Source organism: Actinomadura meyerae (assembly GCF_900188445.1).
GTDB lineage: Bacteria > Actinomycetota > Actinomycetes > Streptosporangiales > Streptosporangiaceae > Spirillospora > Spirillospora meyerae.
Window position 1 is genome coordinate 1 of the sequence record NZ_FZOR01000032.1, and the last position, 56477, is coordinate 56477.

Genomic DNA, 56477 nt, shown 5'->3' on the forward strand with positions numbered 1-56477 from the left:
CCCGCAACTGGCCCTGGGCCGACGCCTGGCGGCAGTTGTTCACCACCCTCCACGCCCCACCCGACAGCCGCTGACCTACCGTTATCCACCGCCCGCCAGGGCCCGACCGGAACCGAACACGTGGAAAAGCTGGACAGACCAGCCGATCACCCCTGCCCGCGGGCGGCCGACAACTCAACCGTCCTCCCGAAAAGACCGAGAGATCGACCTCGATACACCATCGGTGGATCGAGGCTAAGGGGCCGCTGTGGGCGGTGCCCTCGGCGCCGCCCACGGCCGCCCTTTCCGGGCTCGGCTATTCGACGACGTTGACCACGAAGTAGATGGGACGGGCGCCGGGGAGGAACTGCTGCCCGCGGCCGTCCACCATCTTCCAGCCGACCCAGCAGGAGCCCGGACGGCTCGGCGCGACGACGGGGACGCTGATGCGGACCCGCTTCCCCGGCGCGGTGTCGGGGACCCTAACCTTCCCGGGCGTCGAGCAGGTGCCGTTGTCGGCCGGGAGATCCGCCCTCTGCAGGAACCGGCCGTGCCACCGGGCGGTCCCGCTGTTCGCGATCTCCCACGTCTTCACGAAGCGCCGGCCGGCCTTCACCGACGTCCCGTCGGGAATGGTCACGTCGCGGACGAACGTGCTCCTGTCGCCGCTGACGAGGGGGCTGGGCGGCGGCGTCTCCCGGACCCCGGCGGCGCCCGCCCGGGGACGCACCTCCTCGTCGTCCCGCATCAGGTACCAGGACACCGCGCCGACGATCACCAGCCCGCCGCAGACCGCGGCGACGGCGGCGTGCCTGCGCGCCGGGCGCCCGCGCACCGGCCGGTCGGTGCCGTCGCCGGGCACCTCGACGATGTCGCGGTGCTCGTCCGCGCCGGCGCGGGCGTCCGGCTCCGCTCCGCTCGCGGACTCGGACCCGGGTTCCTCCTCGGCGCCGAGCGCGGCGGACCAGCGGGCGCGCCACTCCTCGACATCGCCGCCGCACGCCTCGACGAACGCCCTCGTCGTCGGCCAGCTCGGGAAGCGGATGCCCTTCGCCGCCTCGTGCAGCGTCGTGTGGCTGACGGTGCCCGCCCGGCCGGCCATCGTCCGGAACGCCGGGTTGCCCGCGGCGGCGCGCAGGTCGCGCAGGTCGGCGGCGAAGCGCTCCCGCCGCTCCCGCTTCTCTTCCGTCGGCTCTTCCGTCGGCGTCGAGCCGGCACCCTCGGCCAAGGCTTCCTCCAGTCGCGCCGTCCGCTGACGGGCAGGCATGATCTTGCAGAAGTCCCCTCCCCCGCGCAAGCACTGCGACTCCCCGCGGACCAAAGCCCCCGTGACGCCGCCGGTGAAGGGGCACCACGCCTCCGTAAACCTCGCGCCCTTGGCCGGTTCCGGCTATTTCCCCGCTCCGGACGTCAGTCCGCTCGCGCCGCGAAGGCGTCGAGAGCCCCGACGACCCGCCTGCGCATCGCCACGCTGCCCAGATGCCCCGCGTCCTCCACGACGACCAGTTCCGAGCCGGGCCAGGCCCTGCCGAGGTCCCAGGCCGTCCTGAGGGGACCGCCCATGTCGCGCCGCCCGTGGACGAGCACGCCCGGTATGTCCGCCAACCGGCCCGCCTCCCGCAGCAGTACCCCGTCGTCCAGCCACGCGCCATGGGCGAAGTAGCGGGCGCAGATGCGCACCAGCGCCAGCCGCGCCGTCGTCGGGCGGTCGCCGTACGGGTTCGCGGTGCCCCCCGTCTCCCCGAACAGGACGGTGTCCTCCCAGGCGCACCAGTCGGCCGCGACCTGCTCCCGCATGGAGGCGTCGGGATGCTCCATCAGGCGCGCGTAGGCGCTGACGACCTCGGCGCCCGTCGTGGCGCCGGGTGCGCGCGCGGCGAACCGCTCCCACTGTTCGGGGAAGAAGCGCCCGACTCCCCGGTACAGCCAGTCGATCTCCGACCGCCGGGTGGTGGTGACGGTCGCGATGACGATCTCCGAGACCCGTTCCGGGTACTGCTCGGCGTAGGCGAGCAGGAGCGTGGAGCCCCACGAACCGCCGAACAGCAGCCAGCGGTCGATGCCGAGGTGCTCGCGGAGCCGCTCCATGTCGGCGACCAGATGCCAGGTGGTGTTGTGCTCCAGGCCGGTCTCCGGGTCGCTCGCGTGCGGCGTGCTGCGCCCGCAGCCGCGCTGGTCGAACAGGACGACGCGGTAGCGCTCCGGATCGAAGTACTGGCGCATGCCGGGACGGCACCCCGACCCCGGGCCGCCGTGCACGACGAGCGCGGGCTTTCCCCGCGGATTCCCGCAGACCTCCCAGTACACCCGGTTGCCGTCACCGACATCGAGCATTCCCGTCTCGTAGGGCTCGCGCTCAGGGTGCATCTGCTCCGTTTCCCTCGATTCCGTGGTCGCCTTCGAACTCGTGTCCGCCTTCGAACTCGTGTCCGCCGGACGGGCGGGGGCGGTCGGCGATCACCATCGTCCAGGCGTAGAACTCCGCCGGTTCGCCGAGTTCGTCGCGGACGGCCCGGTCGACGACGGGGGCGTTGGCGGCGTTGAGGAGGTCGAACAGCCCGAGATGGACCCACTCCCACACCATCGCGTCGAAGTTGTAGGCGTGCATGAGCGGTGTGAGCCGCCGCCGGATTTCGGCCACCTCCCGTGAGGAGAATCCGGCGGCGTCCAATCGGGCGAGGGTGGCGCGTTCCTCTTCCGGCTCGAACCGGGTGTCGAGGAACGGTTCGAGGAGGTCGCCCCAGACGTCGAACCGGGATCTCCTGACGACGCCGTTACGCACGCAGAACCGTTCGAGCTCGGTCTTCTGCCGCAAGGGGAGGAACAGGGTCTCGCCGGAGGTCGTCCGTATCTCGGGCCGCATGGCCGTCCAATCGGCGTCGCGGATCAGTGCGGGCGTGACCACTCCGGCGGGATGGACGGTGGCGCCGCGAAAGCCGTACCGCTGGAAATGGATGCGGTCAACGCCGATGGTCGCCTCCATCGGTTCAGCGTGGCCCTTTCCAGGCGCACCGGGAAAGCGGCCGTGCTGTGAGATGCGCCTCCGCCGTCCGGTATCCCCCGCACGCTTTCGCGCGACCGGCTCACCACCTAGGGTGACCTGGACGACACGCAGGAGGCCAATCGGATGGACGCCGCGCAAGCTATTTCTCTGGTGGTGGAATGGATCCGCTCGCGCGGCCTGGACTACCCCACGACGGGATTGGCGGCGGACCGTTTCGCGGCGGGCTGGAGCGTGTACGCGCCGGTCGAGGTGGACGAGAGCGACCCGATGGCGTTCCTCGACCTCCCGGTGGGGCGGTCGGTGTTCCTGGTGGGCGACTCCGGCCGCGTCGAAGAGGTGTCGTCGTCGGTGCCGCCGCAGGTCGCGCAGGACGAGTTCACCGCGCGGGAGCGCGCCGTCCAGCCCGGCGACGACTCCCAGCCGCCGCAGGACACGTGGCCCCCGCGCGCCGGGCTGGACGCCGACGAGTACATGGCCGAGTTCGTCCGGTGGCTGGAGCAGGGCGGAGATCACGACGACCCCGCGACCGAGGACTTCACCATCGTCGGCCCCGAACCGGGCGGCGCGGGCGCGGCCGGCGCGGAGGCCGCGCGGCTGATCGAGCCGATCGTGCGGGAGCTGGCCGTGCTCGGGCCGCCGGGATGGGAGTGGCTGCGCGCGGAGTTCGCCTTCACCGTCTCCGCCGAGATCGCCCACCTCCGGTTCACCTCGCGCCGCCGAACGGTCGCCGCGCCGGTGCCGGAGTCGGTCTCCGCGCTCGTCCGCGACCAGCGGCTCGCCGCGGCGGAGATGCCCGCCGGGCCGTGGTGGCGGCTGCTGCTGACCGTCACCGACCGCGGAGAGACGACCGTGGGCTACGACTACGGCGACGGCCCGTTCCCCGACGACCAGCTCCTCTCGCCCGAGCACTACCTCAACGACCTGGAGGCGTTCCCCCGCCCCAACGTGGCGCCGTGGCTCGCGCGCTATATCGACGAGGCGGCCGACTTCCCCTACTGACCCTGCCCTGCTCTCCCCTGCCCTCCTGACCGCCGGGCGCCTCACCAGCTCAGCGGGAGGGAGTCCAGCCCGAGGACGAGGCTGGCGTGTTCGCGCGGAGTCTCCCCGGGCGTGATCCGGTAGTCGGGGATGCGCGCGTGCCACTCGGTCAGCGCGACCTGGAGTTCGAGGCGCGCGAGGTGCGTGCCGAGGCAGCGGTGCGGGCCCGCGCCGAAGCCCAGGTGGCGCGTCGGCGGACGGTCCAGGTCGACCGACGACGGCTCGTCGGGCACGGCGCGCGGGTCGCGGTTCGCCATCGCGAGCGGCAGCATGACCATCTCCCCGGCCTTCATCGGGCAGCCGTGCAGCTCGACGTCCCGGGTGAGGCGGCGCGCCGGCAGGACGATGGCGTACACGCGCATCATCTCCTCGACCATGTCGGGGACGCCGTCCGGGTCGGCGGCGACCCGGGCCCGGTCGGCGTCGTGCCCGGCCAGGTGCCAGAACATGTAGGACAGCTGCGACGCGACCGTGTCGAGACCGGCGATGAACAGCAGCGTGCACAGTTGCAGCAGCTCCTCGTCGGTGACGGGGCGCCCGTCGACGGTGAAGGCCGTCGCGGCGGTGACCAGGTCGTCGCGCGGGTGCGCCCGGCGGTCGGCGATCAGCTCGGTGAAGCAGGCGGCCACCTCGGCCATCGCGGCGGCCCGCCCGCCGCCGGACGGCGGCGCGTGCAGGATGGCGTACTCCCAGGCCAGGAACTCGTCGAGCCGCTCGATCGGCAGGCCCATCAGCTCCAGGAAGATGGTCGTGGGGTAGAGCCGGGCGAAGTCGGTCACGAAGTCGCAGGAGCCCTTGGCCACGAGGCCGTCGATCAGCCCGGCGCAGTGCCGGGTGATCCGGTCGCGGAGCGCGGCGGCGGCCACGGGGGTGAAGAACGGGCGGAGCAGGCGCCGCCACGTCGTGTGGATCGGCGGGTCCAGCATGACCGGGATCCACTGGAACGGCGGGTTCGGGTCGCTGATGGCGATGGCGCGGCTGGAGAACGTCTCCGGGTCCTGTAACGCGGCGAGGACGTCGTCGTAGCGGGTCAGCACCCAGAAGCCCTGCCCGGCGGTGCTGCGGAACGCCGGGCGCCGCTCGCGCAGCTCGTCGAGGCCCGGATGGGCCTGCCCGGCGGGCCTCGGACCGGCGAACGGGTCGAACGGGACTTCCATGGGAGCCTCCACCGCGAGACGGTTCGATCTTGCACGGAGCCTCATTGTGCGTGCCGCACCGTCGCGGCGACCAGCGGCGGCCGCCGGGCGGTCGGGCCGTGCGGGCTCCTCGAACCGACCGAAATAGACTGGGGCGGTCGGGGCAGGAGCGACGGAGGGGACCGCCACGGACGATTCGCTCGATGACGCCGCGTCGGTGTTCGCGGGGCTGCGGCCCCAGCTGTTCGGCATCGCGTACCAGATGCTCGGCAGCGCCGCCGAGGCGGAGGACGTCGTCCAGGAGACCTGGCTCCGCTGGCAGGGGGCGGACCGCGCGGACGTGCGCGACCCGGCCGCCTTCCTGGTGACGGTGGCGACCCGGCTGGCGATCAACGTCGTGCGGTCCGCGCGGAAGCGGCGCGAGCAGTACGCGGGCCCGTGGCTGCCCGAACCCGTGGACACCGCCAGGGGCCCGGAGGAGGGCGCCGAGCAGGCCGCGGACGTCGAACTGGCCGTCCTGCTGCTGCTGGAGCGGCTGTCCCCGCCGGAGCGGGCGGCGTACGTGCTGCGCGAGTCGTTCGACTACCCGTTCGCCGAGATCGCGGCGATCCTGCAGGTCACGGAGGCGAACGCGCGGCAGCTCGCCAGCCGGGCGCGGCGGCGGCTCGCCGCGGAGCGCCGCAACCCGGTGAGCCGGACCGAGCACCGGCGGCTGCTGGAGACGTTCATCGCCGCGGCCCGCACCGGCGACCTCGACGCGCTGGAGGAGCTGCTCGCCGAGGACGCGGTCAGCTACAGCGACGGCGGCGGCGCGGTCCGCGGCGCCGCGCGGATCCCGGTGGCCGGGCGCGAGCGGGTCGCGAGGTTCGTCGTGGCGTTCGCGCCCCGGTTCTGGCCGGGCGCGACGGTCGCGCTGGTCGAGGCGAACGGGCACCCCGCCGCACTGCTGACGCGGGACGGCACCCCGTTCGCGCTGCTGGCGATCGGCGCGTCGGACGCGGGCGTCGACCGGCTGCTGTGGGTGCTGAACCCGGCCAAGCTCCGCGGGTTCGCGGCCCGCGGCGCGGACGGCTGACGGCCGGCCGACCGGCGGAAAGGCCCTACAGGACCGCCCTACAGGAACGCCGGGCCGCGGTGCAGCAGCGCCTCGTACAGCATGTGCTGGATCTTCTCGCGGACGTGGTCGGTGATCTCGAAGACCGTCATCGGGTCGTCGGCGGCGTCCAGCCCGTACTCCTCCAGCGCCATCGGCGGGCCGAACTGGATCACCCACTTGGACGGCAGCGGGACGAGCCCGCCGAGCCCGAGCAGCGGGAACGTCGGCGTGATCGGGAAGTACGGCAGGCCGAGCAGCCGGGCCAGCGGCCGCAGATCCGCGATCTTGGGGTAGATCTCCTCCGCCCCGACGATGGCGCACGGGACGATCGGCACGCCGGCGCGCAGCGCCGTCCCGACGAAGCCGCCGCGGCCGAAGCGCTGCAGCCGGTACCGCTCGCTGAACGGCTTGCCGACGCCCTTGAACCCCTCCGGGAAGACCCCGACGAGCTCGCCCTTGGCGAGCAGGCGCGCCGCGTCCGCCTGGCTGGCGAGGGTGTGGCCGGCCTTGCGGGCCAGGTGGCCGAGCACCGGGATCTGGTAGACGAGGTCGGCGCCGAGGAGCCGGACGCAGCGGTCGGCGTTGTCGTGCAGCGCGACCGACAGCATCAGCGCGTCGAGCGGGATGGTACCCGAGTGGTTGGCGACGAGCAGGGCGCCGCCCTCCGGGACGTTCTCCAGGCCGGTCAGCTCGACGCGGAACCAGTGCTCGTACAGGGCGCGGGCGAGCGGCAGCAGGACGGTGGAGTTGAACTCGGGGTCGAAGCCGAACTCGTCCACCTCGTACTCGCCGGCCAGCCGGCGGCGCAGGAACGCCAGCCCCGACGCGATGCCGCGCTCCAGCGGATTCCCGCCCGGATCGCCCGAGCCGCCGGCCTCGCCGGACGCTCCGCCCTGCGGACCGTCGCCGTTCTCGCGGCGGCCGGTGCCGAGGGGGATGACCTGCGCGCCCTCGTCGTCGTCATCCAGGTGCCGGGCGTTCATCATCGGGGCTTCCCTTCAGGCGCGTCCGAGCAGGTGCGCGAGCCGGCCGTGGCCGCGGCCGAGGCCCTGCGCGGCGGCGAAGTCGGCGAACGCCGCCTCGGAGCTGTACTTGGGGCGCCACGCCAGCTCCTCCTCCAGCGCGGTGACGTCGATGACCCGGCCGTAGGTCAGCCAGCGCAGCAGCTCCGGCGAGAACCCCGACAGGCCCGCGAAGCGCCGCCCCATGTCGCCGAGCACCGAGATGGACGGCGACGGGACCGGCACGTACGGCCGCCCGGCCCGGCGGAGCGCCTGGGAGAGCAGCAGCACGCCCTCCCCGGCGACGTTGAAGCAGCCGGGGTGGTCCTCGGTGGTCATGCGGTGCAGCACCTCGACGCCGTCGTCCTCGTGGACGAACTGGAGCCGCGGGTCGAAGCCCAGCACGGTCGGGACGACCGGCAGGTGCAGGTACCGGGTGAACGGGGAGTCGACGCCGGGGCCGAGGAAGTTCGCGAACCGCAGCACCGACACGGTCAGGTCGGAGCGGCGCCGCATCAGCCCGCGGACGTAGCCCTCCACCTCGACCGCGTCCTTGGCGTAGCCGGAGCGCGGCGGCTCGGCCGGCTCGTCCCGCTCGGTGAACACGGCCGGGTCCATCGGCGACGACCCGTACACGGCGGCCGAGGACCGCACGACGAGCTTGCGCATGTCGGGCGAGCGCTGGCACGCCGCGAGCAGCTGCATCGTGCCGATGATGTTCAGCTCTTTGGCCTTCGCCCGGGAGGCGGACGAGGACGTCACCAGGTTGAGGTGCACCACGGTGTCCACCCCGGCCGACGCGATGATCTTCGCGATGCCGGGCGTCCGGATGTCGACGCGGACGAACTCGGTGCGTCCGAGGCTCTCGGTGGGCGGCACCGTGTCCACGCCGATCACGCGCTCGATGCCCGGGTCCGCCTGGAGCGCGTTCGCGACCCGCGCCCCCAGGAAACGGGACACGCCCGTGACGAGGACGACACGGGCCGCGGCGGTGGGCATGGAGGACACTGTGCGCCCCACCCCTTACGGCTGAGCTGCCGGTGTGATCACTTCTTGTTGCGGCGCTGGATGCGCGTCTTCTTCAGCAGCTTGCGGTGCTTCTTCTTCGCCATGCGCTTGCGACGCTTCTTGATGACAGAGCCCACGGGACCTCGCTCGGCGTATCGGGAGTGTGCAGGAGGCGGCCGCGCCGCAAGCGAGCATGGCTCGGTGAGCGCGCACGGTCCGCCGCCCAAGGGTACCGCCGAACAGGCGCAGATCACGCCGCGGCCCACCCGCGGCGCATCCCGCGGCGCGCGCGGCGTCCGGCACCGCGCGTCGCACGGCGCCGGGCACCGTCGCTCCGGGGCGGGCGGCCGTGCCGCCCGTCCCGCTCGGTGTCCGGACCGTCCCGCCGGATCGCGGAGCGCGGGGACCGCTCGCCCCCGTTCCCCGGACGCCGGCTCCGGTGGCCGCTTCGCGGCCGCCGGCCGGTCCTCGTCCTGCTTCCCCAGCTCCGGGACGGTCCGCGAGGATCGCCCCGGCGCCCCCTGCGCTGCCGGGTGTCGGGTTCGCGGCGGGGTCATGGCTCATGCCCCCGCCCCTACCCGCTATCCGGCTTCGATGTACGCGTCGCGCAGGTAGTCGTGTACGGCCTGCTCGGGAACCCGGAACGAGCGGCCCACACGGATGGCGGGAAGCTCGCCCGAGTGGACGAGGCGGTAGACGGTCATCTTGGACACCCGCATCACCGCCGCCACTTCGGCCACGGTCAGGAACCTGACCTCGCTCAGAGGTCGCTCGCCTGAGGTCATCGGACGCCCTCTTCCACACGTGCCGCGCACCGGCCCTTCGGGTGACTTTGATCACGCACGTGTACTTCTCCAGCGTAAATCGCGTATCGGCAGTCGCAAGAGGGGAGTTCCGCACATTTCCGTATCCCGACCTGACCACCGGGTGACAGTGCTGCTCCCGCACGCAGCGTGGACGAAACGGCACCGACCGTGTCATGGCGAACGGTTGTCAACCGGGACCCCGCCTTGACCTGCGGTTCCGCAGTCACCGATGGCGCCGGGCGAGCCCATGAGCCCCGCTACGGCCGCCCTGTCACACCGCGTGACAGGCGATGCGGGCGCCAGTCCCGCCCAGCCCGGAGGTAAGGGGGCTCAGTCCGCCGGGAGAAGCCCGGCGTGATCGAGGATGTAGGCGGTCAGCGGCGCGTAGTGGTGCGGGGAGACGCCGTCGTCCAGCGGCACGACCACGTCGATCTTGCCTTCGGCGGCGCCGGCGAACAGCGCCGGGTCGTTACAGTCCGCGAACCCCACGGTGTCGATGCCCGCCTGGCCGGCGGCGCCGGCCCAGCCGTGATCGGCGATGGCCAGATCCGGCCAGATATCAGGTTTAGCTTCCCCGGACCCCGCGAGAGCGCTATTGGCGGCCACGGGGGAGAGCTCGTAGAGCATGGCCTCCATCGGGTGCGGGTCGTGCGTGTGGTGCGTCCGGTGGTCGTCGCCCTCCAGCATCGCGACGCCCGGCTCGGCGTACACGATGCGGCGCAGCTCCGAGCCGCCGTAGCCGGTCTCGATCTCGTACGTCCAGCCGGCGGCGGGCGTCAGCACCCGGCAGCCCGCCCCGGCCAGCGCCCGCGCGACCGCCTGGTACAGCGGCGTCAGCGTCGCCGGATGGCCCGTCGCGACCACGACGTTCTCCCGGCGGCGGGCGGCCAGGCCGATGCGCTCGCCCATCGCCTCCAGCGTGTCGAGCGTGATATCGGGGTCGATGGTGTCGTCCCCGAAGATGTGCCCGGGGTCGGGGTTCACGCCGCAGCGCTCCACCATCATCTCCAGCACGGCGCGCTCCGTCCACGACGGCTTCAGCTCCAGGCCGAACTGGTAGTACGGGTTCCCGGCGGCCATCCGCCGGTAGTGCAGCAGGTTGTTCTGGCGCGGCGTCGCCACCTCGCCGGCGATCATCGTCCGGACGAGGTGGGCGCGCAGCTCGCCCCGGCTCGGTGCCGTCTCCATGGTCACGGGCCTCACTCGTCGCTCGTGGCTCGTCGTTCGTCGGTCTTCGGGTCGCCGCTGTTCGGGTCGCCGCTGTTCGGGTCGTGGCTCGCCCGCATCACACGTCGGTCATCGGGTCGAGGCCGTGCTCGGGGAACACCGCCCGCCGGGTCGCCAGGACCGCCTGGTCGACCGGGTTCGCCGGGTCGTAGCCGTCCCCCCACGTGGCGCCTTCCACCACCTCGGTCCCGTCCGTCATCCGGCGGGGGGCCACCTCGTCCGTGCGCAGCCGGACGAACTCGCGCCACGGCTCCGGGGTCGCGGTGTCCGGCGGGATGCGGCCGCCCGCCGCCTCGGCGAGCAGGTGCGTCCACGCGCGCGGGACGACCTGGACCAGCTCGTACCCGCCGCCGCCGGTGAGCACCCAGCGCCCTCCGGCGGTCTCGTGCGCCAGCCGGTGCAGCCGCTCGTAGGCCGTCCGCTGCCCGTCCACGCTGAGGATCAGATGCGCGAGCGGGTCGAGCGCGTGCCCGTCGGCGCCCTGCTGGGTGACGAGGACGTCGGGCCGGAACCGGTGCAGCAGCGGCGGGACGATCGCGTCGAACGCGCGCAGCCACGGCCGGTCGCCGGTGCCGGGCGGCAGCGAGATGTTGACGGACGTGCCCTCGGCGCCCGTCTCGTCGGGGAACCCGGTGCCGGGGAACAGCGTGCGCGGCGACTCGTGCAGGCTGATCGTCAGCACCCGCGGGTCGTCGTAGAACGCGGCCTGGACGCCGTCGCCGTGGTGGACGTCGATGTCGACGTAGGCGACGCGCTCGGCGCCGTTCTCCAGCAGCCAGGCGATCGCGATCGCGGGGTCGTTGTAGACGCAGAAGCCGCTGGCGGCGCCGGCGAGCGCGTGGTGCAGGCCGCCGGAGACGTTCGCGGCGTGCTCGGCCCCGCCCGTCCACACGGCCTCGGCGGCGGCCACCGACGCGCCCGCGACCAGGGCGGACGCCTCGTGCATGCCGAGGAAGATCGGGTTGTCGGTGGTACCGAGCCCGTGCCGCCCGTCGGGCAGCCCGGTCGTCCCGGCGTGCTTGACCGCCGCGATGTAGGACTCCTCGTGGACGAGCCGCAGCAGCTTGTCGCCGGCCGCCTCGAACGGCGACACGCGCACGTTGGGCCGGCTCAGGACGCCGAGCTCGCGCGCCAGCGCCATCGTCAGCTCGACGCGCACCGGGTTCATCGGATGCCCGGGGCCGAAGTCGTAGGAGATGAGCCGCTCGTCCCAGAAGATCGTCAATCCGCAGTTCTCGGGCTCGGAGGATGGGGACGAATCGGGACCGCTCATGACCTCACGGTATCGCGAGCGTCACGTGGCCTGGCTCACAGGCCGAGCGGCCCCCCGTGCCCATCCGGTGCCCGCCCGGCCCGCTTTCGGCAGTGTGACGTGAGTTACCCGCCAAAAACGGGCATACCGATCACACGACACGAAAACACCAAAGGGGGGTCCATGGACAGCCCGAGCGTTCGCAGCCGAGCGATCAGCAGCGCTCTGCGCCTGGGCGTCCGGCCTCTCCTGCAGTACCTCCCCGGCCACACCACCGGGCTCCGGACCGCCCGTTCCACGGTGGACGCCGCCTCATTACTGATGCGGCCCCACCCCGGTGTGCGGATCGAGGGACTGGACGAGCGGCAGGAGGAGGACGGCGAGGAACGCCAGGTCAGAGGCGAGTGGGTCGCCCCGCGCGACGCCGCCGAAGGCAGGCGGCCCCGCGGAGCCGTGCTCTACCTGCACGGCGGCGGCTACGTGGCCTGCTCGCCGCGCACCCACCGGCCGATGACGTCGCGGCTCGCGCACGACACCGGGCTGCCCGTCCTCGCGCTGCGGTACCGGCTGGCGCCCGAGCACCCGTTCCCGGCGCCGCTGGAGGACGCCGTCGCCGCGTACCGGTGGCTGCTCGCGCGGGGCGTGCCCGCGTCCCGCATCGTGATCGCGGGCGACTCGGCCGGCGGCCACCTCGCCGCCGTGCTCGCCGGGGAGATCTGCCGGCTGGAACTGCCGAACCCCGCCGGGATCACGCTGTTCTCCCCGTGGGTGGACCTGACCTGCGAGCTGTCCATCCAGGCGCAGGAGCGCGCCCGCGACCCGTACATCAGCGCCGCCTCCGCGCGGCGGATCGCGCGGCTCGTGGTGGGCCCGGCCGGTTTCGACGACCCGCGGCTCGCCCTGCTGACCTGCGCGTGGACGGACATGCCGCCCGTCCTCATCCAGGTCGGCGGCGCCGAGGTGCTGCGCACCGAGGCCGAGGCGTTCGCCGAGGCGCTGCGCGAGGCCGGCGGGGACTGCGAGCTCCAGGTCTGGAACGGCCAGATGCACGTCTTCCAGATCCTTAACCGCGTCCTGCCCGAGGCCGGCGAGGCGATGGACCACGCGGCCCGCTTCATCCAGTCCGTCACCGGCAAGCCGAAAGGGCGCACCAAGGCGGCCTAGCGTCCGGCGCGACGGAGGGACGGGCCTGCGGCCAGCAGCGGGCCGTGGCTAGAAGCGGCCCGCGGCCTCGGGCTCCAGGGCGTCCTCCTCCGAGCGGCGGCGACCGCCCGCCACGAAGAACCCGGCCAGCGCGGCCAGCGCGGCGCCGCCCTCACCCACCAGGCTGATCGTCTTGTCGAGGTACCAGACGGGCTCGTGCATGTCGGGCAGCGGGCCGAGCGCGCCGGGGTCGGCGTAGTAGTAGAGGACGACGGCGCCGGCCGCGCTCGCCGCGACGAGGAACGCCAGCGCGTACGCCCAGCGGGACGCGTAGGTGAGGACGATGACGGCGACCACCCCCGCGACCGCCGCCTGGATCCGGAAGAGGTCGTCGCCTCCGATGGACCCGCCCTCGACGTAGGCCATGTCGGGCGCGAACATCCAGTGCACGATCGCGTCGGCCGCCAGCCCGGCGGCGACGATCAGGCGGAGTATGAGTCCCATACCCCTAACACGAGTCCGCCCCCATGACCGGCTCAATGTTCAAAGATGAACTTTTCATGAGAACCGCCGCGGGCGGGGTGGGCACGGGCGGAGGGGCGCTTCGTCAGCCGCTCGCGAGCTCGCGGCCCCGGTTGCGGGCCGCCTCGATGGCCTCCAGCACCGCGGCGCGGACGCCGTGCCGCTCCAGCTCCCGGATCGCCGAGATCGTCGTCCCGCCCGGCGAGGTCACCGCCTCGCGCAGCAATACCGGGTGCTCGCCGGAGTCGCGCAGCATCACCGCCGCGCCGACCGCCGACTGGATCACCATCTCCAGCGCGGCGGCGCGCGGCATGCCGAGCAGGATGCCGGCGTCCACCATCGCCTCGACCAGGTAGTAGAAGTACGCGGGGCCGCTGCCGGACAGGGCCGTCGCGCCGTCCTGCAGCGACTCGGGGATGCGCAGCACCTTCCCGACCGGGGACAGCAGCTCCTCGGCCAGCTTCAGGTGCTCCTCCGCCGCGTGCGACCCGGGCGAGATCACGCTCATCGCCTCGTCCACGTGCACCGGCGTGTTCGACATGACCCGCACGACCGGGACGCCGTCCGGCAGCCTCGCCTCGATGAACCCGGTGGTGATGCCGGCCGCCATCGAGACCACCAGCCGGCCGGGCGGCACGTGCGCGCCGATCTCCTCCAGCAGGGCGCCCATGTCCTGCGGCTTCACCGCGAGGACCAGGGTCTCCGCCGTCGCCGCGGCCTCCGCGTTCGGCACGACCTCGACGCCGTACCGCTCGCGCAGCAGCGCGCCGCGCTCCTCCCGGCGCGCGGTCGCCATCAGCTCGGACGGGCGGCGGCCGGCCCGGAGCACCCCGGACAGCAGCGCCTCGCCCATCTTCCCGGCACCCAGAATCGCGATCATCGGCATACCTTGACGTGGGGATTCAACGACCGGTCCAGCCTATCGGCCGGGTCAGGAGCGCCTGGCGAGGGAGCGCGCGAAGAGGCGCAGGTTGGCCGGACGTTCCGCCATGCGGCGCATGAAGTACTCGTACCACTCGGGCCCGTAGGGGACGTAGGTGCGCACCTGCGCGCCCTGCGCGGCCAGCCTGCGCTGCTCCTGCGAGCGCACGCCGTACAGCATCTGGTACTCGAACGTGCCCGGGTCGCGCTCGTGCAGGACCGACAGTGCCTCGGCGATCTCGATGAGCCGGGGGTCGTGGGTGGCGATCATCGGGTAGCCCTTGCCCGCCATCAGGACCTTCATACAGCGGACGTACGACCTGTCGATCTCTTCCTTGTCGGAGAAGGCCACCGATGCGGGAGCCGCGTACGCGCCCTTGCACAGCCTTACCCGCGAACCCTCGTAGGCCAGTTCCGTGCAGTACTCCTCTGCCCGCCGCAGATACGCCTGGACGACGGCCCCCACGTCCGGGTGGTCGCGCCGCAGTTCCTGGACGATCCGGAGGTTCGAATCGACGGTGGTGTGCTCCTCCGTGTCGATGGTCACCGTCGTACCGGCGTCACGTGCGGCCGTGCAGACGCGTCTGGCGTTCTCCAGGGCGAGGTCTTCGCCGAGGGACTGACCGATGGCCGACAGCTTCAGCGACACCTCGGCGCGCACACCGAGACCGGCCTCCCCCAGCCGTTCCAGCAGCTCGACGTAGCGCCGGACGTTCGCCTCGGCACCCCCCTCGTCCTGCATGTCCTCGCCCAGGACGTCCAGGGTGACGAGCCTGCCCTCGCCGATGAGCCGCTCCGTGACGCGCGCGGCGTCCTCGATGGTCTCGCCCGCGATGAAGCGCCGGACGACGTCGCCGGTGAACGGCGCGGTCTCCACCAGCCTGCGCGCGCCGCCGCTGCGCGACGCGGCGAGCAACGCCTGACGAAGCACTGTGCGCACCCCCCGGTCCTCGTCCGTGCCTCCGCGTCCCAGGTTAAGCCCGCGGCCGCGCGGAGATCACGAGACGGTGCCGAGGCTGTTGCCGCCGCCGTGCCGCTGGACGTACTCGGCCATGCGCGCGGACTTGACCGCCTCGAACAGCTGCTTCGACTTCGCCGGATCCAGCAGCACGACGCTCTGCTTGGCGCGCGTCCCGGTGCCTTTGAACGGCAGCGTCATGAACACCACGTCCGAGGCGCGGACGCTGCGCATGCTCAACACCAGCGACCGCAGGTGGCCGCCCGACACGCCGTCGTCCACGCTGATCGACTTGGTGAGCGCGGACAGGAACCGGTCCAGCTTGAGCGGGTTGGTGAGCGTGCCGCGGTCGGCGGCCTGCTTGGCGAGGGCGCCGAGGAACGCCTGCTGGCGCTTGATCCGGTCGAAGTCGCCATTCGGCAGGTTGTAGCGCTGGCGGACGAACAGCAGCGCCTCCTCGCCGTCCAGCTTCTGCCTGCCCGCCGTCCACTGCTTCTTGCGGGCCGGGTCGTACACGCTCTGCTTGATGTTGACGGTGACGCCGCCGAGCGCGTCCGTCATCGTCTTGAACCCCTCGAAGTCGATCGCGCCGTAGTGGTCGATCCGGATCCCGGTGAGGCCCTCCAGCGTCTCGATCAGCAGCTTCGGCCCGCCGAACGAGAACGCCGCGTTGATCTTCTGCTTGCCGTAGCCGGGGATCTCCACCCACGAGTCGCGCGGGAAGGAGATGATGTACGCCTTCTTCCGGTCCGCGGGCAGGTGCAGCAGCATGATCGTGTCGGTGCGCTGCTGGCCCGGCTTCCAGACGTCGTTGCCCTCGCCGGTCGTGGCGCTCTCCGCGCGCGAGTCGGACCCGACGAGCAGCCAGTTCTCGGTGCCCTCCACGTTCCGCTCCGGACGGTTCGGGCCCTCGCCCGGCATGACGTTCTTCTGCCGGTCGATGTTGCCGAGGTAGGACGACTGGCGCTGCCACGCCAGGCCGCCGATCCCGGCCGCGAGCAGCGCGACGAACACGCCCACGGCGATCAGGACGCGCGGCCACCGGCGCTTGCGCTGCCGCTCCGCGCCGTCGGCGCCCGCCCAGAACGCGTCGTCGGCCTCGGACTTCCCCGCCGCCTGCGGCGGGGGCCCCTCCCCCGGCGGCGGGGGCGCGGCCGCGTGCGGCGCTGCCTGCTGCCCTGCCTGGGGCCCCTGCGACCCGGGATGTTCTGGCGCGGTCATGGCGCAGAAGCTACCAGCAGGATCGACCGGGGATGGCCCACTTCGCCCTGCCTGTCCGGGTTGGCCGCAGGCTAGGCGGTGCGGCGCCGGAGCGTGACCGCGCCCAGCACCAGCGCCCCGACCGTGAAGGCGGCGATGACGACCACGTCCACCACCAAGGTGCCGGTGAAGTCGGGCCGGGCACTGATCTCTTGCATGCCCTCCACCGCGTACGACAGCGGCAGGACGTCCGCGATGGCCCGCAGCCAGGACGCCATGTCCTCGCGCGGGACGATCAGCCCGCACAGCAGCGTCTGCGGCAGGACGAACGCGGGCATGAACTGGACGGCCTGGAACTCGGTCCGCGCGAACGCGCTGGCGAACAGGCCGAGCGCCATGCCGAGCAGGGCGTCCAGGACGGAGACGAGCACCAGCGAGCCGAGCGAGCCGGTCAGGTCGAGGCCCAGCCACGTCAGCGAGATCGCCAGCACCACCGCGATCTGGACCAGCGCGATCAGCCCGAACGCGAGCGCGTAGCCGAGCAGCAGGTCGAGCTTGCCGAGCGGCATGGTCATCAGCCGCTCCAGGGTGCCGCTCGTCCGCTCCCGGAGGGTGGCGACGCTGGCGACGACGAACATCACGATGAACGGGAACAGCCCGAGCAGCATCGGGCCGATCCGGTCGAAGAGCATCGGCTCGTCGAACACGTAGCGCAGCAGGATCATCAGCAGCGCCGGCACGCCGATGAGCAGCCCGAGCGTGCGGTGGTCGTGCCTGAGCTGCGCCAGGATGCGCCGCGTCGTGGCGAGCGTGATCGCCGTGTTCATGTCGGACTCCCGGCCCTCTCGGTGATCAGGTGCAGGAACGCCGCCTCGAGGTCGGGCGTGCCGGTGCGGGCGCGCAGCCCCTCCGGGGTGCCGTCGGCGAGGACGGCGCCCTCGCGCATCAGCAGCAGCCGGTCGGTGCGGCCCGCCTCGTCCATCACGTGGCTGGACACCACGAGCGTCGCGCCCTGGTCGGCCAGCTCGCGGAACAGCTCCCACAGCTCCTGCCGCAGCACCGGATCGAGGCCCACGGTCGGCTCGTCCAGGACGACGAGCTCCGGCGAGCCGAGCAGCGCCACGGCGAGGTTGACGCGGCTGAGCTGCCCGCCGGACAGCGTCGCCGCCGTCTGGTCGCGGCTGCGGCCGAGCCCGACCTCGTCGATGACGCGGTCGACGTCCGAGCGCGGCGCGCGCAGCACGGACGCGAAGTAGCGCAGGTTCTCGGCGACGGTGAGGTCGGCGTACACGGCGGGCGACTGCGTCGCGTACCCGACGCGGTGCCGCAGCCCCGCCGACCCGGCGGGCTCGCCGAGCACGGTCACGGTGCCGCCCGCCACGATCTGGACGCCGACGAGCGCCCGGATCAGCGTGGTCTTCCCGCAGCCGCTCGGGCCGAGCAGCCCGACGATCGAACCGCGCGGGATGTCGAAGGTGAGCCCGTGCAGCACCTCCCGGCCGCCGCGCACGACCCGCAGGTCCCGGACCCGGACCGCCGGCTCGGCCGCACCCTCCGGACTAAAACTCATCATGTGTTGAATTTAAGCGCGCGGTGGTCCCCGGTCAAGACGTGGGCATGGAGCACCCGGGGGAATGCGCGGGGAGCGGGACGGTCAGCCCGTCAGGTAGCGCTGGACGGCCGGGGCGACCAGCTCGATCAGCTCGTCCTCCGTGGCGGAGGCCATCGGCTCGATGCGCAGCACGTACCGCAGGATCATCAGCCCGATCATCTGCCCGGCCGCCGCCTGGATCCCGAGCGGCGGCGCCTGGGTCGCCTCCTTCGCCTTCCCGAACAGGGCGACCGTGACGAACTCGCGCAGCAGCGCCGCCGCCCGCTCGTTCGTCATCGCGGAGCGGAGCATCGCCAGCATCGGCGCGCGGCGGTCGTCGTCGCCCCACACGTCCAGGAACGTGCGGACCATCGTCTCGCCGAGCTTGTCGTGCGGCGACGCCATGATGCGCGGCAGGATGAAGGACGGGTCCACCGGGAAGCGCATCGCCTCGATGAACACGCCCTCCTTGCTGCCGAAGAAGTGGTGGACGAGCGCGGGGTCGACCCCGGCGGCGCGCGCGATCGCGCGCAGCGACGCCCCGTCGTAGCCCTTCTCGGCGAACAGGTCCCGGGCCGCGGCGAGGATCTTCTCCCGCGTCTCGGTCGGGCCGGGGCGCCGCCCGGGGCCCCGGCCGCGGCGCCCGGCGGCCTGCGTCACCGCACGCCCCGGCGGGTGATCTCCCCGGCCGGCGTGACCTCCCAGGTGTGCGCGGAGGCGGCCAGGTGCAGGCGGGCGAACGCCAGGGCCTCGGCGAGGTCCTCCATCCGCTCGACCCGGCTGGACGCGCGCCGCGTGTTCACTTCGAGGACGACGTGCCCCCGGAAACCGCCCTCGGCGAGGTTCTCCAGCATCGGCCCGCACGGCTGGTTGCCCCGCCCAGGGACGAGATGCTCGTCCTTGTTCGTGATGCCCACGCCGTCGGCGAGGTGGATGTGCCGCAGGCGGTCGCCCAGGGCCCCGGCCATGTCGACGGCGTCCGACCCCGACACCGCGGTGTGGGACAGGTCGAGCGTGACGTACGGGTAGTCCTGGTCGACGGGGTTCCAGTCGGGCAGGTACATGCCCGCCTCGGCACCGCGCGCCTTGAGCGGGAACATGTTCTCCACCGCGAACAGGACGTCCGTCTCCTCCTGCATGCGGGCGAGGCCCTCGACGAACTCCTTGGCGTAGTCGCGCTGCCACCGGAACGGCGGGTGGACGACGACGACCTCCGCGCCCAGCTCCTCGGCGACCTCCTTGGAGCGGATGAGCTTGCCCCACGGCTCGCGCCCCCACACGCGCTGCGTGAGCAGCAGGCAGGGCGCGTGGATCGACTTGATCGGAACCTGGTGGTAGTCGGACAGCCGGCGCAGGACGTTCAGGTCCTGCGAGGAGGCGTCCGTGGAGACCATGACCTCGATGCCGTCGTAGCCCAGCAGCGCGGCGATCTCGAACGCGCTCGGTACCTTCTCGGGGTAGACCGACGCGGTGGAGAGCGTGATCGGCGCGTCCGGTACCCGGAGAGCCGGTGTACTGACGCCGTTGTGCTGCGGGGTCAAGGCTTCCTCGCCAGGAATGATCGCTCGACGATGTTCATCAGGTTCGCAAGGCAAAGCCTATGCGGCGGCGGCGCGGATGAAACAACCGGCCGGAGTGATCCTGGACGCGTCGCCGCGCGAGGCCCCGCATCGCCCGCGCGGAGGCGGTTACGCTCTGCGTCCGTGGCCGATATCGCGCCGGGCGCCGTGCCGAGCCCCAACATCTGGAACTCACCGCGGGTCTACGAGCTGGAGAACCGCGCCGTCGACCCGGACGGCGTCCTCGCCGCCGCGATGCGCGCGATCCGCCCGTGGACCGGCGCCGACGTCCTCGACGTCGGCTGCGGGACGGGCTTCCACCTGCCGTTCTTCGCCGCCGACGCCCGCCGGGTGGTCGGCGTGGAGCCGCACGCCGGGCTGGCCGCGGCCGCCGCGCGCCGCGCCGGGGACCTGCCGAACGTCACCGTCCGCGTGGGCGCCGCGCAGGCGCTGCCGCTCCCGGACGCCTCCGTCGACGTCGTGCACGCCCGCTGGGCCTACTTCTTCGGGCCCGGCTGCGAACCAGGCCTCGCCGAGCTCGACCGGGTCGTCCGGCGCGGCGGGGCCGTGTTCGTCATCGACAACGACGCCACCCGCTCCACGTTCGGCCGCTGGTTCCGGCGGAGCCTGCCGAAGTACGACCCCGGGGCGGTCGAGCGGTTCTGGACGCGCCGCGGCTTCTCCCGGGAGCCGCTGACGATCCGGTGGTCGTTCCAGAACCGCGACGACCTCGCCGCCGTACTGCGCATCGAGTTCCCGCCGGACCTCGCGGACGCCTGCCTGCGCGAGCATCCTGGTCTGGAGGTGGACTATGCCGTGAATTTGTGGTGGCGTTGCCACTGAGTTACTGACTAGTTGGTCATACGGGAGGACCGACATGGGCCGTGTCACTGCCGGGAGAGCGTTCGGCGGGCTGCTGGCCGCCACCGCCGCCGGGGCCGCCGGCGCGGGCGCCGGGCTGGTCGCCCAGCGCCGCGCGATGCGCCGCCTCCAGCTGCGCCCCGACCCGTTCGCGGGCGAGCCCTTCGGCTCCCTGCGCGGACGGCCCGTCCCCGTCCGCGCCGACGACGGCACCCGCCTGTACGCCGAGATCGACGGCGACGACCGCACCGACCTCGCCGTCGTGTTCTCGCACGGCTGGACGCTCACCCAGGACTCCTGGCACTTCCAGCGCAAGGCGCTGCGCGGCCTCGGCCGGCTCGTCTTCTGGGACCAGCGCGGCCACGGCCGCTCCGACGGCGGCGACCGCGAGGGCTACTCCGTCACCCGCCTCGCCGCCGACCTCGCCGCCGTCATCGCCGCGACCGTCCCCGCCGGCACGCCCGTGGTCCTCGTCGGCCACTCCATGGGCGGCATGACGATCATGCGCTACGCCGACGAGCACCCCGAGCTGATCGGCCGCAGGATCCTCGCCACCGGGCTGCTGTGCACCTCGTCCGGCGGGCTCTCCGAGATCACCCTCGGCATGCCCGCGCTGCTCGCCCGCACCACCCACCGCGTCCTGCCGCGCGCCCTCGGCGCCGTCGGCGCCGGCTCCGGCGCCGTCGAGAGGGTCCGCCACCTCGGCCGCGACGCCGCCACCCTCGTCGAGGACCTCGTCGCCTTCGGCCCCGACGCCAGCCCCGCCGCGGTCGCGTTCGCCGAGCAGATGATGACCGAGACCCGCATGGACGCCTTCGCCGCCTTCCTCCGCTCCATGATCACCACCGACGTGATCAGCGACTGCGCCGCCCTCGGCCGCGCCGACACCCTCGTCATCGGCGGCGAGAACGACATGCTCACCCCCGTCGAGCACAGCCTCAAGATCGCTTCCTGCGTCCCGTCCGCCCGTCTGGAGGTCGTCCCGACCGCCGGCCACATGGCCATGATGGAACGCCCCGGCACAGTCTCCGACCACCTGGGCGACCTGATCGAACGAGCCCGTAAGCTGTGTTAGCCCAGGGGCGCGACCCCCTGGAACCCCCGTCACGAGCCGGTCGATCCTCACGCCACAGTGCGGGTCACTCTGACCGTGCGGCTCGCTGACGTGTCGCTCCGGTCGCCCGGCTCGGCGGGTCGTGCGACCTACGGGCGCCAGAGCGCCCTCCGGCCGCCCGACCCGTGTCCACCCTGGGGCACGTTCGTGGCGGGGGCCGATCATTGCGGTGGGGCGTTGTCGGACGGGGGCTCTACGCTTCCGTGGCATGGCGAAGGCGAAGACGGCCAAGGCGGCCTACCGGTGCTCGGAGTGCGGGTGGCAGACGTCCAAGTGGGTGGGGCGCTGCGGCGAGTGCCAGACGTGGGGGACGGTCACCGAGGCGGCGTCCGCCACGCCCGCGCGGGTCGTGTCCGCTGGCCCCGTCAGTGCGCCCGCCCGGCCGATCGGGCAGGTGGACGTCCGGTCCGCCAAGACCCGCCCCACCGGGCTGGACGAGCTCGACCGGGTGCTCGGCGGCGGCATCGTGCCCGGCGCCGTCCTGCTGCTGGCGGGCGAGCCGGGCATCGGCAAGTCGACGCTGCTGCTGGAGGTCGCCGCGCTCGCCTCGACCGGGAACGAGGGCAACGGTGACGGCGCCGCGAAGAACGTCCTGTACGTGACGGGCGAGGAGTCCGCCGAGCAGGTACGGCTGCGCGCCGACCGGGTCGGCGCGATCACCGACCGGCTCTACCTCGCCGCCGAGACCGAGCTGTCGGCGATCCTCGGGCACATCGACGCCGTCGAGCCGGCGCTGCTCGTCGTCGACTCCATCCAGACGATCGGGACGTCCGAGGCCGACGGCGCGCCCGGCGGCGTCACCCAGATCCGCGAGGTCGCCGCCAACCTGATCAGGGTCGCCAAGGAGCGCGGCATCACCGTCGTGCTCGTCGGCCACGTCACCAAGGAGGGCGCGATCGCCGGGCCGCGCCTGCTGGAGCACCTCGTCGACGTCGTCCTGTACTTCGAGGGCGACCGGCACTCCCGGCTCCGCATGATCCGCGCCGTGAAGAACCGCTACGGGCCGACCGACGAGCTCGGCTGCTTCGACCTGTCCGAGGTCGGCATCGTCGGGCTGCCCGACCCGAGCGGCCTGTTCCTCACCCGCCGCGACGAGGCCGTCCCCGGCACCTGCGTCACCGTCACGCTGGAGGGCCGCCGCCCCCTGGTCGCCGAGGTGCAGTCGCTCGTCGCGAAGTCGCACCTGCCCGCGCCGCGCCGGGCCACGTCCGGGCTCGACACCTCCCGCGTCGCGATGGTCCTCGCCGTCCTCGCGCAGCGCTGCAAGATCTCCATGCACGAGCAGGACGTGTACGTCTCCACGGTCGGCGGGGTGCGGCTCAACGAGACCTCCGTCGACCTCGCGCTCGCGCTCGCCGTCGCGGGCTCCACCGTCGAGCAGGCCCTGTCGACCAGCCTGATCGCGCTCGGCGAGGTCGGCCTCGCCGGAGAGGTCCGCGTCGTGCCCGGCGTCCAGCGGCGGCTCGCCGAGGCGGCCCGGCTCGGGTTCAAGCACGCCGTCGTCCCGCGCGGGTCCCTCGAACTGGCCGACGGGTCCCCGCTCAAGCGCGCCGATCCGCAGCTCACCAGCTACGAGGGCATGAAGGTGATGGAGGTCGACAGCCTGAAACAGGCGCTCCAGGTCGCGTTTACGGCCCCGTGATCCGGGTCACGCCAGAGTATTACTCCACACAACGCACGCTTGCGACCTGGGGAGGAACCGGCGCGCGGCCCTCCTCGGTAAACTGACGCCGTCCAGCGACCTCCGGGGGTCAGGTGCCATCACACGACAAGGGTCATGACGAGCGACGCCGCGCCACCTTGGCAGCGGTGGCCCCGGGCACCCAGATCCGCGACGGACTGGAGCGGATCCTCCGGGGCCACACCGGCGGCCTGATCGTGCTCGGCTACGACAAGGCGGTCGAGGAGCTGTGCACGGGCGGCTTCGAGCTCGACGTCGAGTTCTCCGCGACCCGCCTGCGCGAACTCGCCAAGATGGACGGCGCCATCGTCCTGGACGACAGCCACAGCCGCATCGTCCGCGCCGCCGTCCACCTCGTGCCCGACTCGACCATCCCGACCGAGGAGTCCGGGACGCGGCACCGCACCGCCGAGCGCGTCGCCCGCCAGACCGGGCTGCCCGTCATCTCCGTCAGCCAGTCGATGCACATCATCGCGCTGTACCTCGACGGCATCCGCTACGTCCTCGAAGACTCGGCCGCCATCCTGTCCAAGGCCAACCAGGCCCTGGCGACGCTCGAACGCTACAAGCTGCGGCTCGACGAGGTGTCCGGCACGCTCTCCGCCCTCGAGATCGAGGACCTCGTCACCGTCCGCGACGTCAGCGCCGTCGTCCAGCGCCTGGAGATGGTGCGGCGCATCGCCGACGAGATCGAGGGCTACGTCGTCGAGCTCGGCACCGACGGGCGGCTGCTGTCCCTCCAGCTCGACGAGCTGGTCTCCGGCGTCGACGCCGACCGGGAGCTGATCGTCCGCGACTACCCGTCCGACGACACCCGCGCCCGCGGCGTCGCGGCCATCCTGGCGTCCCTCGACACCCTGTCCGCCAACGAGCTCCTCGACCTGTCCACGGTCGCCGAGGTGATGGGCTTCGCCGGCCCGGACGCCCTCGACCTGCCCGTCAGCCCCAAGGGCTTCCGCCTGCTCGCCAAGGTGCCGCGGCTGCCCAGCATGGTCGTCGAGCGGCTCGTCGAGCACTTCGGCGGCCTGCAGAAGCTCCTCGCCGCCAGCATCGACGACCTCCAGGCCGTCGGCGGCGTCGGCGAGTCCCGCGCCCGCAGCGTCCGCGAGGGGCTCTCCCGCCTCGCCGAGTCCTCCATCCTGGAACGCTACGTCTGACCCGCGCGCACGCGCGCATGGTCCGAGCCGCGCGCACGGGCGCCGGTTTCCCGCGCACGCGTGCTCAGCGGAGGCGGAAGATCTGCTTTCCGCCGGTCGTCGCGCCCTTCAACCGGGCCACATACGTGCCGGGACGGGCCACCGCGTTGCCCTTGCAGCCCCGGGTGCGGTCCCAGACGACGGTGTCGACGTACGGGATGCCGCGCCGGAGCGTCTCCTTGGCGGCGGTACCGCGGCGGCAGCCCGCGGACGACCAGATGCGGTCCGAGCCCGACGTGATGCGGACGTCCAGGGACCTCGTGTCGAACTTGCAGGCCCCCTGGCCCGTGTAGACGACCGTGACCCTGAACTCGGGCCGCTCGGAACCGCTGTAGGTGCTCTGCTGCGCAGACATGTTGACGACCAGGTCATCGCCGTCGCAGGGGCCGCCGTCCCGCACCGGGGCCGGGCGGGGCGTGGCCGTCGTGGTGACCGTCACCGTCGGCATCGCGGTGGGCGGCGGCGGAGGGCTCGTGCTCTCGGCCGCGCCCGCGTTCCGGACCTGCTCGTCCCCGCCCGTCCCGGCGCACGCCCAGGCCACCAGGCCGACCGCACCCAGAACCGCGGCCAGGGCGACCGCGCGACGCCGCCAGTACTGGTCCAACCCAGAACCACCCGAGTGACGCCCAGTATTCGGAAACATACGGGCAGTATGCATTCGGCGGACCGGAACGAGGGGACGACCCGCCGCGTGCCACAATGGCCGCGCGCCATGAACCTGAACTCCCTCTACACCGCCCCGATCCTCGCCTGGTACGAGGCGAACGCCCGGGACCTGCCGTGGCGGGCGCCGGACGCCACCCCGTGGGGCGTCCTGGTCAGCGAGATCATGCTCCAGCAGACCCCGGTCTCCCGCGTCCTGCCCGTCTGGGACGCCTGGATGGCCCGCTGGCCCACCCCCGCCGCGCTGGCCGCCGAACCGTCCGGGGAGGCCGTCCGGGCGTGGGGGCGGCTCGGCTACCCGCGCCGGGCCCTGCGCCTCCACGAGTCCGCCCGCGCGATCACCGAACGGCACGGCGGCGAGGTGCCGTCCTCCCACGCCGACCTGCTGGCGCTGCCCGGCATCGGCGCGTACACGGCCGCGGCCGTCGCCAGCTTCGCGTTCCGGCAGCGGCACGCCGTCCTCGACACCAACGTCCGGCGGGTGCTGGCCCGACTGGTCTCCGGCGTCGAGTACCCGCCGAAGTCGCAGACCAGGGCGGAGGTCGAGCTGGCGGAGAGCCTCCTGCCGCCCGACCCGCCGACCGCCGCCCGCTGGGCCGTCGCGGCGATGGAACTGGGCGCGCTCGTCTGCACCGCCCGCACGCCCCGCTGCGTCGACTGCCCGGTGCTCGACAAGTGCGCCTGGCACGCCGCCGGACGCCCCGCCCACGACGGGCCCCCGCGCCGCGGCCAGACCTACGCGGGCACCGACCGCCAGTGCCGCGGCCGCATCCTCGCCGTCCTGCGGGACGCCGAGGGCCCGGTCGAGAAACCGGCCCTCGACGTCGTGTGGTCGGATGCCGTCCAGCGCGAGCGCGCCTTGGACGCCCTCATCGCCGACGGCCTGGTCGACCCTCTGGACGACGGCCGCTACGCCCTCCCCCACTGATCGTCCCGCCGCGCACAACCCGACGGGACGCCGCCGGTGTCAGGGGAGCGGGATCCCCGCGCGTTCCGCTTGCAGTTCGGAGCGGACGACTTCCAGCAGCCGCCCCACCCAGTTGCGACCGGCGCTGCCGCGCGTCCTCCAGTGGTCGGATTCCATCCCGTTGTAGGCGAGGGACGCGTCACCGGTGCCCATCAGCGTCTCCGCCAGATCAGGGTGCTGCGTGTACTTGGCGCGCAGGAGCCCGGCCATCACCGCCGTCCGCGCCTCCGCCCACCCCTGGACGCGGGGTACCTCCTCGGCGGCCAGCCGGGCGTCGATACCCCGCTCAGCCGAACGGATCCGCTCACGGGCGGCGGGGTCGTCCGTGGAAAGCGCCCAGTAGGCGTGCTCCACCGACGAGTAGACGACGCCCTCGACCTCGATCGGGCGCGGGTAGTCGTTCTGCAGGGCATCGATTCCGGCGTCCTGCGGGAACCCCTTCGGATACACGCGCCCGCCGAAGTGCACCGTCCCCGCCACCGGCTCCGCCGGGCCGTCGGCGGGCTGCTTGTCCGCGTACTCCGCGCGAACGCGGTCCCGTTCGGCGAAGTACCTCAGCGCCCATTCGCGCATGGCCTCGGTGATCTCGTCGTCGTCGAACCATCCGCCTATCGGGGGCTCTCCGATGTCGGTGCACAGGTAGATCAGCGGACGGTCCTTGTTGTCCATGTCGCCGAGCGCGTAGTGCCGCTTGTGCTCCGGGATCGCGAGGTAGGCCTCCCGCAGCGCCAGGCGGTCGGCCTCGTCCCGCGACTCCAGGTACCGGTCCAGGACGGCCAGGCACCGGTCGGTGGAGTCGGGACGGCCGTTCAACCGCTCGATGTCGTCCGCCACCTCGCCTAGCAGCATCTCCGCCGTGAGACCGAACATCGGCTCGGCGGCCTTCCAGCGCCCCAGCTCGTACGCGCTGATCTCGCCGCCCTCGGGGACCTGCGTCACCACCCAGCCGCAGTCGAGCTTCTCCCGCAGCCCGTCCAGGTCGACCCAGTCCCAGCAGTTGATCGCGCCGTCCGCGTAGATCAGGAGGTCGGCGAGGTGGTACGACATGTTGTGGATGAAGATCGGCCGCGCGACACCCTCGATGCGACGCCCGTCCTCGACGCGATAGATCCGCTTCACTTCGGAAACACTCCTCAACTACCGGTGGGCTCGGCGGCCGGACCCGCCGGCGCGGTGCCCACCGCGCGCTGGAGCCTGACCTGTCGCTCCGTTTCGACGAAACCGAGCGCTCGGTAGATCCGCATCGCCCCGCCCTCCGGATCCGCGACGATCACGAGTGTCCGGGCCCCCTGCGCCAGGGCCTCCGTTCCGGCGAAGTGGACCAGCGAGGACGCCAGGCCGCGCCGCCGGAAGCGGGGATGGGTCTCGACGTGCTGGTAGCGGGCGAGCCCCTGGCCGTCGTGGACGACCCCGAGGCCGGCGCGCATCACGCCGTCCACGAACGCGCCGAACCAGACGGCGTCGCCCGCCTCGCACAGCCGCCGTTCCTCGGCGAGCTTCGCCGTGCGGAACGCGGTGTTCTTCTCCGACGGCCCCAACTCATCGCACGCACGCCGCAGCTGCTCCGCTTGCCCCCAATCACTTTCGGTCAGCGGGCGCAGGACCACTCGTTCCGGCGGCACAGGGGCGCGCAGCGCCGAGGCCGTCAGGACCGCGTCGGTCTCGACGGTGATCCCGAGCCGTTCCCATTCCGCGCGATGGCCCGCGTCCCCTTCGGTTCCGTCCACTCCGATCGCCAGGTGGGACGCGTCCGGGAACTCCGTCGCGAAGAGGGCCGGCGCGTCCGGTAGCGCCTCCGGAGCGACGAGCACGAAGTTGCCCCACCAGAAATGCGGGTTGGCGGGCGTCCGAACCACCAGGTGCGACGGGTGATCCGCGATGACGGAGCCGGCCGAGCGGCGGATCAGCAGATCTGTACGGAAAGCGAGGGATCGGACCTTCACCCGGCGATCCTAGCCACGGGCCATCTCCCGCCCGGGCCACAGATCATGGCCCGCCCAGCCACGAACCAGGCCCCGGCGACGGACCAGCCCGCCTGTACCCCGTTTCGGCGGATATTCGCTGGTCGCCCCGGACCGCGGCGCCGTACCGTACCGCCGTGCCCGATCTGACGACCCCGCCCCGTGACCTCGTGAGCCTGCCCAAGGCGCACCTGCACGTCCATCTGGAGAGCACCGTCCGCTGGGAGACGCTCCGGGAGATCGGCGCGGCCAACGGCGTCGACGTGCCCGAGCACACCGGGACGTTCGGCGACTTCACCTCCTTCTTCGCGCAGAACGACCTCGTCCGCGCCTGCCTGCGGCGCCCCGCCGACTTCCGGCGGATCGCCTACGAGTTCTGCGCGGACGAATCCGCCCAGGGCGTGCGGTACGCGGAGGTGTCCTTCACGGCCGCCGGACACGGTGAGCGGCTCGGTGACCTGGCCATGCCCCTGCGGGCCGTCCTGGAGGGCCTGGAGGCCGGGGAGGAGGCATTCGGGATCGAGTGCCGCCTCATCCTCGACCACTCCCGGCGCCGGTCCGTCGAGCGGGCCTGGCGGACGCTCGACCTCGCCCGGCGGCACGACCGCGTGGTCGCCGTCGGGCTCGCGGGCGACGAGGCGCACCCCGGGGACCCGTTCACCGAGGTGTTCGCCGCCGCCCGCGACGCCGGGCTGCACATCGTCCACCACGCGGGCGAGGGAGAGGGCCCCGCGAGCATCCGCCAGGCCCTCGGCCCGGGGCGCGCCGAACGCCTGGGCCACGGCATCCGGATCCTGGACGACCCGGATCTCGTCGCCGAGGTCAGGGAACGCTGCATCCCGCTCGAAGTGTGCCCGTCCTCCAATGTCGCGCTGGGCTTCGCCCCGTCCCTGGAGGCGCACCCGCTCCCCCGCCTCCTCGACGCGGGCCTGGTCGTCACGATCAACACCGACGTCCCCGCACTGATCGACACCTCCCTCGCCACCGAGTACGCCCGCGTCCGCGACACCTTCGGCTACGACGACCCCACCCTCGCCGACCTCGCCGGAGCAGCCGTCGAAGCCTCTTACGCTCCCTTCGCCACCAAGTCCCGCATCCACGAGGAGATCGACACCTGGCTGGCCCACCCCTGAGCCACGACTCCACCACCCGCCGAGCGCCCACCCACCCGACCGCCCGCGGACTGAACCGCCGTCGGCGGGCGCACACGGCATCAGCGGGCGCACAGGGGCCAGGGGGCAAACGGCGTCAGCGGGCGCGCAGAGCGTCACGGGTTGGTCGGGTGGCCCTCACGGCGTCTGGTCCGGGTGGACTGCGAGGCTATCGTTCCGGACCGCGTAAAGGGGGCCCGTGCGGATCTCGCGGAGGAAGGGGTCGGTGTCGTCCGCCCACTGGGCGAGCGTGCGGACGACGGGGTGGACGGGGATGCCGAGCCTGGCGGCCGACTCCTGGGCCGCGTCGAACGCCGCGTCCGGTGCCAGGTCGCCGATTACCAGCACCTCCACATCGCCGGCCTGCTCACCGCCTGGTTCCTCGTAGCGCTCGGCCCAGGCGCCGAAGAGGTAGAGCTCCCGGACGGACGGGAGCCTGCCGAACTCCTCCGCCACCACCGCCGCCGGGCCGAACGTCAGCATGAGGAGGTGGGCGAGCGGCCGGTAGAGCGGGCTGCCCGCGTCGCGCGCCACCAGCCGCCCGGCCATGCCGCGGCGGAGGGTGAGGATGCCCGCCCGTGCCAGCCGCTCCACCTCGCGCATAACGGACGCGAGGTCGGTGCGGAGCATCACCGCGAGGTCGAGCATCGACATCTCGCGGGACGGCCCCAGCAGCAGCCGCGCGAGCAGTTCGCCCTGCAGCCGCGACCGGAAGATCGGGAGGCGTTCCGGTGCCCGGGCCCGCACGTCCCGCAGGAACGCCTCCGCCATCCGCGCCTCGCCGACCGGAACCTGCGCCCGCCGCCGCCGGAACTCCGCCGCCGCCCCGACCATATTCGATCGCATGTTCGAACACTATGCCTCGCCTCCGACATCTCCGCCGTCCACCGGAAGCGTCGCGGACGGCGGGGCCCCGGGGAGAGGAAATCGGAAGCTGTGGATAACCGGCGGGCCGGCGACGGCGTTCCGCGGCGCCGGGCCGGATCTCAGGCGGGGGCCGGCGGGTTCTCCGGTTCCGGGAGGAAGAGGCAGAACGGGTGCCCGGCCGGGTCGAGGAACACGCGGACGTCGTCGTCGGGCTGGACGTCCGCCAGGACGGCGCCCGCCGCCGTGGCGCGCTCGGCGGCGGCCTCCAGGTCGTCGACCTCGAAGTCGAGGTGGGCCATGATCTGCTGGCTCTTCTCGGTGGCCGGCCAGGTCGGGGCGCTGTAGAGCGGCTCCGTCTGGAAGGACAGGCCGGTGCCTCCGCCGGGCGGGCGGAGCTTCACCCAGTCCGCGTGCTCCTGGACGATCGTCCAGCCCAGGAGGCGCCGGTAGAAGCCCGCCAGCGCGTGCGGGTCCGGGGCGTCCAGGACGGGGGCGGACAGGGCCATCCGTGGTGAGGGGCTCAACACTGCTCCTGCATCTCTCGGATCACTGGTCGGGCCGGATGCTTCCCGGCGATCCACCGCGCATGCGCCCCCGCCGCACGCGGAAGGGCCCGCGGCCGGATGGTTCCGGTCACGGGCCCTCGCGCGTCGCCTATGCGGTTGCGGGTCAGTCCTTGTTGAAGTTGACCGCGCCCTCGATGGGCGGCGGGCTGTCCGGGACCCCGGTCGGCTTCGGCACGCCCTTGAACGTGAACTTGGCGTTCTCGGCCGAGTCCTTGTTCTCGGGGTCGAAGCCCTCGGTGCCCACGATCACGATCTGGCCGGGCTTGAGCTCGCTGTAGAGGATCTTCTCCGACAGCGTGTCCTCGATCTCCCGCTGGATCGTGCGGCGCAGCGGCCGGGCCCCGAGCACCGGGTCGTAGCCGCGGATCGCCAGCAGGTCCTTGGCCTCCTGCCGCAGCTCGATGCCCATGTCGCGGTCGCGGAGCCGCTCGTCCACCTTGGCGATCATCAGATCCACGATCTGGATGATCTCCTTCGGGGTGAGCTGGTGGAACACCACGGTGTCGTCGACGCGGTTCAGGAACTCGGGCCGGAAGTGCTGCTTGAGCTCCTCCGACACCTTGGCCTTCATCCGGTCGTACGAGCCCTGCTCGTCGTTCTGCCGGGCGAAGCCCATCGACACGCCCTTGGAGATGTCCTTGGACCCCAGGTTCGTGGTCATGATGATCACGGTGTTCTTGAAGTCCACGACGCGGCCCTGGGCGTCGGTCAGGCGGCCGTCCTCCAGGATCTGCAGCAGGCTGTTGAAGATGTCCTGGTGCGCCTTCTCGATCTCGTCGAACAGCACCACCGAGAACGGCTTGCGCCGCACCTTCTCGGTCAGCTGGCCGCCCTCCTCGTACCCGACGTAGCCGGGCGGGGAGCCGAACAGCCGCGAGACGGTGTGCTTCTCCATGAACTCGGACATGTCGAGCTGGATCAGCGCGTCCTCGTCCCCGAACAGGAACTCGGCCAGCGTCTTGGACAGCTCGGTCTTACCGACGCCGGACGGGCCGGCGAAGATGAACGAGCCACCGGGACGCTTCGGGTCCTTCAGACCGGCGCGGGTGCGGCGGATCGACTGCGAGAGGGCGCGGATGGCGTCCTCCTGGCCGATGACGCGCTTGTGGAGCTCGTCCTCCATGCGCAGCAGCCGGGTGGACTCCTCCTCGGTCAGCTTGAAGACCGGGATGCCGGTGGCGGTGGCGAGGACCTCGGCGATCAGCTCGTCGGTGACCTCGGCGACGACGTCCATGTCGCCGGCCTTCCACTCCTTCTCCCGCTGCGCCTTCTGCCCCAGCAGCTGCTTCTCGGAGTCGCGCAGCGCGGCGGCCTTCTCGAAGTCCTGCGCGTCGATCGCGGACTCCTTGTCGCGGCGCACGTCGGCGATCTTCTCGTCGTACTCGCGCAGGTCCGGCGGCGCGGTCATCCGGCGGATGCGCATCCGCGAGCCCGCCTCGTCGATCAGGTCGATCGCCTTGTCGGGCAGGAACCGGTCGCTGATGTAGCGGTCGGCCAGCTGCGCCGCGGCCACCAGGGCGCTGTCGGTGATCGACACCCGGTGGTGGGCCTCGTAGCGGTCCCGCAGGCCCTTGAGGATCTCGATCGTGTGCGACAGCGACGGCTCGGCGACCTGGATCGGCTGGAAGCGCCGCTCCAGCGCCGCGTCCTTCTCCAGGTGCTTGCGGTACTCGTCCAGCGTGGTGGCGCCGATGGTCTGCAGCTCACCCCGCGCCAGCATCGGCTTCAGGATGGAGGCCGCGTCGATCGCGCCCTCGGCGGCGCCCGCGCCCACCAGCGTGTGCAGCTCGTCGATGAACAGGATGATGTCGCCGCGGGTGCGGATCTCCTTCAGCACCTTCTTCAGGCGCTCTTCGAAGTCGCCCCGGTAGCGCGACCCGGCGACCAGGGCGCCGAGGTCCAGCGTGTAGAGCTGCTTGTCCTTGAGGGTCTCGGGGACCTCGCCCTTGACGATCTTCTGCGCCAGGCCCTCGACCACCGCGGTCTTGCCGACGCCGGGCTCGCCCACCAGCACCGGGTTGTTCTTGGTGCGGCGGGACAGCACCTGCATGACCCGCTCGATCTCCTTGTCCCGGCCGATCACCGGGTCGAGCTTGCTCTCCCGCGCCGCCTGGGTGAGATTGCGGCCGAACTGGTCGAGCACCAGGGAGGTGGAGGGGGCCGACTCCGAGGGACCGCCGGACGCGGCCGGCTCCTTGCCCTGGTAGCCGTGCAGCAACTGGATCACCTGCTGGCGCACCCGGTTCAGGTCGGCGCCCAGCTTCACCAGCACCTGTGCCGCGACACCCTCGCCCTCGCGGATCAGCCCGAGGAGGATGTGCTCGGTACCGATGTAGTTGTGGCCCAGCTGCAGCGCCTCGCGCAGCGACAACTCCAGCACCTTCTTGGCACGCGGAGTGAACGGGATGTGCCCCGATGGCGCCTGCTGGCCCTGGCCGATGATCTCCTCGACCTGCTGCCGGACCGCCTCAAGACTGATCCCCAGGCTCTCCAGAGCCTTCGCAGCGACACCCTCACCCTCGTGGATCAGGCCAAGGAGGATGTGCTCGGTACCGATGTAGTTGTGGTTGAGCATCCTGGCCTCCTCCTGAGCCAGGACGACAACACGCCGCGCGCGGTCGGTGAACCTCTCGAACATCTCGTCGCTCCTCACAGAGCGGTTGGGCAGAGTCCGGAACGTCCGGAACTGTCCTTCCGCATGCTAGCCCGCCCCGAGGAGGCCGCCCGGTGCACTCCCACCAGGAGACGTTCCCCAGCTAAGCGCTGTTCAGTCTCATCCAACTACCGCATCGGTGCGTCATGTTCCCGCTACGCCGCAAGCGAACGGGGGCTTTCCGCAGGTCGATCGGGGCGCGGGGCGAACCTTCCGAATGGGGCCGGAGTTCCGCCCGCGCCGCCTCTGTACCGCGCCGCGTCCGGACCGAACCCCATTCCGGCTACGCCAGAAGCGAACGGGTCCGCGCATGCGAACGGCCCGCCTCGCTAACGGAGACGGGCCGCGGCGTGCGAGCGGCTCAGTTGGCCGCCTCGTACTGCTCGATCACGTGGGCCGGGATGCGTCCGCGCTCATTGACCTTGATGCCATTGTTCTTGGCCCAGGCACGGATCTCGGCGCTGCGCTCCCGGCTGGACGCGCCGCGTTGCCGGCGGCGGCGCGAGACGGTGCCCGCCTTGCGGGACTTCTCCACGAACGGCTGCAGCGATTCCCGCAGCTTCGTCGCGTTGGTGTTGCTCAGATCGATCTCGTAGGAGGCGCCGTCGATCGAGAACGCTACGGTCTCGTCCGCCTCGCCACCGTCGAGGTCGTCGACGAGAAGCACCTGAACCTTCTGTGCCATGGGGACAGACCTTTCGGCTGGAGCAAACTTCAATCGGTTGACAAAGATATACCGAGAAGTCCGCGGATGACAATTCCAGCACTCCCGATGAACCGCACTGGGACGGAAGTCTCCTTCCGCCGGTGACCGCGCGTAATCGGCCTCGTCGTTTCCGGAGCGCCGGTGGGACGCGCGAGACCGGCGGCGCGCCGGGACCCGCTAATTTGCGGCCGCCGGGACGCGGCCGGAGGTTTTCGCGGCGTGACCGGTGTCACTGCGCGCCGCGCTGACCTGGGCGGGGGCATGCGCTTTGGCCCGGGTTTGCGCGGCTCGGGCCGCCGGGTTTGCGGGAGCTGCGGCTTTCCGGCGCGGGAGCCGCCTCGGACGAAAAGTCCCTGATCGGACCTTAACAGCCCGTGCACGCCGGCACCGCCGCCGGAGATTTGCGCCGCTCAAACCGCGCTAACCCGCCCGCCGGGGGCGAATCGGCGGGCCTCCCGCCGCTCCTCGGAGGGCGCAGGCCGCCGGGGACCAGGGACGACACCGGACGCCCGCGAGAGAACGCCCGATGCCGCGCGGAACCGCGTATGGGCGCGCAAGCGGCCGGTATGCGGACGGGTATGAACGGGAGATCGACCGGCGACGGAATGTACAGATCATCGCCCTGACCCGGGGATGTGGAGAGATAACCGGACCGGGAGGCGGGCCGAAAATCGGCTCCGGCGCGATGGGAGCGGAAGTCGCCGGCCGGATCCCCGGGTGGCGCGGGCGGGGCACGGTTCAGCCGGGGAATCAGGAGATTGAGGCACAATCCGACCGCCTGCCGTCCACTTCCACAACCGCTCGGCCGGGACCGCCCGGGACGAACGCCGCCCCGTCCACCGCGCGGCGCGCATCGGCACGGGAAAGTCCGTTCCGGGTGAGACCCGTCCCATCCAGAGTAAGTCCAGTACCGCTATCGAGCGACCCCCGCGGGCGCCGCGGCAAGGGCGGCGGAAGCGGCATTCAATCCGGAGGCGGCATCCGGGACGAGACAGATCCCCGCTCGATTCAGGGCCGTAACCAGAACGAGCTGGGATTGCCCCGCCCGAGCTCGGCGTCCGAAACAGACCCGGCCATCTCTCCACAAAGCATGTAGAAGCCAGCTTTTAGCCTCGTGGCACGATGCACCCGGATGCGGAAGCCCGGGGTTTCGAGCCGCCGTGATCGTGCCCGCGCGCGCGTGAGCGGCCCTCAGAAGGCCCCGGAATCGGGCGCTCCGCGCTTTACCACCAGCGTCCCCGCGACCCTGTCATGGACGGCCTGGCGCCGCGTCCCCTCGAAGATGACCCCGGCGTTCACGACCCAGAAGACGCTCGCCAGCACACCGGCCACGGGAATCGGGCGCATCGCGATCGGCAGCGAATAGACCGCCGCGCGCAGAAGGCACTGCAGAACGCCGGGACGGGCACCGGCTTCCACCGCCTCAGCGGCGCTCTCGGCGCCCGTCCGCCCGCCGGTGGCCTCCGGAGCGTCCTCGGAGGCGGAATCGGGCGAGGGCGCGGCTGAGGCGTCCGTGCGCGCCGCCCCCTCTTCGGGCTCGGCGGTGGGCACGAATCCGGGCACGGACGCCGGGAGGAAGCTCGCCCGGCCGGCGGACGCGCTCCCCACTGCTGTGACGACCTCTATGCCCGCGAAGCGCTTGCCGAGGGTCCGGCCCCAGAGAGCCAACTGGACCGCCTCGTAGAGCAGCATGCACCCGGCCACCGCGGGCGGGGCGACGACGTCCACCGTGTGCCCGGACACGAGTTCGCGGACGATGACGATGACCGGCACACCGACGATGAGCGTGTCGACCACACGCGCGAGCAGGCGCTGACCCGGGTCGGCGAGGGAGACCGCCATCGCGGCCTTACTCCGCGTACTCGGTGTACTGGTCGCCGTACCCCTCGTACGTGCCGCGCTCGTCGATGACGAGCGTGCCGGCGAAGCGGTCGTGCAGGGCCTGGTGCAGGGGCTGGTCCCAGATCGCCCACAGGTAGGCCATCAGCCCGCCCACCCAGACCAGCGCCATCCCGTACGCGGCGTACTCCCACACCATCACCGCGAGGACGAGGAAGAAGAAGACACCGACCTGGTAGCCGACGTGGACGACCCCGGCGCGCCAGACCGCCTGCGTCGTGTTCATCGGCTCGCCCGCCGGACGGGCCTGCACGATGCCCAGCCCCATGACCCGCTTGCCCAGCGTCCGCCCCCACATGGAGAGCTGGACGGCCTCGTAGAGGAACGGCAGCACCGACATGACGAAGAACAGGGTGAAGATGATGGGCCAGTTCCAGATGCCGCCCTCGTCGTCGTCGGTGCCGTCACCGCCGAGGCCGAACGCGGCGATCGTCACGGGCAGGATGAGCGCGAACCCGAAGACGGCCACGAGGGCGTTGTCGATGATCCTGGCGCCTGCCCGGCGGTGGATGGGTGCCAGCTCCATCTCAGTGCCGTGAGAACCGCCATAGCCCCCGTGGGCGTCGCCGTACTGGTCGTAGGACGGCTCGTACGAGCGCCCCCAATCCTGCTGGGGCTGCTGCCACTGCTGCTGGTGCTGTGGCTGCTGCCACTGGGAGCCTTGGTACGGGGGCGGGGCACCGTGGGAACCCTGGCCCTGCGGAGGTTGGTAGCGCCGTCCGCGGCGGGGGGAATTGCTCATTTGGGGCAGTCCTCCAGGCGAAGCAACATCCGGGTGTTGCCCAACGTATTGGGCTTGACCCGGTCGAGGTCCAAGAACTCTGCCACGCCTTCGTCGTAAGAGCGGAGAAGCTCCTCATACACCTCTGGCGACACCGGCGTCCCGAGGATCTGCTCGAAGCCGTGGCGCGCGAAGAAGTCCACTTCAAAGGTAAGGCAGAACACCCTCCGCACGCCGAGTTCCCGTGCGGTGTCCAGCAGGCGGGCCACGATGCGGTGGCCGATGCCGCGTCCGCCGTACCCCTTGTCCACGGCCACCGAGCGGACCTCCGCGAGGTCCTCCCACATCACGTGCAGCGCCCCGCAGGCCACGACCGGCCCGGGCTCGCCGTGCCGGAGGTCCTCGGCGACCCAGAACTCCTGGACGTCCTCGTACAGCTTGACCGTCGACTTCTTCAGCAGGCGTCGCCCCGACCCGGCGTACAGATCGACCAGCCTGCGGATCTCCTGAACGTCGGCGGTACGGGCACGCCGGATCACGACCTCCACAAACAGGCGAGATTATCGAACGGCTCCCGATGGGCGGCGACGGCCGGGCGCCGCGCCGCGCCCCGCCCGGCCGACCTGCGACTTCGCGGGTTCTGGTTGGCATCCGATCCGCATTCCGTTAGTGTCCATCGCTGACATCGGCCTTCCGCAGGACGGAGGCCGAACCGCCGAGTCCGCGGGCCGCAAACCAGCGCCCCGGGGAGCCGGGGACCCACTTTCGGAGCGCTTACGGGGCCGCCCGCGAAGCATGGCCGTCAGGGGTGAATCCGCAGCGTCGCGGCCTGGGGTGCGCACGCTCGCGGACGGGCTGCTCCGGCCCCAACCCGTCAGCTAACCCGGTAGGCGGTTGAGGAGAGGAGAACTCGTGCAGCACTCGCGGCCTGCTTCCCTTCCACGCTTCCGCGGCCGCGCGGTCACCGTGGCCGGCGCGCTCATCGCACTGACGGCGGCGCCCAGCACCGTCGCCACCGCGCACGCCGACCCCGAGCCGTCCACCAAGGAACTCCGCTCCCAGGCCTTCAAGCTCGCCGACCAGCTGGAGCAGCTCACCGAGCAGTACAACGGCCTGAAGGTGAAGCTCGCGCAGTCCAAGCGCGCCGCCGAGGTCGCCACCGAGAACGCCGAGCGGCAGGAGAAGTCGCTCCAGGCGATCCGGCAGAAGGTCGGCGCCCTCGCCGCGACCAGCTACATGCAGGGCGGCTCCGACCCGACGGTCTCCTTCGTCGCCTCCCAGGACCCGCAGGCCGTCCTCGACCAGGCCGCCACCCTCAACTACTTCGCCAAGCGCGACAGCACCAAGGTCCTCGGGCTCATGCAGGCGATGCAGGCCGCCCAGCGCGCGCGCAAGTCCGCCGAGTCGCGCGCCAAGCAGGTCAAGGATCTGCGGACCCAGCTCGACTCGCAGCGCAAGAAGGTCACCGAGGCCTACGAGAAGGTCCGCGGCACGATCGTCAAGCGCGACCCGTCCCAGCTCGCGAAGCTCCCCGTCGTCGGCACCGGCAAGGGCGCCCAGGCGCTGCGGTACGCGATGAGCAAGCTCGGCCGCCCCTACGTCTGGGGCGCCTCCGGGCCGAGCACGTTCGACTGCTCCGGCCTGACGATGTGGGCGTACAAGCAGGTCGGCATCAACCTGCCGCACTACACCGGCAGCCAGTGGAACGCCGGCGCGCACGTGTCGCGCAGCCAGCTCCAGCCGGGCGACCTCGTGTTCTTCTACGCCGACCTCCACCACATGGGGATGTACATCGGCAACGGCAAGATGATCCACGCGCCGCACACCGGCGACGTCGTGAAGATCGCTTCCATGGACGGGCGCCCCTTCGCGGGCGGCGTCCGGGTCGCCTGACCCGGCACCCGCCCCGTTGCCCACCCCATTGCCCGCCCCATCGCCAGCCCTGTCGGCCGCGCTGTCAGTTCGAACGCCGTCCGCGGCGACGCCGCCTGCAGGGACCTACCTGCCAGGGCGCCGGCGCCGCCGCTGCGGGGTCGGACGGAGTTCGTTCTGTTCGCCGCCTGGGTCTCGCTGTGACGCTCGCCCGTCCCCTGGCGAGCGTCGGGGGGTCAAGCCGGCTAGATGAGCTGCCTCCGGGCCGCCCACACCACGGCCTCGATAGGGGTGTTGACCTCCAGCCGGTCGCAGATCGTCCGCAACCGGCGCCGCAAGGTCCGTGCGCTCAGCTCCAGCTTGCGTGCCGCCACATCGGCGGTGACACCGCTCGCGATCTGGGCGAGCAGCCGGATCTCCTCCTCGCTCAGCCCGAAATCGTCGGTGCCACGACGTGCGAGTGTGGCTGTTTCCACTCCGTCCTCCCTCGTCCGTGGTGATGACCGCGGGGATGCAGCCGTCCGCTGCACAGGCACGGGTTGGGCCTCGATCTGTACGCGCGTTGGGTTGCCGGGTCCGGAGCCCTCCGGACTTAGATCATCGGGTTCCTTTGCTGTCTCACGAGCTTGGCCGGAGGTGGCCGCCTGGCCGATTGCGGGGTCTTACGGGGGAACTCCGGGTGACGATTCACTCGTTGGTCGTCCGAGGGAGACGGGATGAGATCGCCAGCCATCCGCATCCGGCCCTCCTCGTCGGACTCGTCGGACTCGCCGCATCTTGCCGCTGAGCAAGATCGTGAATCGTTTCAAGCTACGCTTCGGCTCGGAACGCTAGGCGGCCGGATCCGGCCCGTCAAGCGCTGTTCAAATGCGGTGTGCGGCCGATCCGTGACGGTATGTAGCCGCATGATCGGCGCTATGCCGTGCATAACTCCACTACCTGGGGAAACACTCCCGGGGCGGGACGAGGAGCGAGTTGCCACAGACCAGTATTCGTGAGGTGGCGAGGCGGGCTGGAGTCTCAGTTGGGACCGTTTCGAATGTCCTAAACCGGCCAGACCTCGTGGCCGAAGCTACCCGTGACCGCGTGCGCGCGGCGATCGAGGAGCTCGGATTCGTGCGGAACGAGTCCGCGCGGCGGCTCCGGCGGCGCCCCGAACGCACCGCGGGCGAGTTCGGCGACCAGCCGCGCCGCGCGTTCGGCATCGTCGTCGAGGACCTCGCCAACCCCTACGCGTCCGATGTCGCGCGGGGCGCCGAGGCGGCCCTCAACGAGGCGGGCCACGACGCCCTCTGGCTCTCCAGCGACCACTCGTCCGCCAAGGAGCGCCGCTCGCTGCAGCTCCTGGAGGAGCAGCAGGCCGCCGGAGTCCTGATCATCCCCGTCGGCGGGGAGCCGGGCGACATCACCCGGCTGCGCGCCGCCGGCATGAGCGTGGTGGTGATCGACCGCGACTCGGCCGACGCGTGCTCGGCGCGGGTCGACCATGTCGCGGGCGGCGAGATCGCCGCGGAGCGGCTGCTCGGCATCGGCCGCCGGCGCGTCGTGTTCGTAACGGGCGTCCCGGAACCGCAGCCCTGCGTGGAGCGCCGCGACGGCGCCGCCCGGACGCTCGCCAACGCGGGCCTCGGCGAGCCCGCCACGCTCGTCCAGGACGCCCTGAGCCCCACGGAGGGCCAGGCCGCGGCCCACGAGGTCCTGGCCATGTCCCCGCGGCCGGACGGGGTGTTCTGCGCCAACGACCTGCTGGCCATCGGGCTGATCAACGAGCTGACCCGGCTCGGCGTCCGCGTCCCCGACGACATCGCCGTCATCGGCTACGACGACATCGAGCTGGCCGCGAGCGCCGCCGTCCCGCTGACCACGATCCGGCAGCCGCGCCGCGAGCTGGGCTGGGAGGCCGCCGAGCTGGCGCTGGCCGAGCTGGGCGAGGGCAAGTCGCACCAGCACCGGCAGGTCGTCCAGCGTCCCGAGCTGGTGGTCCGCGAAAGCGCTTAACCCCGCTCACCTCCCCTCGCTCCCGCTATTGACATGTCGTCTGATCTCCGGATGACTGGGGACATGGAGGACAGGACGGCACAGGTCGTGGAGGCCGAGGCGGCGGCGGTGCTCGGCTTCGACCCCGGGGACCCGGCTTTCCGGGCCGACCCCTACGCCCACTACCGGCGCCTCGCGGCGGGCGGGCGCCGCCTGCACCGCACCGAGGTCGGCCTGCGGGTGACCACGTCCTACGACCTGTGCGAGCGGGTGCTGCGCGACCCCCGCTTCGGGCACCGCCCCGAGGGCGGCGGGCTGTGGCGCGAGTCGCGGGTCCGGAACCGGTCGTTCCTCACCCTGGACCCGCCCGACCACACCAGGCTCCGGCGGCTGGTGAGCAAGGCGTTCACGCCGCGGCTCGTCGAGCGGCTGCGGCCCCGGGTCGAGGCGCTGGTCGACGAGTTGCTGGACGGCGTGTCCGGCGAGGTCGACCTGATCGCGACGCTCGCGTACCCGCTGCCCGTCATCGTGATCAGCGAGATGCTCGGCGTCCCCGCCCGGGACCGCGACCTGTTCAAGGGCTGGTCCGACAGCCTCGCCCGCGGCCTCGACCCCGACTTCCTCCTGCCGGAGGCCGAGATCGCCCAGCGCGAGACGGCCCGCGAGGAGTTCGCCGCGTACTTCCGGGAACTGGCGGCCGAGCGGCGCGCGCGCCCCCAGGACGACCTCCTGAGCGCCCTCGTGAGCGTCTCGGACGGCGGTGACGTCCTGTCGGAGGAGGAACTCCTCGCGACGTGCGTACTGCTGCTCGTAGCGGGCCATGAGACGACCGTGAACCTCATAGGGAACGGCGCTCTGGCGCTACTGCGCGATCCCGAGCAGTTGGAGATGTTCCGGGCGCGGCCTGAGAACGTCCAAGCCGCCGTGGAGGAGTTGCTCCGCTACGACCCGCCCGTCCAGCTCACGCTCAGGGCGGCCCTGGAAGACGTCGAGCTGGACGGCACGCCCGTCGAACGCGGGAAGCTCGTCCTGCTGCTGACCGGCGCCGCCAACCGCGACCCGGCCGTCTTCGACGATCCCGACCGTCTCGACCTCACCCGCTACACCGAAGGCAGGGATACGCCACGGCACCTGTCGTTCGGGCACGGCATCCACTTCTGCCTGGGCGCGCCCCTGGCCCGGCTGGAGGGCCAGGTCGCGCTGAAGAAGCTCTTCGAACGCGACGTGGCCCTCGCGTACCGGGACAACCTGGTCTACCGGGACAACCTCGTCCTGCGGGGCCTGCGCGACCTGCCGGTCACTATTCGGGCTTGACGAGCGGGAACAGGATCGTCTCGCGGATGCCCTTGCCGGTGAAGGCCATGATCATCCGATCGATGCCGGCGCCCATCCCGCCCGTGGGCGGCATCGCGTACTCCAGGGCGCGCAGGAAGTCCTCGTCCAGCTGCATGGCCTCCGGGTCGCCGCCCGCGGCGAGCAGCGACTGCTCGGTCAGCCGGCGGCGCTGCTCGACCGGGTCGACCAGCTCGGAGTAGGCGGTGCCGAGCTCGGTCCCGAAGCCGATGAGGTCCCACTTCTCGGTGAGCAGCGGCTCCTCGCGGTGCTGGCGGGTCAGCGGGGACGTCTCGACCGGGTAGTCCATGACGAACGTGGGCTGGACGAGCGTGTGCTCGATCAGCTCCTCGAAGACCTCCTGGACGAGCTTGCCCTGCCCCCACTTCGGGTCCCAGGACACGCCGCGGGCGTCGGCGAGCTTGCGGACGTCCTCGATCGGCGTGTGCGGCGTGATCTCCTCGCCGAGCGCCTCGGACACCGACCCGTAGAGGGTGATGCGCGGCCACCGGGGCAGCCCGAGGTCGATCTCGACCCCGTCATGGACGACCACGGTGGTGCCCAGGGCCGCGACGACGGCCTTCTGGTACATCCGCTGGGTCAGGTCGGCCATGTCGTTGTAGTCGAGGTACGTGCCGTAGGCCTCCAGCATCGTGAACTCGGGGTTGTGCGTGGAGTCCGCGCCCTCGTTCCGGAAGTTCCGGTTGATCTCGAAGACCTTCTCGATGCCGCCGACGACGAGCCGCTTCAGGTACAGCTCGATCGCGATGCGCAGGTAGAGGTCCATGTCGTAGGCGTTGATGTGCGTCTTGAACGGACGCGCCGCGGCACCGCCGTGGATCGGCTGAAGCATGGGCGTCTCGACTTCGAGATAGCCCTCCTCGTGCCAGAAGTCGCGCACCGCGCGCACGGTCGCGCTGCGGATCCGCGCCATCTTGCGGGCCTCGTCGTTGACGATGAGGTCGACGTAGCGCTGCCTGACCCGCGCCTCGGGGTCGGTCAGCCCGGCGTGCTTCTCCGGCAGGGGACGCAGGCACTTCGAGGTGATCGCGAACCGGTCGGCCATCACCGACAGCTCGCCCCGGCGGGAGGTGATGACCTCGCCCTCGACGCCGACGTGGTCGCCGAGGTCGACCTCGCGCTTCCAGAAGTCGAGCTGCTCCTGGCCGACGTTGGCCAGCGACAGCATGACCTGGAGGTCGCCGCCGCCGTCCCGGATGGTGGCGAAGCACAGCTTGCCGGTGTTGCGGATGAGCATGACGCGGCCGGTGACGCCGACCTTCTCGCCCGTCTCGGTGCCCGGCTCCAGGTCCGGGTGTTTCGCCCGGATCTCGGCGATGGTCGCCGTGCGGGGGAAGGTCACCGGGTAGGGGTCGATCCCGCTCTCGCGGAGCCGGTCGAGCTTCTCCCGGCGCACGCGCATCTGCTCCGGGAGCTCGTCGAAGGTCTCGTCACTCACGTCCCAAGGCTATCCGCGCCGCCGGACGCGCCGCGAACGACTTGCGCTCCTCCGGGGTGTTGCCCGCCGCCGGACGCCGCGCGCCGCGTGGATGCCGTGCGCTACGGGGTGTTGCGCTCGTAGATGAGGCGGAGCCCGATGAGCGTCAGCCACGGCTCGAAGACGTCGATGCTGCGGGACTCCTCCAGGACGAGCGGCGCGAGCCCGCCGGTGGCGATGACGGTCACCTCGTCGGGGTCCTCGGCCAGCTCGTCCGACATGCGCTCGACGATGCCGTCCACCTGGCCGGCGAAGCCGAAGATGATCCCCGACTGGAGCGCCTCGACCGTGTTCTTGGCGATCACGTTGCGCGGCCGGATCAGCTCGATCTTGTGCAGCTGCGCGCCGCGCGACGACAGCGCGTCTATCGAGATCTCGATGCCGGGCGCGATCGCGCCGCCGACGTACTCGCCCTTCGCGGACACGGCGTCGAACGTGGTCGCGGTGCCGAAGTCGACCACGATCGCGGGCCCGCCGTGGGTGTGGACGGCGGCGAGCGCGTTCACGATGCGGTCGGCGCCGACCTCCTTGGGGTTGTCCATGCGGACCGGGACGCCCGTCTTGACGCCCGGCTCCACGATCACCGCGGGCACGTCGCCGTAGTAGCGGCGGCACATCTCCCGCATCTCGTGCAGGACGGACGGGACCGTGGAGCACAGCGCGATGCCGCTGATGTCGGTCTCGGCCAGCAGGGGGCTCTGCTGGACGAGGCCCTGCAGGACCACGGCGATCTCGTCGGCGGTCCGCCGCGGATCGGTGTTGATCCTCCAGTGCTCGATCACCTCGTCGCCCTCGAAGAGTCCGAGGACGGTCTGGGTGTTACCGACGTCGATGGTGAGCAGCATCAGGTCCCCGCTGGTCAGGAGAAGTCAAGGCCGATGTCGAACACGCGCGCCGAGTGCGTCAGCGCGCCGACGGCAAGGTAGTCCACCCCGGTAACGGCGACGTCTCGGGCCCGCTCCAGGGTAAGGCCACCACTGGCCTCGAGCTCCGCCCGTCCCGCGACGGTGCGCACCGCCTCCGCCATTTCGGCGTCGGTCATGTTATCGAGCAGGATGCTCGTCGCGCCCACCTCCAGCGCCTCCCGCACCTGCGCGAGGGTGTCGCACTCCACCTGGATGTGCAGGGACGGGTACACGGCGCGGATCGCCTCGTAGGCCTGGGTGATGCTTCCGGCCGCCGCGATGTGGTTGTCCTTGATGAGCGCCGCGTCGTGCAGGCCCATCCTGTGGTTGACCCCGCCGCCGCAGTGGACGGCGTACTTCTGCAGGGCGCGCAGCCCCGGAAGGGTCTTGCGGGTGTCGCGCACGCGGGCCTTGGTGCCGTCCATCGCGTCCGCCCACCGACGCGTCGCCGTCGCGATGCCGGACAGGTGCGTGAGCAGGTTCAGGGCCGTCCGCTCGGCCCTCAGCACGGCCCTGGTCTGGCCGCTGACCGAGATGAGGACCTGCCCCGGCACCACGCGGTCGCCGTCCTCGGCCTTCGCCTCGTAGGAGACGTCCAGCGCATCGAAGACGGCGCAGGCCACCGGGACGCCGGCGACGACACCGGTCTCCCGCGCCCTGAGGTCCCCCGCCGCGGTCTCGTCCGGCGCGAAGATCGGCGTGCTGGTGACGTCGACCTCGCCGTCCTCGGCCAGCGCCGTCCGGACGAGGTTTTCCACAGCCTGTGGATCGAGCCCGGCGGCGGCGAGGCGCTGCGAGAGTTCAGGAGTCATGAGCGCTTTCCTTCCAGAGGTTCGTACGTGGTCGTCAGGACGTTCCCCGTCAGCCGGGTCACCAGATGCCCGCGCCACGCGCCGTCCGCCCGCTCGGGGAAGTCCTCGCGCCAGTGGCTCCCGCGCGTCTCCTCCCGCCGGTGCGCCGCCGCGGCGATCGCGGACGCGACGGTGTAGAGGTTGGTGGCCTCCCAGGCCGCCACCCCCGGCTCGGCGTCGCCGCGGAGACCGTCCAGTTCCCGTACCGCGCGCTCCAGCCCGTCCGCGCTCCGCAGCACCCCGACATGGGAGGTCATGATCCGCTGAATCTCGCCCCGGCTCCCGGCCGGCAGCAGCCATCCCTCCCCCGCCGTCGAAGCCGCACCGGTCCCGGCGACCGCGGCCGCGGGTCCGGCCTCGGCGGTTGCGGCGGCGGGCGCGCTGGTCGCGGGCTCGTCAGATGCGGCCGAGGGCGCCGACGGAAGATCGGTGTGGAGGGCGGCGGCGATCCGGTTGGCGAAGACCAGCCCTTCCAGCAGGGAGTTGGAGGCCAGGCGGTTGGCGCCGTGGACGCCGGTGCAGGCGGCCTCGCCGCAGGCGTACAGTCCCGGGACGGCGGTGCGGCCGTGCAGGTCGGTGCGGATGCCGCCGCTGGCGTAGTGCGCGGCGGGCACGATCGGGATCCGCTCGGTGACCGGGTCGATGCCGTGGTGCCGGCACGCGGCGAGGATGGTCGGGAAGCGCGACTCCCACATCGCGGCGCCGAAGTGGCGGGCGTCCAGGAACATGCAGGGCGCGCCGGTCTCGTGCATCCGGGTCGTGATCCCCTTGGCGACCACGTCGCGCGGGGCGAGTTCGGCGAGCTCGTGGCGTCCGGTCATGAAGCGTTCGCCCGCGTCGTCGACGAGGTGGGCGCCCTCGCCGCGGACGGCCTCGGAGATCAGCGGCTGCTGCCCGGTCGCGCCCGTGCCGAGATACAGCACGGTCGGGTGGAACTGGACGAACTCCAGGTCGGCGGCCTCGGCGCCGGCGCGCAGGGCCAGCGCGACGCCGTCCCCGGTAGAGACCTCGGGATTGGTGGTGGCCGAGAACACCTGGCCGAGCCCGCCGGTGGCGAGCACGACCGCGCGGGCGCGGACGGCGCCGACGCCGTTCGGCTGGCCCTCGCCCATCACGTGCAGGGTGATCCCGGCGGCGCGTCCGGCGGCGTCCTTCAGCAGGTCGAGCACCAGCGCGTGCTCGATGACGTCGACGCCGGAGTCCTTGAGCTCGGCGCGCAGCGCGCGGCTGATCTCGGCGCCGGTCGCGTCGCCGCCCGCGTGCGCGATGCGGCGCCGGTGGTGGCCGCCCTCGCGGGTGAGGGCGATGCCGCCGTCCGCGGCCCGGTCGAAGGCGGTGCCGAGGTCGATGAGCCCGCGCACGGCGTCCGGCCCCTCGGTGACGAGCGCCCGGACGGCGTCCTCGTCGCAGATGCCGACCCCGGCGGTCAGGGTGTCGGCGAGGTGCTCCTCGGGGCTGTCGTCCGCGGCGAGCGCGGCGGCGATGCCGCCCTGCGCCCAGCGGGTCGACCCGGCGTCCAGCAGGGCCTTGGTGACGAGCAGGACCCGCCCGTGCGGGCGGCAGCGCAGTGCGGCGACGAGGCCGGCGATGCCGGAGCCGACGACGATGACGTCGGCCTCGGCGGTCCAGCCGGGTGCGGGGGCATGGAGAACGGAAGGGATCACGAGCCCTCCTCCGGGATCGGTTCTCGTCATTATGACCCTAATCCCGGAGAACCAGGACAACCGACCCCCGCGTTCCCGCCGGAACCGCCCATTCCCGCACCTCACACGGCGGGTCGCCTGGGGACCTCGCACGGCAGGCTCGCCTCGCACGACGAATACGGGCCCGGCCCTCCGGCCGGACCCGTGGCGAGCGGGCGGGGTCAGCCGTGGACCAGGTCGCCCCGGGTGGTCTCGGTGCCGGGGACGGGCTCGGCGGGGTCGCTGCCCAGCGAGATGATCTTGTTGGAGCGGTCGACGTGCACGACGGCGGGCACGAACTCGCGGGCCTCGGCGTCGGTGAGCTGGGCGTAGCTGATGATGATCACCAGGTCGCCGGGCTGCACGAGGCGGGCCGCGGCGCCGTTGATGCCGATGACGCCGGAGCCGCGCTCGCCCGCGATCAGGTAGGTCTCCAGCCGGGCGCCGTTGTCGATGTCCACGACCGAGACCTGCTCGCCGGGCAGGAGGTCGGCGGCGTCCATCAGGTCCTGGTCGATGGTGAGCGAGCCGACGTAGTGCAGGTCCGCCTGCGTCACCGTGGCGCGGTGGATCTTGGACTTGAACATCGTCCGGATCATCAGTGCTCCTTGCCGAGCTGGAGGTGAACGTTGTCGATGAGGTGGGTGGCGCCGACGCGTCCGGCGACGGCGAGGACGGCGGGTCCGCCGCCGGCGGCGGGGGTGAAGGTCGCGGGGTCGACGAGGACGAGGTAGTCGAGCGCGAGGGGCGGGTCGGCGGTGGCGGCCTTGTCGAGGACGGCGCCGGCCGCGCCGAGCACCGCCTCCGGCCCGTCGGCCGCGGCCTCCGCACCGGCCCGCAGGGCGCGCGACAGGGCGAGGGCGGTCCGGCGCTCGGGCTCGGAGAGGTAGCGGTTGCGGCTGGAGAGGGCCAGCCCGTCGGGTTCGCGGACGGTCGCCCCGCCGATGATCCGCACGGGCACGTTGAGGTCCGCGACCATGCGGCGGATCATCGCGAGCTGCTGCGCGTCCTTCTCCCCGAAGACCGCCACGTCGGGGCGGACGAGGTTGAGCAGCTTGAGCACGACGGTCAGCATCCCGTCGAAGTGGCCGGGCCGCGCCGCGCCCTCGACGACCTCGCCCATCGGCCCCGACTTGATCGTGACCTGCGGCTCGTCCGGGTACATGACGTCGCGGTCCGGCGCGAAGACGAGGTCGACGCCTTCGCCCGCGCACGCCTCGATGTCGGCCTCGAACGTCCGCGGGTACCGGTCGAAGTCCTCGCCGGGCCCGAACTGGAGCGGGTTGACGAAGATGCTGACGGCGACCGTGTCGGCGTTGCGGCGGGCCTCGCGCATCAGGGACAGGTGCCCCTCGTGCAGCGCGCCCATGGTCGGGACGAACGCGAGCGTGCCCTCGATACGCGCGCGCGCCGCAGCCAGTTCCTCACGCGTCCGCGCGATGACGGGTTTCAAGCTGCCTCCTGAGAAGGATGCGGAGGGACAGGGGTGGCCGGGTTCGATTCGGGGTGGCCGGGGTCAATCGGCCAGGGCTTCCAGGAGGCGTTCGGCGTCCTCGGGCTTGAGCAGCCCGGCGCCCAGCGCGCGGTCGGCGGTGAGGCGGGCGAGGGCGATGTAGGCGCGGCGGCTCTCGGCGGATACCTTGCCCAGCTCGGCGACGTGGTCGGAGACCGTCCCGGCGTCGCCGCGCGCCACCGGGCCGGTGAGGCCGTCGATGCCGAGGCGCAGGCCGTTGTCGAGGGCGGCGCCGAGGAGCGGACCCAGCATGCGGCCGGGTTCGGCCACGCCCGCCCGCGCCAGCAGGTCCATCGACTCGACGACCAGGGTGACCAGGTGGTTCGCGCCGCCCGCGAGCGCCGCGTGGTACAGCGGGCGCGCCTCCTCGGTGATCCACACCGGTTCGCCGCCCATCTCCAGGACGAGCGCCTCGGCGACGGGCCGCAGCGGCTCGGGCGAGGTGACGCCGAACGAGATGCCGGTGAGCCGGTTCACGTCGTCGGGCCGCCCGGTGAAGGTCATCACGGGATGCAGCGCCAGCGGCAGCGCTCCGGCGCGGGTGAGCGGGTCGAGGACGGCCGTCCCGTACCGGCCGCTGGTGTGCACGACCAGCTTCCCGGTGACGGGCACGCCCGCCGCGACCAGGCCGGACGCGAGTTCGGGCAGCTCGTCGTCCGGGACGGTCAGCAGCACCAGGTCGGCGGCCGCCACGACGTCCTGCGGCGGGGCGACGTCCGCGCCGGGGAGGCGCTCCTCGACGCGGGACCGCGACCGGTCGGACACGGCGGCCGCGGCGACCACGCGGTGGCCCGCGCGCGACAGCGCGGCGCCGAGCGCCGTGCCGACGCGGCCGGCGCCGACGACGCCGACCGCGAGCCGCGCGGGCCGGTCCTCCGGGGCCTCCGTCCCCCCGCGGGGGGCGTTTCCGGGCGCACCGGAGGAGGGCGTGACGTTGGGGTCCATCGGTTCGTTCCAGTCCTCACGTGTAGGTACCGGACGGGCGCGAACCAGAGTACCCATGGGATCCGGTCACGTGGTCCGGTGGGTGACGAGCGCCACCCCGCCCTCCCATTCAGTCATGCGCGAGGGACTCGACGATGGACGTCCTCGCGGCGCGCCGCGCGGGCATGACGGCGGCGAGCGTCCCGGCCAGCCCGGCCAGCAGGACGAACCCGACGATCTGGAGATACGGCAGGGCGAACACGACACTGTCCGACATCGCGCTGGTCGCGGCCAGGCCGAACACGATGCCGAGCGCCACCCCGGTCACCGCGCCGATCACCGCCATGACGACCGCCTCGATGGACAGCATCCGGCGGAGCTGGCGCTTGGTGAGGCCGAGGGCGCGCAGCAGCGCCGATTCGCGGGTCCGCTCCACGACGGAGAGGGTCAGCGTGTTGGCGATGCCGAACAGCGCGATGACGATCGCGAGTCCGAGCAGCCCGCCGAAGACCATCAGCACCATGTCGATCGCGTCCTCCACCTGCTTCTGGAAGTCGGCGCTGGACTCGACCTTCGCCGCCGGGTACGGCTGCGCGGCCTGGTCGACGGCCCGGCGGACCCGCTCGCCGGGCACGGCGTCGTCGCTCTTGACGAAGATCTCGGACGGGTCCACGGCGCCGAAGTACCGGGCGAAGTCGGCCTCGGGCACGACGAGCCCGTGGAACTGCCCGCCCTGCTCGTACACGCCGCTGATCTTGACCGGGACGCTACCGCTCCGCGTCCTGATCTGGAGGGTGCGGCCGACCGTCCAGCCGGAGGAGGCCGAGGCGTCGTCCACGAACACCGTGCCCTGCTTGAGGTCGGTGAGCGCGCCGGACTTCATCTTCGGCTTCGCGACCCCGCCCCAGGCGGACGCGGTGACCGTGGTGATGTCCGCGTCCTCACCGTCGACCTTGGTCTGCTTGTCGCGCACCTCAACGACCTTCTCAACCTCCGGCCGCTTGCGCAGGTCGTCGCCGAGCGCGCGCGGGAGCGGCTCGCCGTTGTGGGTGGCGATCCTGAACTGGACGGGGAACTGCTCGTCCAGCTGGTGGCTCGCGGTGGCCTTGCTGCTCGCCCCGACGACGGCGAACAGGCTCATCAGCCCGACGCCGACGGTCAGCGCGATCGTGGTGGTGGCGGTGCGGCGCGGGGCGCGCTGCGCGTTCGCCACCGCCAGCCGCCCCGGGACGCCGCCGAGCCGTGCGGGCACGGCGCCGGCGAGCCGTCCCAGCGGGCGGACGAGGGCCGGCATCGCCGCGACGACCGCGAGGAAGAAGACGCAGCCGGAGAAGGCGACGGCGAACATCGCGGCCTCGCCCTTCTCCATCCCCAGGGCCGCGAGCACGCCGATGGCGAGGCCCGCGGCGGCGAGCAGGACGGCGGCGGCGGTGCGCCACGCGCCGAGGCGGAACCGCCCGCCGCCCGGCTCGGCGTCCGCGCGCAGCGCCGCGACGGGCGCGACGCGGGTGGCGGCACGGGCGGGCAGCAGCGCGGACAGCACCGTCACGGCGACGCCGACCGCGAGGCCGACCAGGACCGTCCGCGGCGCGAGCGACGGCCCGGTGACCGAGACGTTGCCGTCCAGGTCGCTGATCAGCACGAGCGCGCCCTGCCCGAGGCCGACGCCCGCGCCGATGCCGAGCAGCGATCCGGTCAGCCCCACCGCCGCCGACTCGGTGAGGACGCCGCCGAAGATCTGCCGGCGGGTGGCGCCGACGCAGCGCAGCAGCGCCATCTCCCGCATCCGCTGGGCGACCAGGATCGCGAACGTGTTGTAGATGACCAGCGCGGACACCAGCATCGCGACCAGCGCGAAGATCAGCAGGCCGGTGCGGATGACCTCCGTGTCGGCGCCCGCCGACTTCGCCAGCTTCGCGCCCAGCTCCGGCCCCGTGTAGACGCGGTGGCCGGGGCCGGTGGCGGCCTTCACGGCGGACGGGGAGACGGTGCCGGCGATGTCGATCTCCCGGAACGACTTCTCGCCGGTCATGCGGGCCGCGGTCGCCGGGTCGAACCCGACCGCGCCGAAGATGCTCGCCTCCTGGTCGATGCCGAAGTCGACCAGGCCGACGACGGTGAACCTGTGCGGCCGGTTCCCGTCGTCCAGGACCGTCACGGTGTCGCCGACGGTGAAGCCCTCCCGCTTGGCGACCTTGCTGTCGAGGACGGTCTCGCCGGCGCCGGACGGAGGCCGCCCCTTGTCGACCTCGTAGCGCAGCAGCCGTCCGGTGGGCACGGACATGCCCATCGTGGTGTAGTCGCCGACCGTCTTGCCGTCCTTGCCCACCAGGGCGGCCTCGCCCTTCACGGCGCCCTGGGCGTCGGTGACTCCGGGCAGGCCGCGAAGCTTCTTCAGCAGCGAGGCCGGCAGTCCGTCGTCAGACGACTCCGCCGGGAGGACGGCGACGTCCACCTTGTCGGCGGACTGGGCGAACGTCTTGGCGACGCCCTTGTTCATGGTGTCGGTCAGGACGAACGTGCCGGAGATGAAGCCGACGCCCAGCGTGATGGCGACCGCGGTCAGCAGCAGCCGAAGCTTGTGGGCGCGCAGGCCCGCCAGTGTCGTCTTCAGCATCAGGCCCCCAGGGACTTGAGCCGGTCCAGGACGGCCTCAGGGGACGGCTGGTGGATTTCGGAGACGATCGCACCGTCCCGTAGGAACACCACCCGGTCGGCGTAGGAGGCGGCCACCGAGTCGTGGGTGACCATCACGATCGTCTGCCCCATCTCCCGGACGGACGAGCGCAGGAACCCGAGGACCTCGGCGCCCGCACGCGAGTCGAGGTTCCCGGTCGGCTCGTCCGCGAAGATGACTTCGGGCCGGGCGACGATGGCGCGCGCGCACGCCACCCGCTGCTGCTGTCCGCCGGACAGCTCGCTCGGCCGGTGCCCCAGGCGGTCGCGCAGGCCGAGAACGTCCACGACCTGCTCGAACCACGCGCGGTCGGGCTTGCGTCCGGCCAGCTCCAGGGGCAGCAGGATGTTCTGCTCGGCAGTGAGCGTCGGCAGCAGGTTGAACGCCTGGAATACGAAGCCGACCCGGTCGCGGCGCAGCAGCGTCAGCTGCCGGTCGCCCATGCCGGTGATCTCGGCGTCGCCGAGCATGATCCGTCCGCCGGTGACGGTGTCGAGCCCGGCGAGGCAGTGCATCAGCGTCGACTTCCCGGACCCGGACGGGCCCATGATCGCGGTGAACGCGCCCCGGGCGAACCCGACGCCGACCCCGCGCAGCGCGTGCACGGCCGCGTCCCCGGACCCGTACACCTTCGACACGCCCTCGGCGGTGACGGCGGGCGGCGCCGCGGCGGCGGGGGATCCCCCGGGCGGATCGGTGAACGTGCTGGTCACGGTGGCTCCTTCACGGTCGTGCTGCGTCGTCGTCGGTCGGAGACCACGCTAGGAATCCGCGCCGCCGCCGCCATCGCCCCGGCGTCCACGCTCCGCGTCCCTCTCCCGGCTATCCGCGCCGCCCGTGTACGACCTGAGTCGTACGGCGCCGTCCCCCGCCCCGCCGACGCGCTCCGTTCCTGGACCGGCCCGACCAGGGCCCGGCCCGGGAACGGCTCCGGGAACGGCTCCGGGAACGGCTCCGGGAACGGCTCCGGGAACGGCTCCGGGAACGGCTCCGGGAACGGCTCCGGGAACGGAGAAGCGCCGGAGACCCGGGTGAGGTCTCCGGCGCTTCCGTGACGGGGTGCTCAGGCCCCGTCAGCGACCGATCGGCGAAGGGGTGATCAGTTGTGCACCGCCGCGCCGCCCTTGCACGACGCGAAGCTGAGGCCCACGGCGATGATGTTGTTGCCGCAGACGTTGATGGGGGCCGAGATCGGCACGATCACCTGGTTGCCGCCCAGGACCGAGCCGTTGCCGCTGGTGTGGTTGTTGTTCCCGGCGCCGCCGCCGTGGTGGTGGCCGTGGCCGTGGTGGCCGTGCCCGTGCCCGTAGCCGCCGCCGAGGGCGGAGGCGTAGGCGGGGGTGGAGGCGAGGGCGGAGCCGGCGACGGCGAGGCCGAGGATGCCGGTGGCGGCGAGCTTCTTGAACACGTGAGTCCTCCCGTACGTGGCCTTGGGGCCCGATCTGACATTGCCGACGTCACCCGCGAAGGTGACGTCGCGTACGGTAGTTACGCAGCTACTCTCAGGTAGGACAAGTCCGTCCCGTGCCCCGACGTCAAAAGGTCACCATGGAGCAACCAAGCCGTTACAGATTGTGACCGCTTTGACCGCTTTTGACAAGCCCTGTCTCGTAGGCGAACACGACCGCCTGCACCCTGTCGCGAAGGCCCAGCTTCATCAGGATCCGTCCCATATGCGTCTTGACCGTGGCCTCCGAGACGTAGAGCCGGCCGGCGATCTCCGCGTTCGACATCCCGCGCGCGACGAGCCGGAGCACCTCGCCCTCACGCTCGGTGAGGGTCTCCAGCGCGCCGTTCGCCTTCTCCGCCGCGTCCGGCAGATGCACCGCGAACCGGTCCAGGAGGCGCTTCGTGGTGCTCGGCGCCACCACCGCGTCCCCCGAGTGCACCGCCTTGATCGCCTCGATGAGCTGGGCCGGCCCGGCGTCCTTCAGCATGAACCCGCCGGCCCCCGCCTTGATCGCGGCGAACGCGTACTCGTCGAGGTCGAACGTGGTCAGGATGACCACCTTCGGCCCGCCCCGCGCGACGACCAGCCGCGTCGCCTCGATCCCGTCCATCCGCGGCATCCGCACGTCCATGAGCACGACGTCGGCCCGGACCGTCCGGAGCAGCTCCAGCGCCTGGACGCCGTCGCCCGCCTCGCCCACGACCTCGATGTCGGGCTGGGCGTCCAGCACCATCGTGAACCCGGCGCGCACCAGCTCCTGGTCGTCCACGAGCACCACCCGGATGGGCTCCGCCGGCTCCGCCACCTCGTCAAAGTCCGCCATGCTCGCCTTCCGTCACGTGCTCGTCCATCGCTTCGCGGCGCGGGTCACGCCGCGACCTCCTCGCGGACGGGGATCCGCGCGACCACCTCGAACCCGCCCCCGGCGCACGGTGCCGCGCGGACCTCGCCCCCGTACACGGCGACGCGTTCCCGCATCCCGGCCAGGCCGTGGCCGCGTCCGTCGTCGAAGGCCGCCGCGCCGCGCCCGTCGTCCCGCACCCGGATCTCCAGCGCGTCGCCGCCGTACCGCAGCAGGACCGCCACGTTCGCCCGGGGACCTCCGTGCTTGAGCGTATTGGTCAGCGCCTCCTGGACGATCCGGTACACGGTGAGCTGCCGCCCCTCCGACATGCCCGCGGGCGTCCCCTCCACCTGGTACGTCACCCGGAGCCCGGACGCCCTGACCTGCTCCACCAGGTCGTCCAGCTCGGCGACCCCCGGCTGCGGGGCGAACGCCCCCGCGTCGTCGTCCTCGCGCAGGACGCCGAGGAGCCGCCGCATCTCCGCCAGCGCCAGGCGCCCCGTCGAGGAGATCGTGTCGAGCGCCTGCCTGGCCCGTCCCACATCGGTGTCGATCGCGTAGGACGCGCCGTCGGCCTGCACCACGATCACGCTGACGTTGTGCGCGATGACATCGTGCAGCTCCCTGGCGATACGGGCTCTTTCCGCGGCCATGGCCATCTTGACCTCGTTGTCGCGTTCACGTTCCAGCCGCTCCGCCCGCTCCTCCACCGAGCGCAGGTAGGCGCGGCGCGTCCGCATGTGGAGGCCGAGCACGTACACCCCGGCCACCAGCAGCGTCATCATCACGAACGTGACCTTGCGGTCCTCGGCGCCGGACGGGTACCGCCACGTGACCATGCCCGCGCCGATCTCGGCGACGAACACCGCCGCGAGCCCCCAGCGGATCGAGCATCCGGCCGTGACCGTGTAGAGCCCGATCAGGACGGCGACGTTGGCCGGGACCGGGAACATCCCCTCTACGCACTGGCCGAACGAGACCAGGGCGACCACGGCGAAGACGGTGCGGGGAAAGACCCGGCGCAGAATGAGGGATCCGGTCATCCCGAGCGTGAGCGCGAGGAAGACGTACCTGCTCATCTGGTAGGTCCCGGCCAGCAGCGAGGGCAGGGAGACCAGCAGGACCGGGGCCGCGAAGAACGCGTCGACGAGCGGCTTCTTCCGCCGCAGCCATTCCCAGCCATTCGCCACCATGCCGACAGGGTATGTACACGCTGGTCAGCCGTGGATCAGCCGCAGGTCGGACGCACGTCCATCCCAAGGAGGGCCACGTGAACGCCGACCCGCCCTTGGGAGACCCCACATGAAACCCCGCCGCGCCAGGACAGCACAGTCGCACCACCGGGCCACGGCTGATGGCGCAGGGGACGCCGTTGCGCGCGGTAACGTCACAGACGTGGCGGCGGTGGTTTCCGAATGGCTGACATGGCGCACGGCGATGGAGCGGGCGCTGTACGGGGAGGACGGCTTCTACCGGCGCGGCGAACGCCCGGCGGAGCACTTCCGTACCTCGGTGCACGCCTCACCGCGGTTCGCCGCCGCCATCGTCCGCCTGCTGACCGAGGTCGACGCCCTCCTGGGGCACCCCGAGCGGCTGGACGTCGTCGACATCGGCGCCGGGTCCGGACGGCTGCTCGGCAACATCCTGGCCTGCGCGCCCGGCGACCTCGCGGCCCGGCTCGTCCCGACGGCGGTGGAGATCGCGCCGCGCCCCGCGGACGTCCCGTCCCGGATCACCTGGCGGCCCGACCTCCCCGAGAGCATCACCGGCCTCGCCGTCGCGAACGAATGGCTCGACAACGTGCCGCTGGACGTCGTCGAGCGCACACCGGACGGCGTCCGGACCGTGCTCGTCGACCCGTCCACCGGACTGGAGCGCCCCGGCCCGCCGCCGTCCGACGAGGACCGCGACTGGCTGGAGCGCTGGTGGCCGCTCCGCGAACCCGGCGACCGCGCCGAGATCGGGCACCCGCGCTGCGACGCCTGGGCCTCGGTGATCGGGCGGCTCTCCCGCGGCCTCGCGATCGCCGTCGACTACTCCCACGCGCGCGACGCCCGCCCGGTGTACGGGACGCTGACCGGCTACCGCGACGGCGCCACCGTCCCCGCCGTCCCCGACGGCTCGTGCGACGTCACCGCCCACGTCGCGCTGGACGCCTGCACCACGGCCGGAGAGCGCGCTGGCGCCACCTCCACCCTGCTGACCACCCAGCGCGACGCACTGCGGGCCCTCGGCCTGTCCGGCGCGCGGCCGCCTCTGGACCTGGCCCACCGCGACCCGCGCGCCTACCTCGCCGCTCTGTGCCACGCGGGCGAGGACGCCGAACTGATCGACCCGGCCGGCCTGGGCGGCTTCGGCTGGCTGGCCCAGACCGTGGGCATCCCGCTGCCGACCGCCCTCACCTGACCACCCCGCACAACGCCCCGCTCGGGTCAGACAGCGCGACCTCAAGGTCGTCAGCCCAGGGCTACGCCGCCTCTACCAGCGCTCCGTCCGAGGGCCCTC

At 72.2% G+C, this 56477-nt stretch carries 54 protein-coding genes and 1 riboswitch; of the genes, 13 read left to right on the forward strand and 41 right to left on the reverse strand.

Annotation, left to right across the window (positions count from 1 at the left end; all coding sequences use genetic code 11):
• Window positions 1-295 precede the first annotated feature (295 nt).
• The 3 genes from CHF16_RS27525 to CHF16_RS27535 all read right to left on the reverse strand — a co-directional run bounded on the left by CHF16_RS27525 (window position 296) and on the right by CHF16_RS27535 (window position 3121).
• Window positions 296-1207 carry an NBR1-Ig-like domain-containing protein gene (locus tag CHF16_RS27525; RefSeq protein ID WP_143228143.1) on the reverse strand — a complete coding sequence of 304 codons (912 nt, stop codon included), beginning with the start codon at window positions 1205-1207 and terminating at the stop codon, window positions 296-298.
• Window positions 1208-1389: 182 nt separating this feature from the next.
• Window positions 1390-2346: a prolyl aminopeptidase gene (gene pip, locus CHF16_RS27530; RefSeq protein WP_089329052.1), complete on the reverse strand. Its 957-nt coding sequence runs from the start codon at window positions 2344-2346 to the stop codon at window positions 1390-1392.
• Window positions 2336-3121: a hypothetical protein gene (locus tag CHF16_RS27535; protein WP_143228144.1), complete on the reverse strand. Its 786-nt coding sequence runs from the start codon at window positions 3119-3121 to the stop codon at window positions 2336-2338. The genes pip and CHF16_RS27535 overlap by 11 nt, the downstream gene beginning before the upstream one ends.
• Between CHF16_RS27535 and CHF16_RS40995 the strand changes: the two genes are divergently transcribed.
• On the forward strand, window positions 3107-3982 hold the full coding sequence (locus CHF16_RS40995) for a hypothetical protein (RefSeq protein ID WP_218826866.1): 876 nt from the start codon (window positions 3107-3109) through the stop codon (window positions 3980-3982). The genes CHF16_RS27535 and CHF16_RS40995 overlap by 15 nt on opposite strands.
• A 41-nt stretch (window positions 3983-4023) precedes the next feature.
• Here CHF16_RS40995 and CHF16_RS27545 read toward each other — a convergent pair whose 3' ends face one another.
• Window positions 4024-5178, reverse strand: a complete 1155-nt coding sequence (locus tag CHF16_RS27545) for a cytochrome P450 (protein ID WP_089329054.1) — start codon at window positions 5176-5178, stop codon at window positions 4024-4026.
• Between the two features lie 196 nt (window positions 5179-5374).
• Here CHF16_RS27545 and CHF16_RS27550 point away from each other — a divergent pair, with 196 nt between their 5' ends.
• Window positions 5375-6232 carry an RNA polymerase sigma-70 factor gene (locus tag CHF16_RS27550; protein WP_089329055.1) on the forward strand — a complete coding sequence of 286 codons (858 nt, stop codon included), beginning with the start codon at window positions 5375-5377 and terminating at the stop codon, window positions 6230-6232.
• 38 nt (window positions 6233-6270) lie between these two features.
• Here the strand turns inward: CHF16_RS27550 and CHF16_RS27555 are convergent, their stop codons facing one another.
• The 6 genes from CHF16_RS27555 to CHF16_RS27580 all read right to left on the reverse strand — a co-directional run bounded on the left by CHF16_RS27555 (window position 6271) and on the right by CHF16_RS27580 (window position 11568).
• The gene (locus tag CHF16_RS27555; RefSeq protein WP_425427517.1) at window positions 6271-7239 is read right to left on the reverse strand and encodes a lysophospholipid acyltransferase family protein; all 969 of its coding nucleotides are present in this window, start codon (window positions 7237-7239) and stop codon (window positions 6271-6273) included.
• A gap of 12 nt (window positions 7240-7251) precedes the next feature.
• Window positions 7252-8253, reverse strand: a complete 1002-nt coding sequence (locus tag CHF16_RS27560; protein WP_089329056.1) for an NAD-dependent epimerase/dehydratase family protein — start codon at window positions 8251-8253, stop codon at window positions 7252-7254.
• A 47-nt stretch (window positions 8254-8300) separates the two neighbouring features.
• Window positions 8301-8399: a 30S ribosomal protein bS22 gene (locus CHF16_RS27565; protein WP_018654693.1), complete on the reverse strand. Its 99-nt coding sequence runs from the start codon at window positions 8397-8399 to the stop codon at window positions 8301-8303.
• A 444-nt stretch (window positions 8400-8843) separates the two neighbouring features.
• Window positions 8844-9047 carry a helix-turn-helix domain-containing protein gene (locus tag CHF16_RS27570; RefSeq protein ID WP_021591693.1) on the reverse strand — a complete coding sequence of 68 codons (204 nt, stop codon included), beginning with the start codon at window positions 9045-9047 and terminating at the stop codon, window positions 8844-8846.
• 351 nt (window positions 9048-9398) lie between these two features.
• Window positions 9399-10256, reverse strand: coding sequence for a phosphatase (locus tag CHF16_RS27575; RefSeq protein ID WP_089329057.1), 858 nt, complete (start codon window positions 10254-10256; stop codon window positions 9399-9401).
• A gap of 97 nt (window positions 10257-10353) precedes the next feature.
• Complete coding sequence (locus CHF16_RS27580) at window positions 10354-11568, reverse strand: acetoin utilization protein AcuC (RefSeq protein WP_179271727.1); 1215 nt, start codon at window positions 11566-11568, stop codon at window positions 10354-10356.
• 162 nt (window positions 11569-11730) lie between these two features.
• Between CHF16_RS27580 and CHF16_RS27585 the strand changes: the two genes are divergently transcribed.
• Window positions 11731-12711, forward strand: a complete 981-nt coding sequence (locus CHF16_RS27585) for an alpha/beta hydrolase (protein ID WP_089329058.1) — start codon at window positions 11731-11733, stop codon at window positions 12709-12711.
• Window positions 12712-12759: 48 nt separating this feature from the next.
• Here the strand turns inward: CHF16_RS27585 and CHF16_RS27590 are convergent, their stop codons facing one another.
• From CHF16_RS27590 to CHF16_RS27625, 8 genes are all read right to left on the reverse strand, one after another.
• The gene (locus CHF16_RS27590; RefSeq protein ID WP_179271728.1) at window positions 12760-13194 is read right to left on the reverse strand and encodes a hypothetical protein; all 435 of its coding nucleotides are present in this window, start codon (window positions 13192-13194) and stop codon (window positions 12760-12762) included.
• Between the two features lie 103 nt (window positions 13195-13297).
• A complete protein-coding gene (proC, locus tag CHF16_RS27595; RefSeq protein ID WP_089329118.1) occupies window positions 13298-14092 on the reverse strand; it encodes a pyrroline-5-carboxylate reductase in 795 nt (264 codons plus the stop codon).
• Between the two features lie 51 nt (window positions 14093-14143).
• Complete coding sequence (locus tag CHF16_RS27600; protein WP_089329059.1) at window positions 14144-15064, reverse strand: proline dehydrogenase family protein; 921 nt, start codon at window positions 15062-15064, stop codon at window positions 14144-14146.
• Window positions 15065-15130: 66 nt separating this feature from the next.
• Complete coding sequence (locus CHF16_RS27605) at window positions 15131-16312, reverse strand: LCP family protein (protein ID WP_089329060.1); 1182 nt, start codon at window positions 16310-16312, stop codon at window positions 15131-15133.
• A 71-nt stretch (window positions 16313-16383) separates the two neighbouring features.
• Window positions 16384-17118, reverse strand: coding sequence for an ABC transporter permease (locus tag CHF16_RS27610; RefSeq protein ID WP_089329061.1), 735 nt, complete (start codon window positions 17116-17118; stop codon window positions 16384-16386).
• Window positions 17115-17864, reverse strand: a complete 750-nt coding sequence (locus tag CHF16_RS27615) for an ABC transporter ATP-binding protein (RefSeq protein ID WP_089329062.1) — start codon at window positions 17862-17864, stop codon at window positions 17115-17117. The genes CHF16_RS27610 and CHF16_RS27615 overlap by 4 nt, the downstream gene beginning before the upstream one ends.
• Before the next feature lie 81 nt (window positions 17865-17945).
• A complete protein-coding gene (locus CHF16_RS41950) occupies window positions 17946-18542 on the reverse strand; it encodes a TetR/AcrR family transcriptional regulator (RefSeq protein WP_089329063.1) in 597 nt (198 codons plus the stop codon).
• Complete coding sequence (locus CHF16_RS27625) at window positions 18539-19423, reverse strand: sugar phosphate isomerase/epimerase family protein (protein WP_089329064.1); 885 nt, start codon at window positions 19421-19423, stop codon at window positions 18539-18541. Before CHF16_RS27625 ends, CHF16_RS41950 begins: the two co-directional genes overlap by 4 nt.
• A 162-nt stretch (window positions 19424-19585) precedes the next feature.
• On the opposite strand from CHF16_RS27625, the gene CHF16_RS27630 reads away from it, so the two are divergent.
• From CHF16_RS27630 to disA, 4 genes are all read left to right on the forward strand, one after another.
• Window positions 19586-20284, forward strand: coding sequence for a class I SAM-dependent methyltransferase (locus CHF16_RS27630; RefSeq protein WP_089329065.1), 699 nt, complete (start codon window positions 19586-19588; stop codon window positions 20282-20284).
• Window positions 20285-20318: 34 nt separating this feature from the next.
• On the forward strand, window positions 20319-21377 hold the full coding sequence (locus CHF16_RS27635) for an alpha/beta fold hydrolase (protein ID WP_089329066.1): 1059 nt from the start codon (window positions 20319-20321) through the stop codon (window positions 21375-21377).
• Between the two features lie 247 nt (window positions 21378-21624).
• On the forward strand, window positions 21625-23058 hold the full coding sequence (radA, locus tag CHF16_RS27640; protein WP_089329067.1) for a DNA repair protein RadA: 1434 nt from the start codon (window positions 21625-21627) through the stop codon (window positions 23056-23058).
• 113 nt (window positions 23059-23171) lie between these two features.
• On the forward strand, window positions 23172-24254 hold the full coding sequence (gene disA / locus CHF16_RS27645) for a DNA integrity scanning diadenylate cyclase DisA (protein ID WP_089329068.1): 1083 nt from the start codon (window positions 23172-23174) through the stop codon (window positions 24252-24254).
• A gap of 64 nt (window positions 24255-24318) precedes the next feature.
• On the opposite strand, the gene CHF16_RS27650 is transcribed toward disA, so the two are convergent.
• A complete protein-coding gene (locus CHF16_RS27650; protein ID WP_245869328.1) occupies window positions 24319-24897 on the reverse strand; it encodes a hypothetical protein in 579 nt (192 codons plus the stop codon).
• A 108-nt stretch (window positions 24898-25005) separates the two neighbouring features.
• Here CHF16_RS27650 and CHF16_RS27655 point away from each other — a divergent pair, with 108 nt between their 5' ends.
• On the forward strand, window positions 25006-25884 hold the full coding sequence (locus CHF16_RS27655; RefSeq protein ID WP_089329069.1) for an HhH-GPD family protein: 879 nt from the start codon (window positions 25006-25008) through the stop codon (window positions 25882-25884).
• Window positions 25885-25923: 39 nt separating this feature from the next.
• Here CHF16_RS27655 and CHF16_RS27660 read toward each other — a convergent pair whose 3' ends face one another.
• Together CHF16_RS27660 and CHF16_RS27665 are read right to left on the reverse strand one after the other, a co-directional pair.
• Entirely contained in the window at window positions 25924-27042 is a 1119-nt protein-coding gene (locus tag CHF16_RS27660; RefSeq protein ID WP_218826867.1) for an NADAR family protein, read from the reverse strand.
• 14 nt (window positions 27043-27056) lie between these two features.
• The gene (locus CHF16_RS27665) at window positions 27057-27866 is read right to left on the reverse strand and encodes a GNAT family N-acetyltransferase (protein ID WP_089329070.1); all 810 of its coding nucleotides are present in this window, start codon (window positions 27864-27866) and stop codon (window positions 27057-27059) included.
• Window positions 27867-28021: 155 nt separating this feature from the next.
• Between CHF16_RS27665 and add the strand changes: the two genes are divergently transcribed.
• Complete coding sequence (gene add / locus CHF16_RS27670; RefSeq protein WP_245869331.1) at window positions 28022-29017, forward strand: adenosine deaminase; 996 nt, start codon at window positions 28022-28024, stop codon at window positions 29015-29017.
• Between the two features lie 156 nt (window positions 29018-29173).
• On the opposite strand, the gene CHF16_RS27675 is transcribed toward add, so the two are convergent.
• The 7 genes from CHF16_RS27675 to CHF16_RS27705 all read right to left on the reverse strand — a co-directional run bounded on the left by CHF16_RS27675 (window position 29174) and on the right by CHF16_RS27705 (window position 36995).
• Window positions 29174-29881, reverse strand: coding sequence for an ArsR family transcriptional regulator (locus CHF16_RS27675; RefSeq protein WP_143228145.1), 708 nt, complete (start codon window positions 29879-29881; stop codon window positions 29174-29176).
• 140 nt (window positions 29882-30021) lie between these two features.
• The gene (locus CHF16_RS27680) at window positions 30022-30426 is read right to left on the reverse strand and encodes a VOC family protein (protein ID WP_245869335.1); all 405 of its coding nucleotides are present in this window, start codon (window positions 30424-30426) and stop codon (window positions 30022-30024) included.
• A gap of 145 nt (window positions 30427-30571) precedes the next feature.
• The gene (locus CHF16_RS27685; RefSeq protein ID WP_089329073.1) at window positions 30572-33106 is read right to left on the reverse strand and encodes an ATP-dependent Clp protease ATP-binding subunit; all 2535 of its coding nucleotides are present in this window, start codon (window positions 33104-33106) and stop codon (window positions 30572-30574) included.
• Window positions 33107-33482: 376 nt separating this feature from the next.
• On the reverse strand, window positions 33483-33806 hold the full coding sequence (locus tag CHF16_RS27690) for a histone-like nucleoid-structuring protein Lsr2 (protein ID WP_089329074.1): 324 nt from the start codon (window positions 33804-33806) through the stop codon (window positions 33483-33485).
• A 1212-nt stretch (window positions 33807-35018) separates the two neighbouring features.
• Window positions 35019-35669 carry an RDD family protein gene (locus CHF16_RS41555; RefSeq protein ID WP_245869338.1) on the reverse strand — a complete coding sequence of 217 codons (651 nt, stop codon included), beginning with the start codon at window positions 35667-35669 and terminating at the stop codon, window positions 35019-35021.
• Between the two features lie 7 nt (window positions 35670-35676).
• Window positions 35677-36468, reverse strand: coding sequence for an RDD family protein (locus CHF16_RS27700; protein ID WP_089329075.1), 792 nt, complete (start codon window positions 36466-36468; stop codon window positions 35677-35679).
• Window positions 36465-36995: an amino-acid N-acetyltransferase gene (locus CHF16_RS27705; RefSeq protein WP_425427518.1), complete on the reverse strand. Its 531-nt coding sequence runs from the start codon at window positions 36993-36995 to the stop codon at window positions 36465-36467. Before CHF16_RS27705 ends, CHF16_RS27700 begins: the two co-directional genes overlap by 4 nt.
• Window positions 36996-37150: 155 nt before the next feature.
• Window positions 37151-37356, forward strand: a riboswitch (cyclic di-AMP (ydaO/yuaA leader).
• A gap of 3 nt (window positions 37357-37359) precedes the next feature.
• Between CHF16_RS27705 and CHF16_RS27710 the strand changes: the two genes are divergently transcribed.
• Window positions 37360-38340: a C40 family peptidase gene (locus tag CHF16_RS27710; protein ID WP_245869341.1), complete on the forward strand. Its 981-nt coding sequence runs from the start codon at window positions 37360-37362 to the stop codon at window positions 38338-38340.
• A 224-nt stretch (window positions 38341-38564) separates the two neighbouring features.
• On the opposite strand, the gene CHF16_RS27715 is transcribed toward CHF16_RS27710, so the two are convergent.
• On the reverse strand, window positions 38565-38795 hold the full coding sequence (locus CHF16_RS27715) for a transcriptional regulator (protein WP_021591725.1): 231 nt from the start codon (window positions 38793-38795) through the stop codon (window positions 38565-38567).
• Between the two features lie 463 nt (window positions 38796-39258).
• Between CHF16_RS27715 and CHF16_RS27720 the strand changes: the two genes are divergently transcribed.
• Both CHF16_RS27720 and CHF16_RS27725 read left to right on the forward strand, forming a co-directional pair.
• Window positions 39259-40317 carry a LacI family DNA-binding transcriptional regulator gene (locus CHF16_RS27720; protein ID WP_425427520.1) on the forward strand — a complete coding sequence of 353 codons (1059 nt, stop codon included), beginning with the start codon at window positions 39259-39261 and terminating at the stop codon, window positions 40315-40317.
• 51 nt (window positions 40318-40368) lie between these two features.
• Window positions 40369-41610 (forward strand): cytochrome P450, encoded by a 1242-nt coding sequence (locus tag CHF16_RS27725; protein ID WP_245869346.1) that lies wholly within the window; start codon window positions 40369-40371, stop codon window positions 41608-41610.
• Here CHF16_RS27725 and lysX read toward each other — a convergent pair.
• The 12 genes from lysX to CHF16_RS27790 form a co-directional block, all read right to left on the reverse strand.
• Window positions 41597-43051: a bifunctional lysylphosphatidylglycerol synthetase/lysine--tRNA ligase LysX gene (lysX, locus tag CHF16_RS27730; protein ID WP_245869371.1), complete on the reverse strand. Its 1455-nt coding sequence runs from the start codon at window positions 43049-43051 to the stop codon at window positions 41597-41599. The genes CHF16_RS27725 and lysX overlap by 14 nt on opposite strands.
• Window positions 43052-43188: 137 nt before the next feature.
• On the reverse strand, window positions 43189-43971 hold the full coding sequence (locus tag CHF16_RS27735) for a type III pantothenate kinase (protein WP_089329079.1): 783 nt from the start codon (window positions 43969-43971) through the stop codon (window positions 43189-43191).
• A gap of 14 nt (window positions 43972-43985) precedes the next feature.
• Window positions 43986-44843: a carboxylating nicotinate-nucleotide diphosphorylase gene (nadC, locus tag CHF16_RS27740; RefSeq protein ID WP_089329080.1), complete on the reverse strand. Its 858-nt coding sequence runs from the start codon at window positions 44841-44843 to the stop codon at window positions 43986-43988.
• Window positions 44840-46546, reverse strand: coding sequence for an L-aspartate oxidase (locus CHF16_RS27745; protein WP_245869349.1), 1707 nt, complete (start codon window positions 46544-46546; stop codon window positions 44840-44842). The genes nadC and CHF16_RS27745 overlap by 4 nt, the downstream gene beginning before the upstream one ends.
• 200 nt (window positions 46547-46746) lie before the next feature.
• On the reverse strand, window positions 46747-47163 hold the full coding sequence (panD, locus tag CHF16_RS27750; RefSeq protein ID WP_089329082.1) for an aspartate 1-decarboxylase: 417 nt from the start codon (window positions 47161-47163) through the stop codon (window positions 46747-46749).
• Window positions 47163-48017, reverse strand: coding sequence for a pantoate--beta-alanine ligase (panC, locus tag CHF16_RS27755; protein WP_089329083.1), 855 nt, complete (start codon window positions 48015-48017; stop codon window positions 47163-47165). Before panC ends, panD begins: the two co-directional genes overlap by 1 nt.
• A gap of 63 nt (window positions 48018-48080) precedes the next feature.
• Window positions 48081-49022, reverse strand: coding sequence for a Rossmann-like and DUF2520 domain-containing protein (locus tag CHF16_RS27760; protein WP_089329084.1), 942 nt, complete (start codon window positions 49020-49022; stop codon window positions 48081-48083).
• A 109-nt stretch (window positions 49023-49131) separates the two neighbouring features.
• The gene (locus CHF16_RS27765) at window positions 49132-51618 is read right to left on the reverse strand and encodes an ABC transporter permease (protein ID WP_089329085.1); all 2487 of its coding nucleotides are present in this window, start codon (window positions 51616-51618) and stop codon (window positions 49132-49134) included.
• Window positions 51618-52391 (reverse strand): ABC transporter ATP-binding protein, encoded by a 774-nt coding sequence (locus CHF16_RS27770; RefSeq protein ID WP_089329086.1) that lies wholly within the window; start codon window positions 52389-52391, stop codon window positions 51618-51620. The genes CHF16_RS27765 and CHF16_RS27770 overlap by 1 nt, the downstream gene beginning before the upstream one ends.
• A 386-nt stretch (window positions 52392-52777) precedes the next feature.
• Window positions 52778-53086: a chaplin family protein gene (locus CHF16_RS27780; RefSeq protein ID WP_089329087.1), complete on the reverse strand. Its 309-nt coding sequence runs from the start codon at window positions 53084-53086 to the stop codon at window positions 52778-52780.
• A 157-nt stretch (window positions 53087-53243) separates the two neighbouring features.
• Window positions 53244-53951 carry a response regulator gene (locus tag CHF16_RS27785; RefSeq protein WP_089329088.1) on the reverse strand — a complete coding sequence of 236 codons (708 nt, stop codon included), beginning with the start codon at window positions 53949-53951 and terminating at the stop codon, window positions 53244-53246.
• Between the two features lie 44 nt (window positions 53952-53995).
• Window positions 53996-55165, reverse strand: a complete 1170-nt coding sequence (locus CHF16_RS27790; RefSeq protein ID WP_089329089.1) for a sensor histidine kinase — start codon at window positions 55163-55165, stop codon at window positions 53996-53998.
• 202 nt (window positions 55166-55367) lie between these two features.
• Between CHF16_RS27790 and CHF16_RS27795 the strand changes: the two genes are divergently transcribed.
• Window positions 55368-56378 carry an SAM-dependent methyltransferase gene (locus tag CHF16_RS27795; RefSeq protein ID WP_342750134.1) on the forward strand — a complete coding sequence of 337 codons (1011 nt, stop codon included), beginning with the start codon at window positions 55368-55370 and terminating at the stop codon, window positions 56376-56378.
• The last annotated feature ends 99 nt before the right edge of the window (window positions 56379-56477 follow it).

Bases quoted from the DNA above. Each gene is read 5' to 3' on its own strand.
- pip (WP_089329052.1), bottom strand. From the start codon at position 2,346: ATGCACCCTGAGCGCGAGCCCTACGAGACGGGAATGCTCGATGTCGGT.
- CHF16_RS40995 (WP_218826866.1), top strand. From the start codon at position 3,107: ATGGACGCCGCGCAAGCTATTTCTCTGGTGGTGGAATGGATCCGCTCG.
- CHF16_RS27545 (WP_089329054.1), bottom strand. From the start codon at position 5,178: ATGGAAGTCCCGTTCGACCCGTTCGCCGGTCCGAGGCCCGCCGGGCAG.
- CHF16_RS27555 (WP_425427517.1), bottom strand. From the start codon at position 7,239: ATGATGAACGCCCGGCACCTGGATGACGACGACGAGGGCGCGCAGGTC.
- CHF16_RS27560 (WP_089329056.1), bottom strand. From the start codon at position 8,253: ATGCCCACCGCCGCGGCCCGTGTCGTCCTCGTCACGGGCGTGTCCCGT.
- CHF16_RS27570 (WP_021591693.1), bottom strand. From the start codon at position 9,047: ATGACCTCAGGCGAGCGACCTCTGAGCGAGGTCAGGTTCCTGACCGTG.
- CHF16_RS27575 (WP_089329057.1), bottom strand. From the start codon at position 10,256: ATGGAGACGGCACCGAGCCGGGGCGAGCTGCGCGCCCACCTCGTCCGG.
- CHF16_RS27580 (WP_179271727.1), bottom strand. From the start codon at position 11,568: ATGAGCGGTCCCGATTCGTCCCCATCCTCCGAGCCCGAGAACTGCGGA.
- CHF16_RS27585 (WP_089329058.1), top strand. From the start codon at position 11,731: ATGGACAGCCCGAGCGTTCGCAGCCGAGCGATCAGCAGCGCTCTGCGC.
- CHF16_RS27590 (WP_179271728.1), bottom strand. From the start codon at position 13,194: ATGGGACTCATACTCCGCCTGATCGTCGCCGCCGGGCTGGCGGCCGAC.
- proC (WP_089329118.1), bottom strand. From the start codon at position 14,092: ATGATCGCGATTCTGGGTGCCGGGAAGATGGGCGAGGCGCTGCTGTCC.
- CHF16_RS27605 (WP_089329060.1), bottom strand. From the start codon at position 16,312: ATGACCGCGCCAGAACATCCCGGGTCGCAGGGGCCCCAGGCAGGGCAG.
- CHF16_RS27610 (WP_089329061.1), bottom strand. From the start codon at position 17,118: ATGAACACGGCGATCACGCTCGCCACGACGCGGCGCATCCTGGCGCAG.
- CHF16_RS27615 (WP_089329062.1), bottom strand. From the start codon at position 17,864: ATGATGAGTTTTAGTCCGGAGGGTGCGGCCGAGCCGGCGGTCCGGGTC.
- CHF16_RS27635 (WP_089329066.1), top strand. From the start codon at position 20,319: ATGGGCCGTGTCACTGCCGGGAGAGCGTTCGGCGGGCTGCTGGCCGCC.
- radA (WP_089329067.1), top strand. From the start codon at position 21,625: ATGGCGAAGGCGAAGACGGCCAAGGCGGCCTACCGGTGCTCGGAGTGC.
- CHF16_RS27655 (WP_089329069.1), top strand. From the start codon at position 25,006: ATGAACCTGAACTCCCTCTACACCGCCCCGATCCTCGCCTGGTACGAG.
- CHF16_RS27675 (WP_143228145.1), bottom strand. From the start codon at position 29,881: ATGCGATCGAATATGGTCGGGGCGGCGGCGGAGTTCCGGCGGCGGCGG.
- CHF16_RS27685 (WP_089329073.1), bottom strand. From the start codon at position 33,106: ATGTTCGAGAGGTTCACCGACCGCGCGCGGCGTGTTGTCGTCCTGGCT.
- CHF16_RS27690 (WP_089329074.1), bottom strand. From the start codon at position 33,806: ATGGCACAGAAGGTTCAGGTGCTTCTCGTCGACGACCTCGACGGTGGC.
- CHF16_RS41555 (WP_245869338.1), bottom strand. From the start codon at position 35,669: ATGGCGGTCTCCCTCGCCGACCCGGGTCAGCGCCTGCTCGCGCGTGTG.
- CHF16_RS27700 (WP_089329075.1), bottom strand. From the start codon at position 36,468: ATGAGCAATTCCCCCCGCCGCGGACGGCGCTACCAACCTCCGCAGGGC.
- CHF16_RS27725 (WP_245869346.1), top strand. From the start codon at position 40,369: ATGACTGGGGACATGGAGGACAGGACGGCACAGGTCGTGGAGGCCGAG.
- lysX (WP_245869371.1), bottom strand. From the start codon at position 43,051: ATGCGCGTGCGCCGGGAGAAGCTCGACCGGCTCCGCGAGAGCGGGATC.
- CHF16_RS27735 (WP_089329079.1), bottom strand. From the start codon at position 43,971: ATGCTGCTCACCATCGACGTCGGTAACACCCAGACCGTCCTCGGACTC.
- nadC (WP_089329080.1), bottom strand. From the start codon at position 44,843: ATGACTCCTGAACTCTCGCAGCGCCTCGCCGCCGCCGGGCTCGATCCA.
- panD (WP_089329082.1), bottom strand. From the start codon at position 47,163: ATGATCCGGACGATGTTCAAGTCCAAGATCCACCGCGCCACGGTGACG.
- CHF16_RS27760 (WP_089329084.1), bottom strand. From the start codon at position 49,022: ATGGACCCCAACGTCACGCCCTCCTCCGGTGCGCCCGGAAACGCCCCC.
- CHF16_RS27765 (WP_089329085.1), bottom strand. From the start codon at position 51,618: ATGCTGAAGACGACACTGGCGGGCCTGCGCGCCCACAAGCTTCGGCTG.
- CHF16_RS27785 (WP_089329088.1), bottom strand. From the start codon at position 53,951: ATGGCGGACTTTGACGAGGTGGCGGAGCCGGCGGAGCCCATCCGGGTG.
- CHF16_RS27790 (WP_089329089.1), bottom strand. From the start codon at position 55,165: ATGGTGGCGAATGGCTGGGAATGGCTGCGGCGGAAGAAGCCGCTCGTC.